At 70.5% G+C, this 56,645-nt stretch carries 56 protein-coding genes (2 of these 56 running past the window's edge); 41 read left to right on the forward strand and 15 right to left on the reverse strand.

Annotation, left to right across the window (positions count from 1 at the left end; all coding sequences use genetic code 11):
* The 4 genes in view from sufC to OG866_RS33340 are tightly spaced (at most 15 nt apart) and all read left to right on the forward strand, a layout consistent with a single transcriptional unit that may run on beyond the window.
* A protein-coding gene (sufC, locus tag OG866_RS33325; protein WP_329340509.1) for a Fe-S cluster assembly ATPase SufC crosses the window boundary here: on the forward strand, nt 1–31 show its 3' end. The gene continues 737 nt to the left of window position 1, outside the view; only the last 31 of its 768 coding nucleotides appear in the window; the start codon falls outside the window, past its left edge; its stop codon occupies nt 29–31.
* A complete protein-coding gene (locus tag OG866_RS33330) occupies nt 28–1,284 on the forward strand; it encodes a cysteine desulfurase (protein WP_329340511.1) in 1,257 nt (418 codons plus the stop codon). The genes sufC and OG866_RS33330 overlap by 4 nt, the downstream gene beginning before the upstream one ends.
* A 15-nt stretch (nt 1,285–1,299) precedes the next feature.
* Nucleotides 1,300–1,767, forward strand: a complete 468-nt coding sequence (gene sufU, locus OG866_RS33335; RefSeq protein WP_329340513.1) for a Fe-S cluster assembly sulfur transfer protein SufU — start codon at nt 1,300–1,302, stop codon at nt 1,765–1,767.
* Nucleotides 1,764–2,096 (forward strand): metal-sulfur cluster assembly factor, encoded by a 333-nt coding sequence (locus OG866_RS33340; RefSeq protein WP_079308860.1) that lies wholly within the window; start codon nt 1,764–1,766, stop codon nt 2,094–2,096. The genes sufU and OG866_RS33340 overlap by 4 nt, the downstream gene beginning before the upstream one ends.
* Before the next feature lie 53 nt (nt 2,097–2,149).
* Here OG866_RS33340 and OG866_RS33345 read toward each other — a convergent pair whose 3' ends face one another.
* Nucleotides 2,150–2,962 carry an AbfB domain-containing protein gene (locus OG866_RS33345; protein ID WP_329340516.1) on the reverse strand — a complete coding sequence of 271 codons (813 nt, stop codon included), beginning with the start codon at nt 2,960–2,962 and terminating at the stop codon, nt 2,150–2,152.
* A 232-nt stretch (nt 2,963–3,194) separates the two neighbouring features.
* Between OG866_RS33345 and OG866_RS33350 the strand changes: the two genes are divergently transcribed.
* From OG866_RS33350 to OG866_RS33360, 3 genes are all read left to right on the forward strand, one after another.
* Nucleotides 3,195–4,223 (forward strand): sulfotransferase family protein, encoded by a 1,029-nt coding sequence (locus tag OG866_RS33350; protein WP_329340518.1) that lies wholly within the window; start codon nt 3,195–3,197, stop codon nt 4,221–4,223.
* A gap of 100 nt (nt 4,224–4,323) precedes the next feature.
* Nucleotides 4,324–4,644, forward strand: a complete 321-nt coding sequence (locus OG866_RS33355) for a DMT family transporter (protein ID WP_329340519.1) — start codon at nt 4,324–4,326, stop codon at nt 4,642–4,644.
* A complete protein-coding gene (locus OG866_RS33360; RefSeq protein ID WP_329340520.1) occupies nt 4,644–5,186 on the forward strand; it encodes a TetR/AcrR family transcriptional regulator in 543 nt (180 codons plus the stop codon). Before OG866_RS33355 ends, OG866_RS33360 begins: the two co-directional genes overlap by 1 nt.
* Here OG866_RS33360 and OG866_RS33365 read toward each other — a convergent pair.
* Entirely contained in the window at nt 5,170–6,057 is an 888-nt protein-coding gene (locus tag OG866_RS33365) for a winged helix-turn-helix transcriptional regulator (RefSeq protein WP_329340521.1), read from the reverse strand. The genes OG866_RS33360 and OG866_RS33365 overlap by 17 nt on opposite strands.
* 138 nt (nt 6,058–6,195) lie before the next feature.
* On the opposite strand from OG866_RS33365, the gene OG866_RS33370 reads away from it, so the two are divergent.
* Both OG866_RS33370 and dapD read left to right on the forward strand, forming a co-directional pair.
* Complete coding sequence (locus tag OG866_RS33370) at nt 6,196–7,443, forward strand: MFS transporter (protein ID WP_329340523.1); 1,248 nt, start codon at nt 6,196–6,198, stop codon at nt 7,441–7,443.
* 236 nt (nt 7,444–7,679) lie between these two features.
* Entirely contained in the window at nt 7,680–8,669 is a 990-nt protein-coding gene (gene dapD, locus OG866_RS33375; protein WP_329340524.1) for a 2,3,4,5-tetrahydropyridine-2,6-dicarboxylate N-succinyltransferase, read from the forward strand.
* Between the two features lie 86 nt (nt 8,670–8,755).
* Here the strand turns inward: dapD and OG866_RS33380 are convergent, their stop codons facing one another.
* Nucleotides 8,756–9,676 (reverse strand): DUF4231 domain-containing protein, encoded by a 921-nt coding sequence (locus OG866_RS33380; protein ID WP_329340525.1) that lies wholly within the window; start codon nt 9,674–9,676, stop codon nt 8,756–8,758.
* A gap of 32 nt (nt 9,677–9,708) precedes the next feature.
* On the reverse strand, nt 9,709–10,203 hold the full coding sequence (locus OG866_RS33385; RefSeq protein WP_329340527.1) for a hypothetical protein: 495 nt from the start codon (nt 10,201–10,203) through the stop codon (nt 9,709–9,711).
* A 166-nt stretch (nt 10,204–10,369) separates the two neighbouring features.
* Between OG866_RS33385 and OG866_RS33390 the strand changes: the two genes are divergently transcribed.
* Entirely contained in the window at nt 10,370–10,918 is a 549-nt protein-coding gene (locus OG866_RS33390) for a SigE family RNA polymerase sigma factor (RefSeq protein ID WP_329344410.1), read from the forward strand.
* Complete coding sequence (locus OG866_RS33395; RefSeq protein ID WP_329340529.1) at nt 10,915–12,135, forward strand: WD40 repeat domain-containing protein; 1,221 nt, start codon at nt 10,915–10,917, stop codon at nt 12,133–12,135. The genes OG866_RS33390 and OG866_RS33395 overlap by 4 nt, the downstream gene beginning before the upstream one ends.
* Before the next feature lies 1 nt (nt 12,136).
* Here the strand turns inward: OG866_RS33395 and dapA are convergent, their stop codons facing one another.
* Nucleotides 12,137–13,033 (reverse strand): 4-hydroxy-tetrahydrodipicolinate synthase, encoded by an 897-nt coding sequence (gene dapA / locus OG866_RS33400; RefSeq protein WP_329340531.1) that lies wholly within the window; start codon nt 13,031–13,033, stop codon nt 12,137–12,139.
* A 178-nt stretch (nt 13,034–13,211) separates the two neighbouring features.
* Here dapA and OG866_RS33405 point away from each other — a divergent pair, with 178 nt between their 5' ends.
* From OG866_RS33405 to OG866_RS33425, 5 genes are all read left to right on the forward strand, one after another.
* Nucleotides 13,212–13,349 (forward strand): hypothetical protein, encoded by a 138-nt coding sequence (locus tag OG866_RS33405; RefSeq protein ID WP_329340533.1) that lies wholly within the window; start codon nt 13,212–13,214, stop codon nt 13,347–13,349.
* Nucleotides 13,346–14,041 carry a hypothetical protein gene (locus OG866_RS33410; RefSeq protein ID WP_329340535.1) on the forward strand — a complete coding sequence of 232 codons (696 nt, stop codon included), beginning with the start codon at nt 13,346–13,348 and terminating at the stop codon, nt 14,039–14,041. The genes OG866_RS33405 and OG866_RS33410 overlap by 4 nt, the downstream gene beginning before the upstream one ends.
* Before the next feature lie 53 nt (nt 14,042–14,094).
* Entirely contained in the window at nt 14,095–14,505 is a 411-nt protein-coding gene (locus OG866_RS33415; RefSeq protein ID WP_329340536.1) for a phage holin family protein, read from the forward strand.
* On the forward strand, nt 14,502–15,002 hold the full coding sequence (locus OG866_RS33420; protein ID WP_329340538.1) for a DUF3618 domain-containing protein: 501 nt from the start codon (nt 14,502–14,504) through the stop codon (nt 15,000–15,002). The genes OG866_RS33415 and OG866_RS33420 overlap by 4 nt, the downstream gene beginning before the upstream one ends.
* Before the next feature lie 102 nt (nt 15,003–15,104).
* On the forward strand, nt 15,105–15,806 hold the full coding sequence (locus OG866_RS33425; protein ID WP_329340540.1) for an antibiotic biosynthesis monooxygenase: 702 nt from the start codon (nt 15,105–15,107) through the stop codon (nt 15,804–15,806).
* Nucleotides 15,807–15,873: 67 nt separating this feature from the next.
* Here the strand turns inward: OG866_RS33425 and OG866_RS33430 are convergent, their stop codons facing one another.
* Nucleotides 15,874–17,703: an endonuclease/exonuclease/phosphatase family protein gene (locus tag OG866_RS33430; RefSeq protein ID WP_329340541.1), complete on the reverse strand. Its 1,830-nt coding sequence runs from the start codon at nt 17,701–17,703 to the stop codon at nt 15,874–15,876.
* A 297-nt stretch (nt 17,704–18,000) separates the two neighbouring features.
* Between OG866_RS33430 and OG866_RS33435 the strand changes: the two genes are divergently transcribed.
* The 5 genes from OG866_RS33435 (at nt 18,001) to OG866_RS33455 (ending at nt 25,342) form a co-directional block, all read left to right on the forward strand.
* Entirely contained in the window at nt 18,001–19,437 is a 1,437-nt protein-coding gene (locus tag OG866_RS33435) for a hypothetical protein (protein WP_329340543.1), read from the forward strand.
* A 685-nt stretch (nt 19,438–20,122) separates the two neighbouring features.
* Entirely contained in the window at nt 20,123–21,559 is a 1,437-nt protein-coding gene (locus tag OG866_RS33440) for an alkaline phosphatase PhoX (protein ID WP_329340545.1), read from the forward strand.
* Nucleotides 21,560–21,950: 391 nt separating this feature from the next.
* Nucleotides 21,951–23,534 carry a TROVE domain-containing protein gene (locus OG866_RS33445; RefSeq protein ID WP_329340546.1) on the forward strand — a complete coding sequence of 528 codons (1,584 nt, stop codon included), beginning with the start codon at nt 21,951–21,953 and terminating at the stop codon, nt 23,532–23,534.
* Nucleotides 23,535–23,654: 120 nt separating this feature from the next.
* The gene (locus OG866_RS33450; RefSeq protein WP_329340548.1) at nt 23,655–24,305 is read left to right on the forward strand and encodes a GntR family transcriptional regulator; all 651 of its coding nucleotides are present in this window, start codon (nt 23,655–23,657) and stop codon (nt 24,303–24,305) included.
* 17 nt (nt 24,306–24,322) lie between these two features.
* Nucleotides 24,323–25,342 carry a 1-aminocyclopropane-1-carboxylate deaminase gene (locus OG866_RS33455; protein ID WP_329340549.1) on the forward strand — a complete coding sequence of 340 codons (1,020 nt, stop codon included), beginning with the start codon at nt 24,323–24,325 and terminating at the stop codon, nt 25,340–25,342.
* A 34-nt stretch (nt 25,343–25,376) separates the two neighbouring features.
* On the opposite strand, the gene OG866_RS33460 is transcribed toward OG866_RS33455, so the two are convergent.
* The 8 genes from OG866_RS33460 to OG866_RS33495 form a co-directional block, all read right to left on the reverse strand.
* Nucleotides 25,377–26,591: a TerD family protein gene (locus tag OG866_RS33460; RefSeq protein WP_329344411.1), complete on the reverse strand. Its 1,215-nt coding sequence runs from the start codon at nt 26,589–26,591 to the stop codon at nt 25,377–25,379.
* Between the two features lie 87 nt (nt 26,592–26,678).
* A complete protein-coding gene (locus tag OG866_RS33465; protein ID WP_329340551.1) occupies nt 26,679–26,903 on the reverse strand; it encodes a hypothetical protein in 225 nt (74 codons plus the stop codon).
* A gap of 120 nt (nt 26,904–27,023) precedes the next feature.
* A complete protein-coding gene (locus tag OG866_RS33470) occupies nt 27,024–28,013 on the reverse strand; it encodes a zinc-dependent alcohol dehydrogenase family protein (RefSeq protein WP_329340552.1) in 990 nt (329 codons plus the stop codon).
* On the reverse strand, nt 28,010–28,855 hold the full coding sequence (locus OG866_RS33475; RefSeq protein ID WP_329340554.1) for a carbohydrate ABC transporter permease: 846 nt from the start codon (nt 28,853–28,855) through the stop codon (nt 28,010–28,012). Before OG866_RS33475 ends, OG866_RS33470 begins: the two co-directional genes overlap by 4 nt.
* Nucleotides 28,852–29,790: a carbohydrate ABC transporter permease gene (locus OG866_RS33480; protein ID WP_329340556.1), complete on the reverse strand. Its 939-nt coding sequence runs from the start codon at nt 29,788–29,790 to the stop codon at nt 28,852–28,854. The genes OG866_RS33475 and OG866_RS33480 overlap by 4 nt, the downstream gene beginning before the upstream one ends.
* Nucleotides 29,787–31,157 (reverse strand): ABC transporter substrate-binding protein, encoded by a 1,371-nt coding sequence (locus tag OG866_RS33485; RefSeq protein ID WP_329340558.1) that lies wholly within the window; start codon nt 31,155–31,157, stop codon nt 29,787–29,789. Before OG866_RS33485 ends, OG866_RS33480 begins: the two co-directional genes overlap by 4 nt.
* 88 nt (nt 31,158–31,245) lie before the next feature.
* Entirely contained in the window at nt 31,246–32,013 is a 768-nt protein-coding gene (locus OG866_RS33490) for a DeoR/GlpR family DNA-binding transcription regulator (RefSeq protein WP_329340560.1), read from the reverse strand.
* A gap of 284 nt (nt 32,014–32,297) precedes the next feature.
* Nucleotides 32,298–33,107, reverse strand: a complete 810-nt coding sequence (locus tag OG866_RS33495) for an NAD-dependent epimerase/dehydratase family protein (RefSeq protein ID WP_329340561.1) — start codon at nt 33,105–33,107, stop codon at nt 32,298–32,300.
* A 174-nt stretch (nt 33,108–33,281) separates the two neighbouring features.
* On the opposite strand from OG866_RS33495, the gene OG866_RS33500 reads away from it, so the two are divergent.
* Nucleotides 33,282–34,226, forward strand: coding sequence for a 5-dehydro-4-deoxyglucarate dehydratase (locus OG866_RS33500; RefSeq protein WP_329340563.1), 945 nt, complete (start codon nt 33,282–33,284; stop codon nt 34,224–34,226).
* The gene (locus OG866_RS33505; protein WP_329340565.1) at nt 34,223–35,419 is read left to right on the forward strand and encodes a hypothetical protein; all 1,197 of its coding nucleotides are present in this window, start codon (nt 34,223–34,225) and stop codon (nt 35,417–35,419) included. The genes OG866_RS33500 and OG866_RS33505 overlap by 4 nt, the downstream gene beginning before the upstream one ends.
* Here OG866_RS33505 and OG866_RS33510 read toward each other — a convergent pair.
* A complete protein-coding gene (locus OG866_RS33510) occupies nt 35,356–36,603 on the reverse strand; it encodes an MFS transporter (RefSeq protein ID WP_329340566.1) in 1,248 nt (415 codons plus the stop codon). The genes OG866_RS33505 and OG866_RS33510 overlap by 64 nt on opposite strands.
* Before the next feature lie 134 nt (nt 36,604–36,737).
* On the opposite strand from OG866_RS33510, the gene OG866_RS33515 reads away from it, so the two are divergent.
* From OG866_RS33515 to OG866_RS33600, 18 genes are all read left to right on the forward strand, one after another.
* Nucleotides 36,738–37,331, forward strand: a complete 594-nt coding sequence (locus OG866_RS33515) for a TIGR03086 family metal-binding protein (RefSeq protein ID WP_329340568.1) — start codon at nt 36,738–36,740, stop codon at nt 37,329–37,331.
* Nucleotides 37,332–37,565: 234 nt separating this feature from the next.
* Entirely contained in the window at nt 37,566–38,315 is a 750-nt protein-coding gene (locus tag OG866_RS33520) for an MBL fold metallo-hydrolase (RefSeq protein WP_329340570.1), read from the forward strand.
* Nucleotides 38,316–38,480: 165 nt separating this feature from the next.
* Entirely contained in the window at nt 38,481–39,149 is a 669-nt protein-coding gene (locus OG866_RS33525; protein ID WP_329340571.1) for a GntR family transcriptional regulator, read from the forward strand.
* Entirely contained in the window at nt 39,146–40,054 is a 909-nt protein-coding gene (locus tag OG866_RS33530; RefSeq protein WP_329340573.1) for a dihydrodipicolinate synthase family protein, read from the forward strand. Before OG866_RS33525 ends, OG866_RS33530 begins: the two co-directional genes overlap by 4 nt.
* Entirely contained in the window at nt 40,051–41,802 is a 1,752-nt protein-coding gene (gene araD / locus OG866_RS33535; protein ID WP_443063593.1) for an L-arabinonate dehydratase, read from the forward strand. The genes OG866_RS33530 and araD overlap by 4 nt, the downstream gene beginning before the upstream one ends.
* 97 nt (nt 41,803–41,899) lie before the next feature.
* Nucleotides 41,900–42,835: a carbohydrate ABC transporter permease gene (locus OG866_RS33540; RefSeq protein ID WP_329340575.1), complete on the forward strand. Its 936-nt coding sequence runs from the start codon at nt 41,900–41,902 to the stop codon at nt 42,833–42,835.
* A gap of 23 nt (nt 42,836–42,858) precedes the next feature.
* Entirely contained in the window at nt 42,859–43,725 is an 867-nt protein-coding gene (locus OG866_RS33545) for a carbohydrate ABC transporter permease (protein ID WP_329344415.1), read from the forward strand.
* Nucleotides 43,725–45,008, forward strand: a complete 1,284-nt coding sequence (locus OG866_RS33550) for a pectate lyase family protein (protein ID WP_329340577.1) — start codon at nt 43,725–43,727, stop codon at nt 45,006–45,008. The genes OG866_RS33545 and OG866_RS33550 overlap by 1 nt, the downstream gene beginning before the upstream one ends.
* Nucleotides 45,005–46,144: a Gfo/Idh/MocA family protein gene (locus OG866_RS33555; protein ID WP_329340579.1), complete on the forward strand. Its 1,140-nt coding sequence runs from the start codon at nt 45,005–45,007 to the stop codon at nt 46,142–46,144. The genes OG866_RS33550 and OG866_RS33555 overlap by 4 nt, the downstream gene beginning before the upstream one ends.
* Complete coding sequence (locus OG866_RS33560) at nt 46,144–46,989, forward strand: PmoA family protein (protein ID WP_329340581.1); 846 nt, start codon at nt 46,144–46,146, stop codon at nt 46,987–46,989. The genes OG866_RS33555 and OG866_RS33560 overlap by 1 nt, the downstream gene beginning before the upstream one ends.
* On the forward strand, nt 46,986–48,491 hold the full coding sequence (locus OG866_RS33565; RefSeq protein WP_329340583.1) for a glycoside hydrolase family 43 protein: 1,506 nt from the start codon (nt 46,986–46,988) through the stop codon (nt 48,489–48,491). The genes OG866_RS33560 and OG866_RS33565 overlap by 4 nt, the downstream gene beginning before the upstream one ends.
* A 33-nt stretch (nt 48,492–48,524) precedes the next feature.
* Nucleotides 48,525–50,549 carry a pectinesterase family protein gene (locus tag OG866_RS33570; RefSeq protein ID WP_329340585.1) on the forward strand — a complete coding sequence of 675 codons (2,025 nt, stop codon included), beginning with the start codon at nt 48,525–48,527 and terminating at the stop codon, nt 50,547–50,549.
* Between the two features lie 139 nt (nt 50,550–50,688).
* Complete coding sequence (locus OG866_RS33575; RefSeq protein WP_329340587.1) at nt 50,689–52,032, forward strand: ABC transporter substrate-binding protein; 1,344 nt, start codon at nt 50,689–50,691, stop codon at nt 52,030–52,032.
* 106 nt (nt 52,033–52,138) lie between these two features.
* The gene (locus OG866_RS33580) at nt 52,139–52,936 is read left to right on the forward strand and encodes a rhamnogalacturonan acetylesterase (RefSeq protein WP_329340589.1); all 798 of its coding nucleotides are present in this window, start codon (nt 52,139–52,141) and stop codon (nt 52,934–52,936) included.
* Nucleotides 52,937–52,975: 39 nt separating this feature from the next.
* Nucleotides 52,976–54,310 carry a pectate lyase family protein gene (locus OG866_RS33585; RefSeq protein WP_329340591.1) on the forward strand — a complete coding sequence of 445 codons (1,335 nt, stop codon included), beginning with the start codon at nt 52,976–52,978 and terminating at the stop codon, nt 54,308–54,310.
* 147 nt (nt 54,311–54,457) lie between these two features.
* A complete protein-coding gene (locus OG866_RS33590; RefSeq protein WP_329340593.1) occupies nt 54,458–55,588 on the forward strand; it encodes a pectinesterase family protein in 1,131 nt (376 codons plus the stop codon).
* Between the two features lies 1 nt (nt 55,589).
* Entirely contained in the window at nt 55,590–56,615 is a 1,026-nt protein-coding gene (locus tag OG866_RS33595) for a pectinesterase family protein (RefSeq protein WP_329340595.1), read from the forward strand.
* Nucleotides 56,608–56,645 carry the 5' end (the start) of a pectate lyase family protein gene (locus OG866_RS33600; protein WP_329340597.1) on the forward strand. 1,207 nt of this gene lie beyond the right edge of the window, so the window shows 38 of its 1,245 coding nt (coding positions 1–38); the start codon lies at nt 56,608–56,610; the stop codon falls past the right edge of the window. Before OG866_RS33595 ends, OG866_RS33600 begins: the two co-directional genes overlap by 8 nt.

Here is a 56,645-nt window from a genome sequence, read left to right on the forward strand (position 1 = left end):
CTACACCACGAAGGGTGGCGTATCCGCGTGACACAGCTGTCGGGCCTCCTCGACACAGAGGCGCTCCGCAAGGACTTCCCCATCCTGGACCGTCAGGTCCACGACGGTCAGAAGCTCGTGTACCTGGACAACGCGGCGACCTCGCAGAAGCCGCGCCAGGTGCTGGACGCCCTGAGCGAGTACTACGAGCGCTACAACGCCAACGTCCACCGCGGTGTGCATGTGCTCGCCGAGGAGGCCACGGCGCTGTACGAGGGCGCGCGGGACAAGGTCGCCGCGTTCATCAACGCGCCCTCGCGCGACGAGGTGATCTTCACCAAGAACGCCTCCGAGTCGCTCAACCTCGTCGCGAACATGCTGGGCTGGGCCGACGAGCCCTACCGCGTGGACGCCGAGACCGAGATCGTCATCACGGAGATGGAGCACCACTCCAACATCGTGCCGTGGCAGCTGCTCGCGCAGCGCACGGGCGCGAAGCTGAAGTGGTTCGGCCTCACCGACGACGGCCGTCTCGACCTGTCCAACATCGACGAGATCATCACGGAGAAGACGAAGATCGTCTCCTTCGTGCTGGTGTCGAACATCCTGGGCACGGTCAACCCGGTCGAGGCGATAATCCGCCGCGCGCAGGAGGTCGGTGCGCTCGTCTGCATCGACGCCTCCCAGGCCGCTCCGCACATGCCGCTGGACGTGCAGGCCCTCCAGGCCGACTTCGTGGCCTTCACCGGCCACAAGATGTGCGGTCCGACGGGCATCGGCGTGCTCTGGGGCCGCCAGGAGCTCCTGGAGGACTTGCCTCCGTTCCTCGGCGGCGGCGAGATGATCGAGACGGTGTCGATGCACTCGTCGACGTACGCTCCCGCTCCGCACAAGTTCGAGGCGGGCACCCCGCCGATCGCCCAGGCGGTCGGGCTCGGCGCGGCGATCGACTATCTGAACTCGATCGGCATGGACAAGATCCTGGCGCACGAGCACGCGCTGACGGAGTACGCGGTCCAGCGGTTGTCGGCCGTCCCCGACCTGCGGATCATCGGCCCGACCACGGCCGAGGACCGGGGCGCGGCGATCTCCTTCACGCTCGGTGACATCCACCCCCACGACGTGGGCCAGGTGCTGGACGAGCAGGGCATCGCGGTCCGCGTGGGTCACCACTGCGCCCGCCCGGTCTGCCTCCGGTACGGAATTCCTGCGACCACGCGAGCGTCGTTCTATCTGTACTCCACGCCGGCCGAGATCGACGCTCTGGTCGACGGTCTGGAGCACGTACGGAACTTCTTCGGCTGAGGAGCTGGCTGAGTCGTGAAGCTTGATTCGATGTACCAGGAAGTCATCCTGGACCACTACAAGCACCCGCACGGGCGCGGTCTCCGGGATGGCGACGCCGAGGTGCACCACGTCAACCCGACGTGCGGCGACGAGATCACGCTGCGCGTGAAGTACGACGGCGAGCAGATCGCGGACATCTCGTACGAGGGCCAGGGCTGCTCGATCAGCCAGGCGTCGGCCTCGGTCCTGAACGACCTCCTGGTCGGCAAGGACCTGTCCGACGCGCAGCGGATCCAGGAGACCTTCCTGGAGCTGATGCAGTCCAAGGGCAGGATCGAGCCCGACGACGCGATGGAGGAGGTGCTGGAGGACGCGGTCGCGTTCGCCGGTGTCTCCAAGTACCCGGCCCGGGTGAAGTGCGCCCTCCTCAGCTGGATGGCGTGGAAGGACGCGACGGCCCAGGCCCTGGGCGGAGCCGACGCCGAAAGGAAGACGGCATGAGCGAGACGCTTGAGATGAAGCCGGCCTCGGAGGAGGAGATCCGCGAGGCGCTGTACGACGTCGTCGACCCCGAACTGGGCATCGACGTCGTCAACCTGGGCCTGATCTACGGCATCCACATCGACGACGCGAACATCGCGACGATCGACATGACCCTGACCTCGGCGGCCTGCCCGCTGACGGATGTCATCGAGGACCAGGCCAAGTCCGCCACGGACGGCCTCGTCAACGAGCTGCGCATCAACTGGGTCTGGATGCCGCCGTGGGGCCCGGACAAGATCACGGACGACGGGCGTGAGCAGCTTCGGGCGCTCGGGTTCAACGTCTGACAGCAGTTGGTGAAGGGGGCCGTGGCCGGGTGCCGCGGCCCCTTTCCGTGTGCTCAGGCCAGCCCGTCCACCAACCGGAACGCCGAGTCCTGGCGGTACAGGTCGCCGTACTGGTACGGGTCCAGCCTGAGCTGGAAGTTCTGGTGGCGCAGGAAGCGGCCGGGGTAGTTCACCGACTCCAGGGTGATCGCGCCGGGGACCGATGAGGCGCGGGCGCAGAAGGTGGCGTCCTGGCGGAACATTGCCGAGCCGTCGTCGCGGTCGGCCACCAGGATGAAGCTGCGGTGGCGCAGGTACTGGCCGTCGGCGGTGGCGAAGGAGTAGCAGGAGCTGTCGGCCAGGCCCTTGACCAGTTTGAAGGTGGAGTCCTCGCGGGATTCCGAGCCGCCGACGGGGTCGAGCTTCACATAGCCGCCGCTCACATGCCAGTAGCGGTCGGGGTAGTTGACCGAGCGGACGGAGCGCCAGGTGGCCGCCGGCCGGGGAGCCGATGAACTCGGGTGCGAGGACGGGGACTTGGTCGTCGGGTCGGTGGCCGGGGAGGGCGTGGAGCCCTGTTGGCGGGGGGCCGGGGTCGTGGCCTCGTCGGTGGTGAGGCCGCTCTTTCCCTTCGGCGGCGCCGCCTCCGTCTGCGACGGGGTGCCGTACGAGATCAGGCCCGGCAGCGTCACGCCGTCCGAGGGGGGCGGTGCTGACAGTGTCTCAGGACCCCTGTCCGTCCAGGCTATCGCCGTCACACAGGCGACGATCGTGGCCACCGCCAGCGCAGCGGCGAGATACAGACGCCTGGTCCCGGGGGCTCGGGACGTGTCGGGGACCCACCCGTTCTCCCAGGGCTGAGGAGGACGGGACTGGTTTTGTGGCATGCGCGGTTCCTCCGGCGGAGCCCATGGCAAGGCCGCGGCTGTGATGGGGGGTATGTGAACGGTGAAGCAGACGGCACAGTAGTGGAACGGCTTCCCTCGCAGCAGCCCTTTCAGCGAGCGGTTTCCATATCGTTCTCCACCGGGCGTTCACATCTGTTGCGCGGCCGGTTTCCACATCGCTTTCTCAGCGCCCTCCCAGCGCCGCCTCATCACCCGGCGGCAGCGTGGAGGCGTGGTTACCTCCGCCCCCCTCGCACCGTCCGCCGCCCGTCCCGTCTTCGTGCTCGGCTGCCCCCGCTCCGGGACCACGTTGCTCCAGCTCATGCTGCACGCGCATCCGCGCATCGCGCTGCCCCCGGAGAGTCGCTTCGTGCTGCCCGCCTACGAGGGGCGGCTGCGCTTCGGCGACCTCCGTGATGCCGGAAACCGCGCCGGGCTCGCCCAGTGGATCACCGGACGGAAGGAGACCCGCTTCCACGAGCTGGGTCTGGACGCGAGAGCGGTTGCCGAGCGGATCGCGGACGGGCCGCCCACACTGGGCTCGGCGCTGGGCATCACGCTCAAGGCCTACGCCGAGAGCCATGGCAAGGCGCGCTGGGGCGACAAACGGCCCGCCTACGCCCTGCACGTCGAGGAGATCCTGCGGCTCTTCCCCGACGCCCAGTTCGTGCACCTGGTCCGCGACGGCCGTGACTGCGTCGCCTCCCTGCTCGGGATGCCCTGGTGGCACCGCGGCTTCCACGAGGCCGTGGCCACCTGGGCGCAGGTGATGGACACCACCCGCAGATACGCCCGCCGCCTCGGCCCCGACAGCTGGCACGAACTGCGCTTCGAGGACCTGGTAGCCGACCCGGAACCGCAACTGCGCTCCCTCTGCGACTACTTGGGCGAGGAGTACGACCCCCGGATGGCCGAGCCGCGACGCCTCGCGAGCAAGGCCGTGCCCGCCCGCAAGACCTGGCACAGCCGCACCCACGGCGCCCTCGACGCCACCCGGGCCGGCAGTTGGCAGCTGCGCCTGACTCCCGATCAGATACGCCTGTGCGAGGCGGCGTTCGGCGACCGCCTCGTCCGCAACGGCTATGAACTCAGCGGAGCCGTCCGCCCCGACCCCGCCGAACTGCTCCGCTACCGCAGGGTCTTCGCCCTGCGCCGCGCCGCCCACGCCAAGCGGCGGCTGCTCGACCGCCTGGCGCGAGTGCGCGAACCGGGCCCCGTCTCGGCCGCCCGGCCGGTCACCACCTCGGAGCTCAGGGCGTGACGCCCACGACCCGCGGATCATGGCAGGCCCACGCTCACGCCCACGCCCACGCGAGCGCTGTACGCAGCCTGCGGAAGCGGCGTTATGTACACTCGTACACATGGGGTATCTGATGCTGGCGGGAGCCATCGCCGCCGAGGTCGCCGCGACCACGGCCATGAAGTACACCGAGGGCTTCAGCCGGCTGCTGCCCTCGCTGCTGACCGTCCTCGGTTATGTGGTCTCCTTCGCGCTGCTCGCGCAGACGCTGCGGACGGTCGCGGTCGGTACCGCGTACGCGATCTGGGCCGGGGCCGGCACCGCCTCCATCGCCACCATCGGGATGCTGTTCCTGGGGGAGGGGATGACGGCCGCCAAGGCCGCCGGGATCGCGCTGATCATCGTCGGGGTGGTCGTGCTGAACCTGGGCGGTGCGCACTGATGGCCCGGCGCTACGACCCCGAGCGACGCCAGCGGATCATCGACGCGGCGATCCGGGTCGTCGGCGAGAAAGGCCTGGCGGGACTGAGCCATCGCACGGCCGCCGCAGAGGCCGATGTGCCGCTCGGCTCGACGACGTACCACTTCAAGACCCTCGACGAACTGATGGTCGCCGCGCTGCGGCAGGCGAACGAGGGCTTCGCCAAGGTGATCGCGGCGCGCGGCGGCCTGGAGGATCCGGAGGCCGACCTGGCCGCGGAACTGGCGGGCTGGATGGCCCAATGGCTGGCCGGCGACCGCACCGGCGTGGAGCTGGAGTACGAGCTCTACCTCGCCGCGCTGCGTCGACCCGCGCTGCGCCCGGTCGCGGCCGAGTGGACCGAGCGGCTGGTCGACCTGGTGGCCCGCCGCACCGATCCGGTCACGGCGCGGGCGCTGGCGGCGCTGATGGACGGCATCTGTTTGCAGGTGCTGCTGACGGACGGGGTGTACGACGAGGCCTACGCGCGGGAGACGCTGGCGCGGGTCATTCCGCCCCGCTGAGCCGCCTGACCGTGGCCAGCGCCGCCGTGACGCTCCCCGCGACGTCCGTCACCGGGTACTGCACGTCCCGCACCACCCGCTCCCGGTCGACCACCAGGGTGAGCCGCTTGAGCCGGCCGGCGCCCGCCGCGCGGAAGGTCGGCAGCCGTAGCGCCGCGATGAGGGACAGCTCGGCGTCGGAGAGCAGAGGAAAGCCCAGCCCCTCCTTCTCGGCGAACGCCCGCTGTTCGTCGGGGCGTTGGGTGGACACGCCGTGCACGGTGGCGCCCGCCGCCGTGAAGTCGGCGTGGCGGTCGCGGTAGGTGCAGGACTCCAGGGTGCAGCCGGGGGTGCCGGGGATGTCGGACCAGCCCGGCGGATAGGAGTCGGCGCGGGCGTAGGCGCCGGGGAAGCAGTACAGGACGGTGAACGGGGTGCCGTCCGCGACGGGATCGCGCGACTCGCCGCGATGGTCGAGGAGTTGCAGCTCCGGAACCCGGGTGCCGACGAGCTCGTGGATCCGCCGCGCCTCCGCCGAGGCCTCCGCCGCGGTGGCCGTCGTGCTGCCGTCGCCGAGGACCCAGGCGTCGCCCCAGTCCTGGAGGGCGACGAGGACGGGGAGCAGGGCGTGGCCGCGCGGCGTGAGCCGGTACTCGTACCGTACGGGCCGCTCCTGGTAGGGCACCCGGGTGACGACGCCGGCGTCCACGAGGAGATGCAGCCGTTCGGTCAACACCTTCCTGGACATGCCGAGTTCGCGCTGGAGCTCGTCGAAGCGATGCACGCCGCGGGCGGTGTCGCGGACGATCAGCAGGGTCCACCAGTCGCCGACGACGTCCAGGGCCTGCGCGATGGCACAGGTGGCGTCCTCCAGGCTCGTCCTGCGGGCCATGGCGTCCCGTCCCTTCGTCCGTCGGGGTCCTGTGCGGCGGGTTCTTGTGGCGATCTTCTGCGGTGACCGCTGCGGCGTTGCCCCGAGGCTGTCATGCTGACATAGTTAGTTCCCAAAGGGAACTGACGGGGGGTCGTGGTGCGAGCACTGCGAGAGGTGCCACGGGCGGTCTGGCTGCTGGCCTGCGGCACGTTCGTGAACATGGTCGTGAGTGTCGGGTTCGCGTTCGTGTTCCTGTACGCGACCGGTCCGCGGGGCCTGGGTGCGGGCGAGGCCGGGGTGCTCGTCGGGGTCGGGGGCACGGGGCTCGTCGCGGGGAACTTCACCGGTGGCTGGTACGGGGACCGGTTCGGGCATCGCCGGGTGCTGCTGACGGCGGCCGTGGGATCGGGGTTGCTGCTGGGCGCGGTGCCGCTGCTGCCGACGCCGGCGCTGTACGGGGTGCTGCCGCTGGCGCAGTACGCGTCCGGGGTGCAGCGGGCCGCGCAGTCCGCGCTCGTCGCGGTCATCGTGCCGGAGGGGGTGCGGCGGCAGGCGTTCGCCGTGGTGCGGGCGGCGGCGAACGGGGGGTTCACGGTGGGGCCGGTGCTGGGGGCGCTGGTCGCGACGAGGTTCTCGTACGACTGGCTGTATGTGGGGGAAGGGCTCGGGAGTGTGGGGCTGGCGTGCTGGACGGCTCGGGTGGTGCCGGCGGCGCGAGGGGTGACGCGGCGGGGTGGGCGAGGCGGGCGGGGTGGGGGTGTCTGGGGTGCCCTGCGAGCGCGGCCTGCGGTGTTGGTGTTGCTGCCGGCGATCGTCGTCGTCGACGTCGTGTACCGGCAGCAGTACTCGACGTTCCCCGTCTTCCTCGCGGATCACGGGATGGACGCGCGGGTGTACGGGACGCTGCTCGCCGTCAACGGGGGGATTCTGCTGTGTCTGGAGGTGCCGGTCGCGGTGGTGCTGCGGAAACGGTCGCCATTGCGGGTGATCGGGGTGGGGCTGGTGCTGGTGGGGGCGGGGTACGGGGTGTTGTTGGCGGGGGTGGGGGTCGGTAGCGCGGTCGTGATGATGGCGCTGCTGACGTTCGGGGAGGCGTTGTACAAGACGACGGCCACGGCGTACGTCGCGGATCAGGCGCCGGAGCGGGTGCAGGGGCGGTTTCAGTCGCTGTACGCCGGGGCGTCGATCAGTGGGGTGGTGTTGGCGGCGCCGTTGGGCGGGGGGTTGTACGAGGTGGCTCCGGGGGTGGTGTGGCCGGTCTGTGCGGGCTTGGGGGCGGTGGCTGGGGTGGCGGTGCTCCTGGCCGACGCCTTTCCTCGCCCCCGCCGCCCCTCCCCGTTCCCATCCCCAGGGGCTGCCGCCCCTTCGACCCCGCCGGCCCTGAAGGGAATGCCGCCGCGGTAGCGTCGTGGCTGGTCGCGCAGTTCCCCGCGCCCCTGACCGGCACGACCCGCACCCGCGTTCGAACGTGAGGGGCCGTGTCGGGGGGTGTCCGCCCGCAGCGGTGCCGTTCCGAGGACGGACCCCCCGGCGCGGCCCCGACCCCCAACGAACCGCCTACCGCGCCCCCACAGCCCGCCACCTGAGACGCGCCCCCCGCTGGTTAGCCTCTGTAGGCTCTGGGCGGTTAGGTTGCCCTCATGACCGATACGACTGCTTCTCGTACGACCGGTGCCGTGGCCGCCGGGCTTGCCACCATCGCCGCTGATGGCACCGTTCTCGACACCTGGTTCCCCGCGCCCGAGCTGAAGGAAGAGGCCGGTCCCTCCGGTACCGAGCGGCTGGACGCCGAGCAGGCCGTCGAGGCGCTCGGTGCGGGTGCCGCAAAGGTGGTTGGGGCCGACGCGCGGCGTGGGGTGGAAGTCGTCGCGGTCCGTACGGTCATTTCCTCGCTGGACGCCAAGCCGATCGACGCCCACGACGTCTATCTGCGGCTCCACCTGCTCTCCCACCGGCTCGTCAAGCCGCACGGCCAGAGCCTGGAGGGCATGTTCGGCTTCCTCGCCAACGTCGCCTGGACCTCCCTCGGCCCCGTCGCCGTCGACGACATCGAGAAGGTGCGCCTCAACGCCCGCGCCGAGGGCCTGCACCTCCAGGTCACGTCCATCGACAAGTTCCCGCGGATGACGGACTACGTCGCCCCCAAGGGCGTCCGGATCGCCGACGCCGACCGCGTCCGCCTCGGTGCGCACCTCGCCGAGGGCACCACCGTCATGCACGAGGGCTTCGTCAACTTCAACGCCGGCACCCTCGGCACCTCCATGGTCGAGGGCCGTATCTCCGCCGGTGTCATCGTCGGCGACGGCTCCGACATCGGTGGCGGCGCCTCCACCATGGGCACCCTCTCCGGCGGCGGCAACGTCATCATCTCCATCGGCGAGCGCTGCCTGATCGGCGCCGAGGCCGGCGTCGGCATCGCGCTCGGCGACGAGTGCGTGGTCGAGGCCGGGCTGTACGTCACCGCCGGCACCCGCGTCACCATGCCCGACGGGCAGATCGTCAAGGCCCGCGAGCTCTCCGGCGCCTCCAACATCCTCTTCCGCCGCAACTCGGTCACCGGCACGGTCGAGGCCCGTCCGAACAACGCGGTGTGGGGCGGTCTGAACGAGATCCTGCACAGCCACAACTAGATCAGCCACAACTAGATCAGCCGCAACTAGAGCAGCCACAACCCTCCCGGTGGTCCCGCCGGGAGGGTGACCTCACTCAGGTGACCTCACTCCGAGTTCATCCGCACCGCCCGCATCCCCAGCCGCCGTGCCAGCCACATCGTGTGCTCCCGGCTGATCGCCTGCTCGGCGGAGACCACGTACCGGGACCAGTCGGTCTCGGTCGTGACGTTCTCGCCGGTCATGCGGACGAAACCGAGTTCCGTGGCGGTGAGGGAGTAGGCGGAGGACAGGTTGTCGTACTGCTTGACCTCCAGCCACGCCCCCGCCGCGGCGATGGCGGCGGCGACCACGCTGCTCGCGTCGACGTCGGCGAGGTCCAGCAGGCTGACGGTGCTCGCGGCGACGCCGAGGACCTCGAAGAGGATCAGAAGACTGCGCCATTTGCCGGAGTTCTGTTTGTTGAGCCTGGCCTTGGCGTTGTACCAGCCCTCCTGGTCCGCAACTCGCAGCGCCAGATACACGGACTTCCGGTCCGCGAAGTCCAGCGCCCGCACCTCCCGCATCCGGTCGGTGACCTGGGCCTGGCCGAACGTCAGGCCCGGGAGGTTCGCCTCCGTCGTCAGGTCGTGGATGCGGGTCAGCAGGACGTCCCGGGCCTCGTCGCCCGTGAGTGAGGGCGGGAACGGCGCCGCGCCCGCCATGAACCGCCATGCCAGTGTCTTGACGGACTCGGCCAGCGCCCGGCCGTTGTACCAGCGTTCCTCTGGTTTGTCCCGCAGCAGATGGACCTCGGTGAGCAGCGCGGCGATGAAGGCGGTCAACGCCAGGGCCGCCGCGGTCTTCTCCACCGTGCCGTGGCTGTCGACGGTGGCCGCGATGCCGCCGAACAGGGCTGCGGCCAGGGCGAGTTGAAGCCGCCCGCGCGTCCACTTGAGGTAATCCCGCTGGCCTTCCTTGGAGATGGCGTCCGCCGACTCGAAAACCCCGGGAAGATCGCTCTCTTCGAGGGGACTTTGCGACAGCATCAAGTGGATCCCGCTCTGTGCTGGGGGCGCGTTCAGGTCAGCGTAGCGTTCCGCAACATCGCGAAGTCCCTCTCGAGCAGGCCGATTCGAGGGTCGACATGGTGCAGCAGGGCGGGGGCGGGATGGTGCTCGGTGACGAACTCCTCGTCCGCGGCGCTCTGTTCGTCGTCCACCCAGGCGAAGGGCCGGCCCTCGGCGTACGCCACGATCGCCTCCGTCTTCCAGTGCACCCCGTCGGGCCGACGGGTGAGGAGACGGTCGCCGAAGTCGACGTAGGGGAGCTGGGGGAGGCCGACGACGGGGGCGATCCAGCGGTTGGCCGCGTCCATCCACGTGGTCGCCCAGCACAGGTCGTAGGGGAGGGAGAGGAGGGCCGGGCCGTGGGACGGGTTCAGCCACACCCGCAGGGGGCGGCCCGGGTGCAGGGCCACCCGGATCGTCGTGTAACCCTCGGGGCGGCGCTCCGGCTTCGCCGCGTAGGGGTTCAGGGGGCCGTCGACGTCGAGGAAGAGCAGAGGGCGGCTCACCGGATCACCGTACGACAGGGAGGGGAGAGCGGGCGCCTGAAATTTCTGTGCGCGGCAGGCATAGCGGGACGCTGCCGCACGCGTCACAAGGGGCAGAGGGGGCGGACACCGGGTCCGCTCCGGGGACGGGCCCCGGGGGAACCTCCCCGGGGAAGAGAAGGTGACGATGGATGCCGAGGCGCAGGACAGTTTCCGGGAGTTCGTGGAGCACCGGTCGTCCGCGCTGCTGAAGACGGCCGTGCTGCTCAGCGGCGGCGACCGGCACACCGCCGAGGACCTGCTCCAGAACGCGCTGATCAAGGCGGCCGGCCGCTGGCACCGCATCGACGAACCCGAGGCGTACGTACGGCAGATCCTCTACCGGCAGCAGATCAGCCGCTGGCGGCTGAAGTGGCCCAGACGCGAGCTGAGCGTCGCCGAGCCACCGGAGGACCGTACCGGCGGCGACGACTCGTCGGCCGCCGAGGTGCGCCTGGTGATGCGGGGCGCGCTCGCGCGGCTCACCGCCCGGCAGCGCACCGTGCTGGTGCTGCGCTACTTCGAGGATCTGCCGGAGGCGGACGTGGCCCGGATCCTGGGCTGCTCGGTCGGCACCGTACGGTCCACCACCCACCGCTCGCTCGCCCGCCTGCGCACCCTCGCCCCCGAACTGGCCGCTCTGAACACCCCGAGCCGGCCGTCCCGTGACTTCGCACCCGTGGAGGTACGTCCGTGAACGTCGAGGATCTCGTACGTGACTCCCTGCGCGACCTGGCCGGTGAACAGCCGCCGCCGGGGCCGGGGTTCGCCGACCGGGTGCTGGCCGTGCGCCGGCGCCGGCGGGCCCGTACCTTCGCGTCCGTCGCGGCGGCCACCGCGGCCGTGGTCGCCGTCTCGGTGGCGGTCCCGCAGCTGGTCTTGGGCGGCGGGGACGACGTACGCCCGAGCGGGGTCACGGGCCGTCAGGACGGGTCGCTGCCGCAGAAGACGATCTCGGTCGGGAACACGGTGCTCGCCGCCTACTACACCACCGAGACCCGACGGACCAAGGGCGAGTGGATCGCCGAACGGACGTACCGGCTCCTCGATCCCAGCACCGGGCGGTACGAGAAGGACACCCGATGGTCCTATGTCGCCGTCGCACCCGGCGCGAAGACCGCCGCCGTCCTCGAACGCGCCCTGCCTTCACACCGGATCGGGCTGCTCGACCTCACGACGGGGAAGATCAGGCAGTGGATCCCGCTCAGCGTGGGAGTCGGCGGGCTCTCGTTCTCGCACGACGGGACCAAGCTGGTCGCCACGACGTACGACGAGCACCCCGACCGGCGGGTCATGGTCGAGAACGGCGACAACGGCGTGGACCCGGCGATGGCGGAAGGGGCCACGTCCCGGTCCGGATACCTCGTCTGGGATGTGGTGAACGGCGGTGGGGCCTGGTGGCAGATCAAGTCCGGCCGTGATGTCCCGGGCCGCGCGGACTTCGCCTTCACCGATGACGACAAGGCCGTGTACGCGCAGGTGATCGGCGGCAAGGACGGCATGGAGCAGTTCTACGACCTCTCCGGCAAGAAGATCGCCGCGCCCGCCAAGGAGAAGTACCTGCGCTGGGACGTCCCGGCCCGGCTCTCCCCGAACGGTGAGCTGGCCGCCCTCGGCCTGACCAAAGAGGTCAACCTCGGCAAGAAGCTCCCCGGCGAGTCCTACTCCTCGATCCGCAACCCCCTCACCGACAAGGAGATCACCAAGATCCGCGGCGCCCAGCTCCTCGCCTGGGTCGACGACCACCGCCTCATCGCCTGGGAACGCACCACACCGCTCAAGCACGCCGGCTACAAGGACCACCTCGTCCTCGTCACGATCGGCAGCGACAAGGTCGTACCCCTCAGCGGCGAGCGCGATCCGGACGACGGTCCCCGGCGCCTGGCCTGGGAGCCGGTCTTCGTGCAGCGCTGATTCAGCGAAGCCCTCGGTACGCCGCCAGCAGCCCGCCGACCGTAGGCCGGTCGGCGGGCAGCAGCGGTGCGCGCACCGGGCCCGCGGGCAGGCCCAGTTCGTTCAGCAGGGCCTTCGCCGTGACCGTGCCGGGCAGACCCGCCGACATCATCAACTCGATGAGGGGCGTGGCCTGTTGCTGGAGCCGGGCCGCCTCAGCCGTGTCGCCCGCGTCGAACGCGTCGAGAACGGCGCGCAGTTCGGCCGGTGCGACATTCGCCACCGTACTGATGTACCCCGCCCCGCCCACCGCGTACAGCGCGAGGTTGTGCTCGTCGCAGCCCGCGTAGTACGCCAACTCCGTACGGGCGATGACCTTCTGGGCGGCGAGGAAGTCGTAGGAGCAGTCCTTGACCGCGACGATCCTCGGGTGCTCGGCGAGCCGGAGGAGGGTCTCGGGCTCGATACGGGTGCCGGTGCGGCCCGGGATGTCGTAGAGCGTGATCGGCAGGCCCGAGGAGTCCGCGATCTGGCGGAAGTGCGCCTCCAGCGCGTCCTGCGGGGGCCTGCTGTAGTAGGGGCTGACCAGCAGCACCCCGTCCGCGCCCGCCTTCTCGGCCGCCAGGGCGAGTTCGGCGGTGTGCCGGGTGTCGAAGGTGCCGATGCCGGTGACGATCGACGCCCGGGTGCCCACCGCCTCCCGGACCGCCCGGACGAGGTCGGCCTTCTCGGCGTCCGACGTGGTCGGCGACTCGCCCGTCGTACCGGACAGGACCAGACCGTCGCAGCCCTCCGACACCAGCCGCTCGGCGAGCCGCTGCGCGCCGTCCAGGTCGAGGACGCCGCCCTCGGTGAAGGGCGTGATCATCGCGCAGAGGGCGCGGCCGAGAGGCGGGGCGGAGGAGCCGGAGTACGTCATGGGAGTAGTCTCGGCACACTCATCGTGAAGCTCCACTTAATTCTTCTACGATGTATTGCTAAGCAATACTGAGAGATGGGGTCGGAGTAGGCCCTATGTCCAAATCGGCCCCTCATGGGTCACCATGGTCAGGACGGTCATCGACCCCAGGAATCGACCCCTGGTCATGGGAGGCGTCATGAAGCTCGGCAAGGCACTCGCCACCGGAGTCGCAAAAGAGCGGCCGCAGGCCCACGACGAAGAACCCGAACTCCTGCTCCCCGAAGAGATCACCGAGGAACTGACGGCGCCCGAAGAGGTACCGGCCGCCCGATGAGACTCCGGCTTCCGGAGGAACGCCCTACGGAGCCGCCGACCGGATACAAGATCGCCCACCCGGTGCTGTCCCACGACGGCACCCGGGCCGGGTTCACCGGTGTGTCGCTCGGCGGCGCGCTGCCCTACGGCGTCCTCGCCGACGCGTCCTGCGTCTACGGCCTGCGGCACAAGGCACCGCACCGCCGCTGCGACTGCGGCTTCCACTGTGTGCACGACCGTACGACCGCCGAGGCCCTGCTGTGCACCGCCGAGCACCGGGCGGCCGCCCTGCTGGAGGTGTCCGTCCTCGGCCGCTACCTCCGCTTCGAGCTCGGCTTCCGCTACGCCCGCCAGCGCGTCCGCACCGCCACCGTCGGCCCCTGCGCCTGCGGCACCGCCGCCTCCGCCCTCGCCGACGCCGGCTGGGGCAGGCCCGGCTGGCGCGCCCTCGCCCCGTCCTGCGCGGGCTGTCTGCGCGGACGTACGTCCGTCTCGCTCGCGTCGTTCGCACGGCTCGCGGGAGAGGGGCTGCGCGTGGTGGCGGGCCGGGGGAGCGAGCCGGCGGCCGACGCCGAGGCGGCCACGACAACCGGCCTCGGCGTCTTTGAACTCACCGCGGAGGCGGCCCTGTTGCAGGCGCGGCTCGACTGGTTCCAGACGCAGCTGGCGAGGCTGGGGGAGCGGGGGCCGGAGGCGGGTTCGCAGGGGTAGCGGGAGCGGGTCCGGGTACTCGGACGGTCCGAACCGAGAGGAGGCGGACAACCGTGACCCAGATCCAGGAGCCCGGGCAGGCCCAGCGCTCCGTCGGCGAGCTCGTCGGCCAGGCCACCGAGCAGCTCTCCCAGCTCGTACGGCAGGAAGTGGCCCTCGCCAAGGAGGAGCTCGCCGAGAAGGGGCGGCGGGCCGGGCGCGGTGGCGGAATGCTCGGCGCCGCCGGAGCGATCGCCTACGCCGGGCTGCTCGCCCTCGCCGCCACGGCCACCGCCGCCCTCTCGCTGACGCTGCCCGTCTGGGCCGCGGCGCTCATCGTGACGGCCGTACTGTTCGCCCTCGCCGCCCTGCTGGCCGCGAGGGGCCGTACCCAGCTCCGCCGCGCGGCACCCCCCACGCTCGAGGAGACCCTCGGCAGCGTCAGGGCCGACGTCGAGGAGATCAGGGAAAGGGCACACCGATGACGGACAAGGCGATGCCGGGCGTGGGACACGGGGCCAAGGGCCCCGAGGAACTGCGGGAGCAGATCGAACAGACCCGCAGCCAACTCGGCGACACAGTGGAGGAGTTGGCAGGAAAGATGGACGTGAAGGGCCGAGCGCGAGCTCGGGCGGCCGACCTGCGGGACAAGGCGGGCGCGATGACCGTGCAACTGCGCAGCACCGCGGCGCAGGCCGGCCACACGGCGCACGACCGGGCCACCCAGGCCGGACACACCATGCACGACAAGGCCGTACAGGCGGGCCACAAGGTCCAGGACACGGCGACCAGGACCGGTCATCAGGCGCACGGCAAGGCCACGAAGTCCGGGCACGAACTGCAACGGCGGGCCGAACACAGCGTCCCCCAGCCCGCCCGGTACGTCGTCCAGGCGGCGATCCGGCATCCGCGCCCGGCGCTGGTCATCGGCGCGGCGCTGGCGGCGGTGGCCGTGGTGACGTGGCGGTACCCGAAGCGGTGAGGCCCATCAATCGCCCTACGGAATCAGGCGCTTGACCTGAATCATGGTTGAGGTCGGAGAGTCGTCGGTACACGCATCGGCACTCGAACAGCGGAGCCCGACATGACCCGTCGTACCGACGACCACCCCGACCTGACCGACCCCCGGGCCGGCGCGCCCTTCTTCAGCACCTGGCGCGTCGGCACCCCCGAGCGGCAGCGGGACGCGGTGGCGACGATCGCGCGGACCTGGGAGCGCCGGGACTGGCCCGCCGCCGGGCTGCTCGGGTACCACGTCTACGCCGGACACGACGGCTCCACCCTTCTGCACCACTCGCAGTGGGCGGACGAGGCGGCGTACGAGGCCTTCGTGAAGACCCACCGGCAGGAGCGCGTCGACGAGGTCGACACCGCCGTACCGGGCATCGAGCGGGTCCGGCTCGACCGCTACCGCCGCTACCGCAGCGCCACCCGGGAGGGGGACCCGCGGGTGCCGGGGTGCGTCGTGATCGTCGAGGTGGAGTTCGAGGGACCCGATCCGGAGCGGCAGCGGGCCTGGGTCGACGCCGTCTTCGAGGCCCTGGAGAGCGAGCCCAACCCGCACCCCGGCGGCATCGGCGCCCACTTCCACCTCAGCACCGACGGCACCCGCGTCCTCAACTACGCCGAGTGGGAGACCGCCCAGGCCCACATCGACGCCCTCGCCGCCCCCGGCGACGGAGTCGGCTCCGCGACCGAACGCTGGAAGCGCGTCCAGAACTTCCCCGGGGTGAAGAGCAGCACCGTCAGCCGGTACGAGCACCTGCTCGGGCTGCTGCCCGGCTGACGCGGCCGGGCCCGGCCGAACTCACCGTTCGGCCGGGCCTGTTGACGTCCTTTGACGCGCCGTGCGGTTACGGCTTGAAGCGCAGGACCTGGGGGTCGTGGTCGCTGATCTGGTCGTTGAACTCCGAGTTGACGTGCACGCTGTCGTACTCGAAGTCGCAGCCGCGCCGGATCGACGGGGAGACCAGGATCTGGTCCAGGACCTGGGCGTTGCCCTGGTAGACGTACGAGTAACGCTCGCTCTTGGGCAGCGACTTGATCGCCGACCACAGGGCGCCGTCGGTCTCCAGGATCTTGGCGGTGTCGGAGAACTCGTAGTCGTTGATGTCGCCGAGGGCTATGACGTCCGCGTTCTTCTGGGTGTCCAGGACGTCCTTGACGAAGGCGTTGACCAGGGTGGCCTGCTGGTGGCGCTGGACCTCCGAGCTGCGCGGCACCGGCTGGGTCGCCGAGGTCAGGCCGTAGTCGCCGCCCTTGGAGTTGAAGTGGTTGGCGATCACGAAGACCGTACGGCCACGGAAGACGAACTCGCCGACCAGCGGCTTGCGGCTGGACGCCCAGGCCGTGTCGGTCGGGTCGATACGGCCGGGGGAGACCGTCAGGGCCGCCTTGCCGTGTTCCTTCGTCACACCGACGGCCGTGGTGGCGTCGCCGCCCGCGCGGTCGGTGAAGGAGACCCGCTCCGGGTTGAACAGGAACACCTGGCGGATGTTGCCGCCCGGCTCACCGCCGTCGGTGCCGTTCGTCGGGTCGATGGAGCGCCAGTCGTACGTCGGGCCGCCCGCGGCCGCGATCGCGTCGATCAGCTTCTGGACCGTCTGGTCGGCGGCGACCGTACCGTCGTTGGTCGCGCCGTTGTTGTCCTGGATCTCCTCCAGGGACACGATGTCGGGCGACTGGAGGTTGTTCACGATCGCGGCGGCGTGCGCGGCGAAGGTGGCGTCGGACGGGTCGAGGTTCTCGACGTTGTACGTCGCGACCGCCAGCTCGCCGTGCTTCTGCTTCTGGGTCGTCTCGCGCTCGGTGCCGCCGCTCTTCAGCGTGCCGATCGTGTTGGCGACGAGGGTGTAGCCGCCGAACTGGTTGTAGTCCAGCGGGCCTTCGGTCGCGCCCTCCAGCACGTCGCCGACGTTCGCCACCGGGAAGGCGGAGGTCGCGCCGAGCGACTGGATCTGGAGGCGGCCGGTGTTCTGGGCGTCGTAGGAGCCGTAGACCGTGCCACCGCGGCGGTTGGCGTTCTCGCGCGGCTTCACCGTCACCCACAGCTCGGTGTACGGGTCGCTGGCGCCGACCACCCGGGTGTCGGCGACCTTGACGTTCTCGCCCTCCAGGGACTCGTAGTAGTCCAGGGCGTACTTCGACGGCTCCAGGGCCAGGCCGTTGATCGAGTTGCCCGCGGCGGCGTCGCCGGCCGGGGCGTAGGCGGCCGGGACCGACTTGGCGTCGACGACGACGGCGGCCGGGACGGCGTTGCCGCTGGAGACGACCGTGGTGGTCGGCTTGGTGATCTCGGTGATCGACTGGTTGCCGGTGGAGGTGCCGCCGGGGACGTACTCCGAGACCGTGCCCGAGACCGTGACGAGGTCGCCGACGGCGACGCCCTTCGGGGCGGAGCTGGTGAAGACGAAGACGCCCTCACTGGTGGCCGGGTTGTCGTCCGCGTTCGGGTCCTGGATCCAGAAGCCCTTGGACGAGCCGTAGGTACGGATGCCGGTGACGATGCCGGAGACGTCCGCCACCTTCTGGCCGGCGTACGGGGATATCCGGGTCGTGCCCTGGATGTCGTGGATGCGCACGGAGTCCGCGTGCGCGGGAGAGGTCAGGACGACCGTGGACGCGGCGGAGCACACGGCGGCGACGGTGAGCGCGGCGAGGCGCGCGGAAGACTTGCTCGGCAACGGGATCCCTCCGGGGACGTTCTTGAGCGCCGGGACGAGGGTGGAGCGTGGAACGGTGGGAGCCGCGACCTGTGGGGCGGTGGCGACGCGCGTAGAACGTACCGTGCACGGGTGTCAGGGCGGTGAACAGGTGTGCAGTGAAGTTCTACGCGCGTAATCTCCTGCGTGATCAGGTCACTTGTCAAGGTTTCGGCCATGTACTGGGGCCGGCGGGGAGATGAACCGGGCGGCATGGGGCCAAATCCGTCTAGGCTGAGCGGCTGAGTGGTAAGACGCGATGTCTAGGAGAAGCAGCCGATGTCAGACAGCTCCCCCCTGCCGCCGGCGCGGCTGCACCCCGAAGCGGAGCTGGCGCGGGACGCGCTGTCCACGCCGTTGCTCTCCCGGGCCGCCCGGCTCGCCCGCTGGGCCTCCCCCGAGACCCGCGTCGACGCAGGTGGCGGGCTCGCCGAGGAGCAGCTTCCGGCCGCCGCCGAACTCCTCGGACTCACCGGGGACGACGCCGCGGCCTCTGCGAGCGAGGCCTGGCGGGTCGCCGTCGACACCGGGCTCGTCGAGATCACCGACGAGGACGAGGGCACCGTCGCGGCCGGCGAGGAACTCGCCCTGCTCACCGGCGGCGCCCCGCAGGACGTGCTCGGGGTGTGGCAGACGGCGCTGGAGACGGTGCTCGCCGACGCCAGCGTGCCCGACCTCGACGACCTTGTGGAGGCCATGGACCTCGAAGAGGGAGCCGGCGAGATCGACCTGTCCTCCCTGGACTGGGACCCGGACGCCGAGGCCGACTTCCTCGACGGAGTGCTCGGCAACCTGTATCTGCTGACCCTCAACGACGAGGGCCCCGGCGACCGTCCCGTGCCGCTCCCCGCGCTCGCCGCCTCCATGATCGTGCCCAATGACATGGGGGAGCCCACCAACGACGTCCTCGAACAGGTCTCCGACGCGATGATGCGCCTCGACGACCAGTTCCGGCTGCTCGAACCGGTCGGCCTCGTGGAGTACCAGCCCGTCGACGAGGCCCTCATGGCCGACGCCGACGAGGAGCCCGCCGCACCGGTCGACGACACCGACGTCTCCCGCTACGGCATGGTCCGGCTCACCCCGCTCGGCCTCTACGGGCTGCGGGCGCGCCTGCTGGAGGCCGGGTTCACGGCACCCGCCGTCGGGGACCTCGCCGACAAGGGCGCGGACGCCCTGCTCGACGGCACCGCCGGCTTCCCGCCCGGGGCCGCGCAGGCCGAGACCGAACAGTGGCTGGACCGGCGTGAACCCCTCGCCGCCGCCCGGGAGTTGCTGGCCGCCAGCCGGGGCGGCGACGCGGGCGCGCCGTTGCGCCGGCTGCGCTGCCAGCAGGCGCTGTCCCTCATGGGCGCGGAGGCCGAACCCGCGCTGCGGGAGGTCCTCGACGACCCGGAGCTCGGCGGACTGTCCCGCGTCTGGCTGACCGAGCGCGGCGCCGCCGACGTACCGCCGCCCTCGGAGGCGATGATCTTCTGGCTGACCGTCGACACCGTCGCCGCCCAGCTCGCCGCCGAGGGCAACTCCGAGGAGCTGACCGGGCTCGTGGAGGGGCTCGCACAGCAGCACAGCGGGTTCTTCGCCGCCGCGTGGCGGGTGGACCACCCGGCCACCGCGGAGGTGCTGGAGGCGATGGGGCGGCTGCACCCGGACAAGAAGATCGCGAAGGAAGCACGCAAGGCGGCCTTCAAGGCCCGCTCGCAGCGAGGCGGTTGAAGCTGGCGAGGCCTGTTCGCGGCTAGGTGGTTGAAGTCGGCGAGGCCTGTTCGCGGCTAGGTGGTTGAAGCTGGCGAGGCCTGTTCGCGGCTAGGTGGTTGAAGCTGGCGAGGCCTGTTCGCGGCTAGGTGGTTGAAGCTGGCGAGGCCTGTTCGCGGCTAGGTGGTTGAAGCTGGCGAGGCCTGTTCGCGGCTAGGTGGTTGAAGTCGGCGAGGCCTGTTCGCGGCTAGGTGGTTGAAGTCGGCGAGGCCTGTTCGCGGCTAGGTGGTTGAAGCTGGCGAGGCCTGTTCGCGGCTAGGTGGTTGAAGCTGGCGAGGCCTGTTCGCGGCTAGGTGGTTGAAGCTGGCGAGGCCTGTTCGCGGCTAGGTGGTTGAAGCTGGCGAGGCCTGTTCGCGGCTAGGTGGTTGAAGTCGGCGAGGCCTGTTCGCGGCTAGGTGGTTGAAGTCGGCGAGGCCTGTTCGCGGCTAGGTGGTTGAAGTCGGCGAGGCCTGTTCGCGGCAAGGCGGTCGAGTCGTCGGCGCGGTGCCGTGGCGTGAGCGGTGTCCTGGCCGACGTACGGATTCATGGAAGCGAACCTGCGGACGTCGCCCGGTGTTCAACTCCCGTTCAGGCGTGGGCGAAACGGTGACGCCGACCCGAGGTCCCCCACCCTCCACGGCACACCCCTCGCCACACAGGAGACACCATGTCGCTCACCCGCAGGGACTTCGCCAGGAACTCCGCGATCACCGGTGCCGGTGTCGCGCTGGCCGGCAGCGTCGGCGCCCTCGCCACCGCGCCGCAGGCCCTCGCGTCCACCGACACCGGGAGCGAGGCGGACGCTCACGGCGGAGTCGGCTACGGACCCCTGATCGCCGACCCCGACGGCATCCTCGCGCTGCCCGCCGGGTTCAAGTACCGCGTCATCACCTACAGCGGAAAGACCACGCTGGAGTCGGGTGAGATCACCCCGTCCAACCACGACGGCACCGCCACCTTCGACGGCCCCCGCGGCACCACCCTCCTCGTCAACAACCACGAGCTGAAGGGCCCGCGCGCCAACTGGAAGTACCCCGTCCCGCTCACCGAGGGCCTGGTCTACGACCCCGCCGCGGCCGGCGGCTGCACCGTCGTCGAGGTCCGCCCCGACGGACACGTCGCCGAATGGGTCGGCATCGCCGGCACCTCCACCAACTGCGCGGGCGGCCGCACCCCTTGGGGCACCTGGCTCACCTGTGAGGAGAACGAGGACAAGGCCGGGTCCAACGGCATGACCAAGGACCACGGCTACGTCTTCGAGGTCGACCCGTCCGACCGGCGCGCCAACCGCGCCCCCAAGCCCCTGAAGTTCTTCGGCCGCTACGCCCACGAGGCCGTCGTCATCGACCCCAAGCGCGGTCACGCCTACCTCACCGAGGACGCGGCCTCGCCGAACGGCCTCCTCTTCCGCTGGACCCCGCCCAAGGGCTTCGAGCACGGCCGCGGCAAGCTCCGCGCCCTCGCCGACGACGCCGGTGCCTTCGAGGCCTTCAAGTGCTTCGACTCCGGCGGCCAGTTCGTCGACGACCTCTCCCGCGCCACGAAGATCGGCACGGTCTACGGCGTCGACTGGGTGACGGTCCCCGACCGCGACGCCAAGACGGTGGCGGTGCGCAAGCAGTTCACCGACGGCCAGGTCACCCGCGCCCGCAAGCTGGAGGGCATGTGGTGGGGCGACGGCGGCGCCTACATCGTCTCCTCCTACGCCCGCGCGGAGAGCCCCGTCCAGCACGACGGCCAGGTCTGGTTCTACGACCCCAAGCGGCGCACCCTGACCCTGAAGGTCCTCCTCGGCGTCAACCCCGACCCCTCCGTCGACGGCGCCTTCGACGGCCCCGACAACATCACCGTCTCCCCGTACGGCGGCCTCGTCATCGCCGAGGACGGCGAGGGCGTCCAGCACCTCTTCGGCGCGACCGACAGCGGCAATACCTACCCCATCGCCCGCAACGAACTGAACATCGGCACCGAAGACGCCCCCGAATACAGCGAGTTCACCGGCGTCACCTTCTCCTGCGACGGCAGGACCCTCTTCGCCAACATCCAGACGCCGGGCATCATGCTCGCCATCACCGGCCCCTGGAAGCGGCAGAAGCGCGCCTGATAATTCGTTCGACCGCCCCGCGGCCCTCCTCCTAAAGTGATGAACGTCCAGGTGCGAAGGCAGGGCCTACTTCCACTCACCTGAACTCTGGACACCACAACTTCATGCACCTCCCGGTGCGCAGGACGCGGCTACTTCTTCTCCAAAAAGAATCCCACGCCGCAGCCGACTTGATCTCGGGAGGCGCAGCTCATGGTGGGTGCCCGGTGCGCAGGCAACGGTTACTTCATTGGATCAGAAGCGGCGGGTTCGAATCCCGTCATCGACTCAGGGTCGATGTAGCTCAGCGGATAGAGCATCTGACTTAGTTCCGTGGCCGACTCTCGATCTCGGGCACCCTCCTTTTGCTGTGCCTCCCTCCGAAACCTCAGTGAATTCGGGGGAATTCAGCATGTCGCGATTCAACAAGCGAGCCGCCAAGGCACAGCCCACCTCGCGGGTCACGTCCACCGGCCGCATTCTCCGTACCTTCCAGGGCGGCCGAGGCCGTGAGCGGGACGCGCGCTCCGAGCTCTTCCTGCTCGCCATCGCCAACTTCGTCTCGCAGGACACCTTCTACGAGAGCGGCGCCGACCGTGACGACCGGTTCGCGAAGCTGGTGCGGGAGCTCGCCGTCACCGACCCGGAGTGGACGGCCGGGCTGCTCGGCTGGCTGCGCGGTGAGGGCAACCTCCGTACCGCCTCCGTCGTCGGCGCCGCCGAGTACGTGAAGGCGCGCCTCGACGCGGGCGCCACCGGCGGCCCCTCGAACCGGCAGGTCGTCGACTCCGTGCTCCGGCGTCCGGACGAGCCCGGCGAGCTGCTCGCGTACTGGACGGCGACGTACGGCCGCAATGTGCCCAAGCCCGTCAAGCGCGGCGTCGCCGACGCCGTACGCCGGCTCTACAGCGGGAAGTCCCTGCTGAAGTACGACACCGCGGCCAAGGGGTACCGCTTCGGCGACATCCTCAACCTAGTGCACGCGGCTCCCGACCCGGACAAGGCGTGGCAGGGCGAGCTGTTCCAGTACGCCCTCGACCGCCGGCACCACCCGGACACGGCCGTGCCGCCCGCGTCGAACCGGACGCTGGTCGCACACCGCGAGCTGATGGCGCTGCCCGTCGAGGAGCGGCGCGCGGTCGTCACCTCCGAGGGCGGCGCCGAGCGGCTCGCCGCGGCCGGGATGACCTGGGAGGCGCTGGCCGGGTGGCTGCAAGGCCCGATGGACAGGGCGGCCTGGGAGGCGGTCATTCCGTCCATGGGCGCGATGGCGCTTGTGCGCAACCTCCGCAACTTCGACCAGGCCGGTGTCTCCGACGAGGTCGCGGCCCGGGTCGCGGCGCGGATCAGTGACCCGGCGGAGGTCGCGCGGTCGCGGCAGTTCCCCTTCCGCTACCTCGCCGCGTACCAGCACGCGCCGTCGCTGCGCTGGGCGTACCCGCTGGAGCAGGCGCTCGGCCACTCGCTGGCCAACGTGCCCGCGCTGCCCGGCCGGACCCTTGTCCTGGTCGACCGCTCGGGTTCGATGTGGGGTCCGCTGTCCGGCCGTTCGCAGCTCAACCGGGCCGACGCGGCGGCGGTCTTCGGCACGGCGCTCGCGCTGCGCGCCGAGCGGGCGGACCTGGTGCAGTTCGGGACCACCAGCGCCGAGGTCCCGTTCCGCACGGGTGAGTCGGTGCTGAAGATCCTGGAGCGCTTCGGCAACCTGGGCGGCACCGACACCACGGGCGCGGTGCGCCGGCACTACCGCAAGCACGACCGGGTGCTGATCGTCACCGATGAGCAGTACGCGTACAGCCACTACGGCGACCCGACCGAGCAGGTCCCCGCCGACGTGCCGGTCTACACCTGGAACCTCGCCGGGTACCGGGCGGGCCACGGCCCCTCCGGCAAGGCGAACCGGCACACCTTCGGGGGTCTGTCGGACGCGGCGTTCCGGATGGTGCCGCTGCTGGAGAGCGCCCGGGACGCCGACTGGCCGTGGGCCGCGGCCTGACCGGCCCGGTCCCGGTCCCGGTCCCGGTCCGCCGGGTGTGGCCCGCACTTCACGGGGGTGCGGGCCACACCCTTGCCACACCCTTGTGGGGTCCCTTGACTGACATCTAACATTTCAGTTGTGGAGGCCATTCGACCCGTAGCCCGCACCCTGCTCAGGGACCGCGCCTACGCATCCATCAGGGACGCCATCGTGTCCGGGGAGCTGGAGCCCGGCGCGGTCGTGCGGGACGCCGATCTCGCCGAACGGCTCGGGCTGTCCCGGGCGCCGGTGCGCGAGGCGTTCTCGCGGCTCGTCGACGAGGGGCTCCTGGAGAGCAAGCCGCAGAGCTACACACGGGTGACCCCGGTCTTGGCCGCCGACGTACGGGACGCCGCCGCCGTCGTCGGCGCCCTGCACGAGCTGGTCACCCGGGTCGCCGTGCCCCGGCTGTTCGCCGCGGACATCGAGGCGATGCGCGCGGCCAACGAACGGTTCGCCGCTGCCGTCCACGCCGGTGACGTGGACTCCGCGCTCCGGGCCGACGACGCACTCCACGACGTCCTCGTCCGCGTCAGCGGCAACCGCGCGGCGGCCGCCACCGTCGCCCGCTACACGCCCCTCATCCGCAGACTGGAGCGCCGTCGCTTCGGCGAGGGCGGCAACTGCCGCTCCGCCGGGCTGCACGAGCGGCTCATCGAGGCCTGCGCGGCCGGCGACGTGACCGGCGCGGTCGAGGTCACCGCGGAGATCTGGCGGGGCCTGGCCGACCTCGCCGACGACGTTCCCTGAGCACCCGGAGGCACCTCATGTCCCTTTCCTCGTACGAGCGGTACCCGCTGCTCTTCGGCCCCTCGCCCGTCCACCCCCTGGAGCGGCTCACCGCCCGGCTCGGTGGCGCGTCCCTGTGGGCCAAGCGGGAGGACTGCAACTCCGGCATCGCCTACGGCGGCAACAAGACCCGCAAGCTGGAGTACCTGGTCGCCGACGCCCTCGCCCAGGGCTGCGACACCCTCGTCTCCATCGGGGGAGTCCAGTCCAACCACACCCGTCAGGTCGCGGCCGTCGCCGCCCGTGCCGGGCTGAAGTGCGTGCTCGTGCAGGAGAGTTGGGTGGACTGGCCCGACGCCGTGTACGACAAGGTCGGCAACATCCTGATCAGCCGGCTCGCCGGAGCCGATGTCCGGCTGGTGCGGGCCGGGTTCGGGATCGGGTTCAAGGAGAGCTGGGAGCAGGCGCTGCGGGAGGTGGAGGAGTCGGGCGGGAAGCCGTACGCCATCCCCGCCGGTGCCTCCGACCATCCGCTCGGCGGACTCGGCTTCGCCGGCTGGGCGGACGAAGTCGCCGAGCAGGAACGGGAGTTGGGGGTCTTCTTCGACACCGTGGTGGTGTGCTCGGTGACCGGGTCCACGCAGGCGGGCATGGTCGCCGGGTTCGCGGCGCTGGAGGAGGCGGGGGGTCGGTCGCGGCGGGTGCTGGGTGTGGACGCGTCGGCGAAGCCCGCCGCCACCCGCGAGCAGATCGCCCGGATCGCGCAGCGTACGGGACAACTCATCGGCGTCAAGCGGGAGTTGACCGTGGCCGACGTCGAGCTGGACGAGCGGTATCACGCCGGTGTCTACGGCATCCCCGACGAGACCACCCTCGCGGCGATGCGGCTCGCCGCCCGCACCGAGGGGATGGTCACCGATCCCGTGTACGAGGGGAAGTCGATGGCCGGGATGATCGATCTCGTCGAGCGCGGGGAGATCGGGCGGGAGGCGACGGTGCTGTACGCGCACCTGGGCGGGCAGCCGGCGTTGAACGCGTACAGCGCGCTGTTCGCGTAGGCCTCAGCGGTACGGCTGCCCGCGGCCGGGCGGGCTAGAGGGCTTGCGCCGCCGGCTTCACCATTCCCCTCACCGTGCGGGACTTCACGAAGTCGCCGAGGGCCGTCATCTCCCACTCGCCGGAGAACTGCTTGATCAGCTTGGCCATCATCACGCCGGTCTGCGCTTCGGCGTTGGTGAGGTCGAAGCGGACCAGTTCCTCGCCGGTGGCGGCGTCGAGGAGGCGGCAGTAGGCCTTGGCGACCTCGGTGAACTTCTGGCCGGAGAAGGAGTTCACCGTGAAGACCAGGCCGGTGACGTCCTGCGGGAGGCGGCCGAGGTCGACGACGATGACCTCGTCGTCGCCACCGCCCTCGCCTGTGAGGTTGTCGCCGGAGTGCTTGATCGCGCCGCCCACGATGGAGAGCTTGCCGAAGTAGCAGCTGTCGATGTGGTTGCGCTGCGGGCCGTAGGCGATGACCGAGGCGTCCAGGTCGATGTCCTTGCCGCGGAACGCCGGCTCCCAGCCGAGGCCCATCTTGACCTGGGAGAGCAGCGGGCGGCCGCCCTTGACCAGGGACACGGTCTGGTTCTTCTGGAGACTGACGCGGCCCTTGTCCAGGTTGATCTTCCCGGTGCCCGGCGCGTGCGCGGGCGGCGGGGGAGTCGGCGTGGTCATCGGCGGGGCCGGCGGCGTGACCGGGGTCTGGAGGGTGGGCTGCGGCGGGGCGACCGGAGGTGCGACCGGCTGGGGCGGCGCCACCGGGGCCGGGGCGGGCTCCTCGACCGTCACGCCGAAGTCGGTGGCGATGCCGGCCAGGCCGTTGGCGTAGCCCTGGCCGACCGCGCGGGCCTTCCACGCGCCGTTGCGCAGATAGATCTCCACGACCACCAGGGCCGTCTCGCTGCCGAGCTGCGGCGGCGTGAACGTGGCCAGGACGGAGTTGTCGTCGGCGCCGCGGATCGTCGCCGTCGGTTCGACGCCCTGGAAGGTCTGGCCGGCGGCGTCCGGACTGGCCGTGACGACGATCTTCTCGATGCCCGGCGGGAGGGCGGCGGTGTCCACGACGATCGCGTCGGGGGCCGCGCCGCCGCCGGAGCGGTAGGTCACGCCGGGGCCGTTGGGCTGGTTGTAGAAGATGAAGTCGTCGTCGGAGCGCACCTTGCCGTCGGCGGTGAGCAGCAGGCCCGAAACGTCGAGCCGCACCGGGGCGGCGACGTCCACCGTCACGCGCGCGGTGGAGAGAGGGATGTTCGAGCCGGGGGTCATAGCTGTCATGACCGGTGAACGATCCAGCCCGCTTTACCGTTCCCTTACCCGCGACCGTTCGGATCAGGGTGGGTGGCCGGGGCCGGTTCAGCGGCGGTTGCGGGGGTGGTTCCGGGCCGTGCGTTCGTTGCCGCGCTTGTAGTTCCCGGTCCAGCGGGCCATGACGAGCTGAGGGTCGGAGGCGGCCTCCACCTCGGCGAGGAACTGGGCGGCCCGGGGTCCGTGGAGGGTGGTCGCGGGACGGTGGTGGTGGGTGATGCGGACGGTGTGGCTGGCGTGGGCTTCGTAGCGGAAGCCGTGTGGGCTGGGCATGGCGGGATGGTAGGGGGCGCGGTGGGGGTGAGCGCCAAGGGTTTTCGCCCCGCCGCCTCCGCTGCCCCCGCCGCCTCCCGCTCCCCCTCCCCCTCCGCCTCCGCCTCTGCCGAGGAACCTCTACGGCACCACCACGATCTTCCTGCCCACCCCCGCCGCGAACTGCTCCAAGGCCTGCGGGTACCGCTCCAGCGGGATGCGGTCGCTGATGAAGAGGTCGGGGTCCAGGACGCCGTTCGCGAACAGTTCTGCCGCGCGCTCGAAGCTGTGCAGGACCGCCATGGAGCCGGTGATGGTGATCTCCTGGTTGTAGATGCGGTACGGGTCGATCGTGACCTTCGTGGCGTAGTCCGCGACTCCGAACTGGAGGAACGTGCCGGCCTTCGCCACCCGGTCCAGGCCGTCCTGGATGGCCGCCGCGTTGCCGGTGGCGTCGATCACCAGGTCCCAGCCCTGGGGGCGGTCCAGCTCGTCCGGGTTCGCGGCGGAGGCCGAGACACCGAGCCGGCGCGCGGTCTCCAGCCGGGCCGGGTTGACGTCGACCATGTCCACGCTCGCCGCGCCCGTGCGCTTGGCCAGCTCCAGCATCATCAGGCCCATCGTGCCGGAGCCGTAGATCAGGACATGGGCGCCGAGGCGGGACCGGAGGACGTCGTAGCCGCGTACCGCGCACGACAGGGGCTCCACCAGGGCCGCGTCCTGGGTGCGGACATGGTCGGGGAGGCGTACGCAGTTCGCGACCGGGGCCACGGCGTACTGCGCGGCCCCTCCGGCCGTGGTCACGCCGATCGCCGCCCAGCGTTCGCAGAGGTTGTTGTGGCCGGTACGGCAGTAGCGGCACTCGTGGCAGTAGAGGGAGGGGTCGACCGCCACCCGGTCGCCGACGGACAGCTCCGTGACCTGGGTGCCGACCCCGACCACCGCGCCCGCGAACTCGTGGCCCGGCACGATCGGCAGCTTCGGGGCGAACTCGCCCTGGAGGATGTGGAGGTCCGTGCCGCACAGCCCGCAGGCCGCGACCTCCACCACCACGTCCCGGGGACCCGGCGTCGGGTCCGGGACCTCGGCTACGACGGCCCTGCCCACGGACTCGATGACGGCGGCCTTCATTTCACTGCTCCCAACGACAGGCCCTGGACCAGCTTGTCCTGGGCGGCGAACCCCGCGGCGAGCACCGGCAGGGAGATGACGAGCGACGCGGCGCACACCTTCGCCAGGAACAGGCCCTGGCTGGTGATGAAGCCGGTCAGGAAGACGGGGGCGGTCTCGGCGACCACGCCCGTCAGGACCCGGGCGAACAGAAGTTCGTTCCAGCTGAAGATGAAGCAGATCAACGACGTCGCCGCTATGCCGGGGAGGGCGATCGGGGCCACCACGCGCGCGAGGATCGTCGGGAGGCGGGCGCCGTCCACCCTCGCCGCCTCGATGATCGCGACCGGGACCTCGGCCAGGAACGACTGCATCATCCACACCGCGATCGGCAGGTTCATCGACGTGTAGAGGATGACCAGCAGCCAGATGTTGTCCAGCATGTCGGTGTTCTTGGCGAAGAGGTAGATCGGGAGCAGTCCCGCCACCACCGGGAGCATCTTCGTCGACAGGAAGAAGAACAGGACGTCCGTCCACTTCCGGACCCGGTTGACGGAGAGGGCGTAGGCCGCCGGGAGCGCCAGCAGGAGGACGAACAGCGTCGATGTCACCGACGCCACCGTCGAGTTGATCAGCGCCGGCCAGGGGCTGGCGCCACCGCCCGTGCCGAAGAACTCGCGGTAGCCGTCCAGGGTGAGGGCGGCGCCGAAGGAGGGGGGATTGGTGGCCGCGTCCTGCTCCGAGTGGAAGGACGTCAGGGCCATCCAGGCGATGGGGAGGAAGAACGCGATCCCCAACAGCCAGGCCAGCAGCCCCAGTCCGGCTTCCTTGCGGCGTACGCGGTGCACGGTCATGCTGCTCATGCCCGGCCCACCTCCTCGCGGAACAGAGACGAGACGACCCGCAGGGCGAAGGTCGCGATGATGATCGAGCCGATGACGACCAGGACGCCCGCGGCCGAGGCGAGGCCGTTCTCATGGGCCTGGTAGAAGCTCTGGTAGACGGTGTAGGGGAGGTTCGCCGTGCCCAGGCCGCCGGACGTGATCGTGAAGACCGCGTCGAAGTTCTGGACGATGTAGATCGAGCCCAGCAGGGCGCCCAGTTCGAGGTAGCGGCGCAGGTGCGGGAGCGTGAGGTGGCGGAAGATCTGCCAGTCGCTCGCCCCGTCCACCCTTGCCGCTTCGAGCTGTTGGGGGTCACGGCTCTGTAGGCCCGCCAGCAGGATCAGCATCATGAACGGGGTCCACTGCCAGACCAGGGACGCCTCCACCGCGAGGAGCGGGGTGTTGGAGATCCAGTCCGGCTGAGGCCCGCCGACGTAGTGCAACAGGCCGTTCAGCAGACCGTATTCGGGGTTGTAGAGGACGTGCTTCCACAGCAGCGCCGCCGCAACCGGGACCACCAGGAACGGGGCGATGAGCAGGGTGCGGACCACTCCCCGGCCCCGGAACCTCCGGTCGAGGAGCAGCGCGAGCACCAGGCCGAGGATCAGGCTGGCCAGGACCACGGCCACCGTCAGCAGGACCGTCGTCCACACCGAGTGGCGCAGGTCCGCGTCGGTGAGGACCTCTTGGTAGTTGTCGACGCCGGTGAAGTGGCGCGCCTTCGGATAGAGCGCGTTCCAGTCGAAGAACGAGATCACCAGCGTGGCCACGAAGGGCAGTTGGGTGACCGCGATCATGAAGATGAGGGCGGGGAGGAGAGGGGCTCGGGTGGCCCAGGCGCGCAGACGGGCCGACGGCTGCCGCGCGGTCTGTACGGACGGGGTGGCCAGGGGGGCCGTGGTGGTCGCGGTCATCGTCCCTCGTACTCCTCGGAGATCTTCTCGGCGAGCCGCTGGGACTTGCTCAGCGCCGACTCGACGGACTGGCGTCCGGCGATGGCCGCGCTGATCTCCTGGGAGACCTTGGTGCCGAGATCGGTGAACTCGGGGATGCCGACGAACTGGATGCCGGGCGCGGGGCGCGGCTGCACCCCCGGGTCGGTGGGCCGGGCGCCCTCGATGGCCTCCTTGGTCATCTCCTGGAAGGCGGCGGCCTCTTGGCGGTACGCGGCGTTGGTGTACGTCGAGGCGCGCTTGCCGGCCGGGACGTTGGACCAGCCGATCTCGTCGCCGACGAGTTCCTCGTACTGCTTGCCGGAGGCCCAGGAGACGAACTTCCAGGCCTTGTCGGGGTTGCGGGAGGCGTCCTGGATGCCCCACGCCCAGGTGTAGAGCCAGCCGGAGGACTTGGTCTCCTCCACGGGGGCGGGGGCGTAGCCCACCTTGCCCTTGACCGGGGAGCCCTTCGCCTCCAGGGAACCGGCGGCGCTCGTGGCGTCGTACCACATGGCGACCTTGCCCTGGGTCATGTTGTTGAGGCACTCGGCGAAGCCGGACTGGGCCGCGCCGGACTCGCCGTGGTCACGGACCAGGTCGACATAGAACTTCGCCGCCTTCTGCCACTCGGGGGAGTCGAGCCGGGCCTTCCAGTCCTTGTCGAACCAGGTGCCGCCGAAGGTGTTCACCACGGTCGTCAAAGGCGCCATCACCTCGCCCCAACCGGGCAGTCCGCGCAGGCAGATGCCCTTCATGCCGGGCTCGGCGCCGTCCGCCTTCGCGGCCAGGTCGGCGACCTGGGTCCAGGTGGGGTGCGCGGGCATGGTCAGGCCCTTCGCGGCGAACACGTCCTTGCGGTACATCAGGAAGGACGACTCGCCGTAGAAGGGCTGGCCGTAGAGCTTGCCGTCGTCGCCGGTCAGGGACTCGCGCATCGGCTTGAGGACGTCGCGTTCGTCGTACGCCGGGTCCTTGGCGACGTAGGAGTCCATCTCGTGCAGCCAGCCGTTGCGGGCGTAGATCGGTATCTCGTAGTTGGACAGGGTCGCCACGTCGTACTGGCCGGCCTGGTTGGCGAAGTCCTGGCTGATCTTGTCGCGGACGTCGTTCTCCGGCAGCACCGTGAAGTTGACCTTGATGCCGGTCTCTTCGGTGAAACGGGGGGCGAGCTTTTGAAGTTCGGTCATCTGGGGGTTGTTGACCATCAGGACGTTGATGGAGTCGCCGCCGGAACCGGACCCGCCCGCCCCGGCCCAACAGCCGGAGAGCAGCGGGGCGAGCAGCGTCCCTGCGGCGGCCAGGGCGAGCGTGGCTCGCGGTGGCCGTCGTCGGCTCGGGGTGCGCATGGATCGCTCCTGAACATATGGGGAGATAAGGGGTGCGGTGGGGCATGAGTGTGCCCCGGGAGGAGGGGGTGCTTCTCGGGGGCGCCTCTCAGACGCGGATGACTTGTGGCCCGAGCAGGGAGTAGCGGTGGGCCTCCGCCGACGGCAGCAGTGTGCTGGTGACGATCGCCTCCAGTGCGCCGACCTCGGCGAACCGGCAGAAGCTGACCGCCCCGAACTTGGTGTGGACGCCCGCGAACACCGTGCGGCGGGCGGCCCGGATGGCCTGCGCCTTGACCTCGCTGACGGCCGGGTCGGGGGTGGTGAGGCCGTGTTCGCGGGAGATGCCGTTGGCGCCGATGTAGGCGAGGTCGACGACGAAGCCGGCGAGCATCTTCGTCGTCCAGTGGTCCACGGTGGCGAGGGTGCCGGGGCGGACCCGGCCGCCGAGGAGCAGGACGGAGGTGTGCTCCGCCTCGGCGAGCACGCCGGCCACGGGGAGGGACGCGGTGACCACGGTCAGCGGGCGGTCCCTGGGCAGGGCCTCGGCGATGAGCTGCGGGGTGAAGCCCTCGTCGACGAAGACGGTCTCGGCGTCGCCGAGCAGCTCGGCCGCGGCGGTGGCGATCCGGCGCTTCTCGGGGACGTGACTGGTGGCGCGGAAGGCGAGCGTCGTCTCGAAGCCGGCGCTCTCGACGGGGTAGGCGCCGCCGTGGGTGCGGCGGACGAGGCCGTGGTCCTCCAGGGCGCGGAGGTCTCGGCGGACGGTTTCCTTCGCCACGCCGAGTTGCGTGGCGAGGGTGTTGACGTCCACGGCGCCGGTCCTGCGGGCGGCGTGGACGATTTCCCGCTGGCGTTCTTCCGCGGTGCCGGTCATGAGGTCACCCGCTTTCCTGGTGCGCTGCCCGTTCGGGCCGTATGCAGGAAGTTCTACAGCGGGTGTGGGGTGGTGGCCAGGTCTGTCACGCAGGGGATGCTGACCGGATCTGCCCGTTCGGGCACGGTGCGCCCATGAGCTCGGAGAGGGTTGTCGCGGGGCGGCTGCGGGTCTGTTGTGGCTGGTCGCGCAGTTCCCCGCGCCCCTGGAGTGGCGCCGGCGCGCCACATCAGAGGGCACCACGCCTGCCCGTATCAGCTACGGACAGGTCCGTTCTCCGTCCGTCAGTACGGCCAGATCGGCGGGTCGCTCACGAAGTGGCCGCCCAGGTAGGCGTGGGCGATGTTGTCCGGGTCCAGGTCGCCCTGTTCGGCGATCAGCTTCTCGGCGTAGGGCTCGGAGTCGTCCTGGGGGGCGTAGCCGAGGGAGCGGGCGGTCGTCAGGTCCCACCACAGGCGGGTGTTGGCGGAGGAGCCGTAGACGACGGTGTGCTTGACGTCCTCGGCGGTCAGCGCCGCGTGCAGGAGGCGGGCGCCGTCGCCGGGGCTCATCCAGACCGAGAGCATGCGGACGCTGGTGGGCTCGGCGAAGCAGGAGCCGATGCGGACCGAGACCGTCTCCAGGCCGTACTTGTCCCAGTAGAACTGGGCGAGGTCCTCGCCGAAGGACTTGGACAGGCCGTAGAAGGTGTCCGGGCGGTGCGGGGTGTCGATCGGGATGAGCGGGGCGTTGCCCTCGGGGCGCGGGGTGAAGCCCACCGCGTGGTTGGAGGAGGCGAAGACGATCCGCGGGACGCCCTCCTCGCGGGCGGCCTCGTAGAGGTTGTACGTCCCCTCGATGTTCGCCTTCAGGATCTTGTCGAAGGACGCTTCCAGGGAGATGCCCGCGAGGTGGATGATCGCGTCGACGCCCCGCACGGCCTCGCGCACGGCTTCTCTGTCGGCGAGGTCCGCGACGATCGCGTCCGGCTCGCCCTCGATCGGCAGCAGATCGAGCAGGCGCAGTTCGTAGCCGTAGGAGGGGAGCAGTTCCCGCATCAGGGTGCCGAGGCCGCCGGCGGCGCCTGTGAGCAGAACGGTGCGCGGCGCTGGCATGCTCGGTTCTCCTTGGAGTAGACCCATATTCACATTCGTGGACAAGCTAAGGATCAGTGCCTCGCCTCGTCAAGGGTGGTGCGCCTCATGTTCATAAACGTAAACTTCGATCAGAATCCCGCACGCTGCTGTTTCTCGTTGCCCCGCCGCCGTTTCTCGTTCTAGGGAGTGCCCGTGACGCCTGCCGACCTCGCCGCTCGACTCGGCATCCCCAGCGGGCCGCTGTTCTTCCCCGTCACCCCCTACGGCCCCGACGGCTCCGTCGACCTCGACACCTACCGCGCGCATGTGCGCCAGGGCGTCGAGGCGGGGGCCGCCGCCGTGTTCGCCTGCTGCGGCACCGGGGAGTTCCACGCGCTCACGCCCGAGGAGTTCGAGGCGGGGATCCGGGCCGCCGTGGAGGCCACCGCGGGGCGGGTGCCGGTCGTCGCGGGCGCCGGGTACGGCACCGCGCTCGCCGTGCGGTACGCCAGGCTCGCGGAGGCGGCCGGCGCGGACGGGCTGCTCGCCCTGCCGCCGTACCTGGTGCTCGCCGGGCAGGAGGGGCTGCTGCGGCACTACCGGGAGATCGCGGCGGCCACCGCCCTGCCCGTCATCGTCTATCAGCGCGACAACGCCGTGTTCACCCCGGAGACCGTGGTCGAACTGGCCCGCACACAGGGGATCGTCGGGCTCAAGGACGGGCTCGGCGACCTCGACCTGATGCAGCGGATCGTGAGCGCCGTGCGCGGTGAGGTCCCGGGTGACTTCCTCTACTTCAACGGTCTGCCGACCGCCGAGCAGACCCAGCTCGCCTACCGTGCCGTCGGGGTGCCCCTGTACTCCTCCGCCGTGTTCTGCTTCGCGCCGGAGATCGCCCTCGCCTTCCACCGGGCGCTGGAGACCGGGGACCGGCCGACGGTGGACCGGCTGCTCGACGGCTTCTACCGCCCCTTCGTCGAACTGCGCGCCCAGGGCCGCGGTTACGCCGTCGCCCTGGTCAAGGCGGGCGTCCGGCTGCGCGGCCTCGACGTGGGGGAGGTCAGGCCGCCACTGCACGAGCCGACCGAGGACCATGTGAAGCAGCTCGCGCAGATCATCGAACGCGGCTACGCGCTGCTGAGGGAGGAGAACAAGTGAAGGCGTCGACATTCGTCTACCCCTGGGACGTCAACGGAGATCCGCAGGCCCCCGCGACCATCGCGGCCACCGGCGTCCAGCAGGTGACCCTCGCCTCCGCCTACCACTCCACACGCGCGCTGACCCCCCGCCATCCGCGCCACCGCATCGTCACCGCCGAGCACGCGGCCGTCCTCTACCCCACCGACGACCGCTGGCAGGGACGGGAGTTGCGCCCCTACCCGGCCGGCGACTGGGCGCCCGGCGACGCGTTCGGCGAGGCCGCCGCCGCGCTCGCCGACGCGGGCCTTGAGGTGCACACCTGGGTGGTCCTCGCGCACAACTCCCGCCTGGGCGCCGAACATCCGGACACCTCCGTCGTCAACGCCTACGGCGACCGCTACCCGTGGGCCCCGTGCATCGCCCAGCCCGCCACGCGCGCGTACCTCGTCGACCTCGCCGCCGAGGCGGCGGTACGGCCGGGCGCGCGCGGCACCGAACTGGAGTCCCTCGGCTGGTACGGCCTCCAGCATCTGCACGCCCACGACAAGACCGGCGGCGTCGGCCTCGGCGACGCGGGCCTGTACCTGATGGCGCTCTGCTTCTGCCCCACCTGCCGGGAGGGCTACGGCGCCCAGGGCCTCGACGCCGACGAGCTGGCGGCCGCCGTGCGCACCGCGCTGGTCCCGGCGTGGCAGGGGGCGCCCTCCGACGGGGGCTGGACCGGCGTCGAGAAGCTCCTCGGCGCGTCGATGGCGGCGGCCACGCGCGCGTGGCGGGACGACACCGCCCGCACCCTCCAGGAGGCGGCGGTGACGGCGGTGCGCGGTGCCGCCCCCGAGGGCTTCCAGATCCTGCTGCACGCCGACCCCGTCTCGTACCACGTCGGCGCCAACGCCGGCGTGGACCCGGCGCACATCCTGTCCGTCGCCGACGGCGTGGTCGTGCCCTGCGCGGGCGGGCCGGGCCTGCTGACGCCGTTCGCCGAAGCGTCCGGAGGGTCCGATGGGTCTGCTGGGCCTGGAGGGTCCGGTGGGTCCGTCATCGCGGCCAACTTCACCGTCGTCTCCGGCATGGGCGGCAGCCCCGGAACCCTCGCCTCGGACGCGGCACGCGCGCGTGAGCTGGGGGCGACGGAACTGCGGCTGTATCACGCCGGGTTGGCGTCGGACGCCGACCTGGAGGCGGTGCGGTCGGCCCTCGCCGGGCTGTGAAGCAGCGGCAGGGCGGTGGCCAGCCACACCGCGCCCAGGATCGGCAACAGGAGTCGTAGGCCGACCAGTTCGACCAGTGCCGCGCCCGCGGCGAGACCGAGGACGTTCGGCGCGAACACAAGGGTGTTGGCCGTGGCGACGGTACGGCCGAGCAGCGCGTCCGGTGTCTCCCGCTGCACGGCCGTGAGCACGGTGATCAGCACACACGGCAGGCCCAGGCCTGCCGCCGCGCTGCACACCAGCGCGAGCCAGTCGGCCGGGACCGCCCGCAGGCCCGCCGCGACGGCCGTCAGGGCGATGCCGTACGCCGCGAACCGGCGCTCGCCGAGGTGCCGCAGCGCGGGGCCGGAGAGCAGGCCGACCGTCAGGGAACCGGCGCCCTGGACGGCGTACAGGACACCGGTGTACGCGGGGGAGTGGCCCAGGCCGTCCACGACGGCGTAGATCATCGCGCCGCTGAGGCCGGCGAAGAGCATGGTGGTGCCACCGGCCAGGACGAGGGGGCGAAGCCGGGGGTGCCGCCAGAGGTGGCGGGCGCCTTCGGCGGTCTGTGCGCGCCAGGCGAGGGCGGGTGGTTCGGGACGGGGCTCGTGGACGCGTAGGCGGGTGTACAGGCCTACGGCGGCCAGGAAGGTGGCGGCGTCCAGGGCGGCGACGGCGGGGCCGCCGTACGCCGCGTACAGGCCCGCCCCCGCCAGCGGGGCGAGCAGCTTCATGCCCTCCGTCGCCGACATGCGCAGGCCGTTGAAGTCGCCGAGCAGGGTGCGGTCGACGGCCGCGGTGACGAGAGCGGACTCGGCGGCGTCGTGGACGACGCCGGTCGCGCCGTATACGAAGAGCACCGCGAAGAGGAGCCACACGCTGCCCGGCGAGTCCACGGTGACGAGGGTGAGCAGGAGGGCGGCCAGCAGCAGGTTCGCCCCGATCAGCAGGGGTTTGCGGCGGGTGCGGTCGGCGAGCGTGCCGAGCGCGGGGCCGGCCAGGGTGGGGGCCCACATCGCGAGCATGCACAGCGCGGCGAGGCCGTCCGAGCCGGTGAGGTCCTTGACCCAGACGCCGGATGCCAGCCACAGCGCCGAGGTGCCGAAGCCGGAGACGATGACCGCGGTGAGGTAGAGGCGGGCGTTGTGGTCGTGGAGCAGGGGGCGGGGGAGCGGGGGTGTCGGGGGCGGCGGGGGTGTCATGTCTGTCGATCGTGGCGCTAAGGAGGGGGTGGAGGGATGGGGAAAGTGCCCTAGAAAAACGGGATCGGCGGGCGGCGATGAGTTTTGGGGGTGGGGGCGGTCCACCCTTGAGACGACGTTCTGAGGAGAAGCGAATGACCGACGCACCCCTGGATCTCGGACCGCAGACCCGTGTCGTGGCACGGCTCGCGGAGGCCGTGACCGACGAGCAGCTGGCGGACGGGACGCCGTGCCCCGAGTACGCGGTACGCAATGTCCTGGGCCATCTGCTCCATCTGTCCGCCGCGTTCCGGGACGCCGCGCGCAAGGATCTCGGCGCCACGACCGACACTCCGCCGACCGCCTCGCTCCCGGACATCGGCCCCGGCTGGCGTGAGGAACTGCCGAAGGTGCTGGCCGAACTCGCCGACGCGTGGGGCGACCCGGCCGCCTGGACCGGCATGACCCGGGCCGGGGGTGTCGACCTGCCGGGCGATGTCGGGGGTGCCGTCGCGGTCGATGAGCTGGTGATCCATGGTTGGGACCTGGCTGTCGCGACCGGTCAGCGGTACGAGCCCGACCCCGCCGCGCTTCAGGCGACGTACGACTTTCTCCTGGCCGCCGCCGAGGATCCCAGTCGGGGTGGGGGCATCTTCGGTCCGGTGGTGCCGGTTCCGGACGAGGCGACGCTGCTGGAGCGGACGGTGGGGCTGAGCGGGCGGGAGCCTGGGTGGAGGGGGCGGCGCTGAGCTCTCGCGTTCATTCATAGAGGGTTCCCGTGTTGACGCGCCGACCGCTGCGGGCGGACACCCCCCGACACGTCCCCTCATGTTCGAACGCGGGTGCGGGTCGTGCCGGTCAGGGGCGCGGGGAACTGCGCGACCAGCCACGACGTTGCCGCGGTCGCTCGACGTGCCTCGGCGGCAGTGCCTTGGCGCGCTGAATGAGGGGCGGCCAGATGTGTCGCCGCCTACCCTTCCCGCATGTCTCTCCGTCTCACCGTCCTCGGTACCGCCTCGCCCCACCCCGGGCCCGACACCCCCTGCTCCGGATATCTGGTGCGGGGCGGCGGGGCCGAGGTGTGGGTGGATGCCGGGTTCGGGAGCTTCGCTGAGTTGCGGCGGCACACTGATCCGGCGCGGTTGAACGCCATCTGGATCTCCCATCTGCACGCCGATCTGACGGCCGCCTTCTACGGGTTCGCGTACGGCGGGCTCACCCTGCCCGCGCCGATTCCGGTGTACGCGCCGCGCGACTGTGCCTCGCGTCTCGCCGGGTTCTTCGGGCGGCCCGACGCAGGGTTCCTGAGCGGGGTCTTCGAGTTCCGGGCGCTGCATCACGGGCACACCGTCCAGCACCGCGACCTGACCCTGACCGCCTCCGCGGTCGAGCACGACGTCGAGGCCTACGGCCTGCGTGCGGAGGCAGGCGGCCGGGTTCTGGCCTACTCCGGGGACACCGGGCCCTGCGACGCGCTCCTGCATCTCGCGAGCGGCGCCGACCTGTTCCTCTGCGAGGCCGACGTGGACGAACATTGCAAAGGCGAAATCGATCCAGTGCACCTGACGCCCGGGGAGGCCGGCACCGGCGCTCGAATGGCCGGCGGCGTAGGGAAGCTGATGATCACCCACGTCGGCCCCACCCTGACCGTCGAGGACGCCGCGACCCGCGCGGCCTCGGCCTTCGGCGGGCCGACGATCGCTGCCCGGGTCGGGGAGAGCTACGCCGTCTGACCTCGGCAACCTCAACTTCCTCTGTCAGAAGCATTGACGAAACTCTTACCCCCTCCTACCTTCAACGCGTCGTACTTCGTACGTCATATATGAGACGCGATACGCGAGATCAGATACGCGAGACCAGGTGCCCGACATCTGGCACGTGACTTCCGAGAGGCGCGCATGACCTCTGTGCCCACGCCGATCCCGTCCCGCACGCAGTTCGTGCTGGACGCGATCAAACACCGCATCCTCACCGGGCAGTTGACGCCCGGCCAGGCGTTGGTCGAGACCGACCTCGCCGCACAGTTCGGGGTCTCCAAGACCCCGGTGCGTGAGGCGCTGAAGACCCTCGCCGGCACCGGGCTCGTCGTGATGAGCCAGTACAAGGGCGTCACGGTGCGCATGGTGGACGCGGACATGGCGCGCGAGGTCTACGACGTCCGGCTGCTCCTCGAACCCGAGGCGCTGAAGCGGGCGGTCAAGCGGGGGGCCTCCCTCGCCGAGGCCCAGGACGCGCTGACCCGCGCCGACCAGGCCACCGACACCGCCGAACGTTCGCTGGCCAACCGGGAGTTCCACCGCGCCCTGTATCTGCCGTGCGGCAACCCGCTGCTGGGCCGGATGCTCGACGAGGTCCGCGACCAGGCCGCCCTCGTCTCCGCCGTCGCCTGGGCGGCCTCGCCCTCCTGGGAGCGGGAGGCCGGTGAGCACCGCGAGATCCTGCGGCTCGCCCTCGACGGTGACGCCGACGGCGCCGGCCGCGCCCTCCACGCGCACATCGCGTCGTTCGTGCAACGGGCCTTCCCGGACGCCGAGTCCGAGGCCCAGGGAGAGGACGGTCAGGTATGACAACGACGTTCGAGACCCAGCGGGCCGCCCTGGCCGACGTGGTCGCGATCCCGGTGACACCCTTCGCCGAGGACGGCTCCGTCGACCAGGACGCCCACCGGGCCCTGCTGCGTCGTCTGCTCGACGGGGGGATCAGGACACTCACCCCCAACGGGAACACCGGCGAGTTCTACGCCCTGACCCCCGAGGAGCGGCAGCTCGTCACCGAGATGACCATCGACGAGGCCGGTGAGCGGGCCGTGATCCTCGTCGGTGTCGGACATGATGTGCCGACCGCCGTCGCCTCCGCGCGCCACGCCCGTGAGCTGGGGGCGGCGATGGTGATGGTGCACCAGCCCGTCCATCCGTATGTGTCCCAGGGCGGCTGGGTGGACTATCACCGGGCCATCGCCGAGGCCGTGCCCGAGCTGGGTGTCGTGCCCTACATCCGCAACGCCCAGCTCAGCGGGTTGCGGCTGGCCGAGCTCGCCGATGCCTGCCCGAACGTCATCGGCGTGAAGTACGCCGTCCCGGACGCGTCGAGGTTCGCCGCCTTCGCCCGGGACGCGGGGCTCGACCGCTTCGTGTGGGTCGCGGGCCTCGCCGAGCCCTACGCCCCCTCCTATTTCTCGGCGGGCGCCACCGGCTTCACCTCGGGGCTGGTGAACGTCGCCCCGGCCGTTTCGCTGAACATGATCGAAGCGCTTCGATCCGGTGACTACCCGGCCGCGATGAAGGTCTGGGAGCAGATCCGCCGCTTCGAGGAGCTTCGCGCGGCCAACGGTTCCGCCAACAACGTCACCGTCGTCAAGGAGGCTCTCGCCTCTCTGGGGTTGTGCCGCCGTGACGTCCGCCCGCCGAGCAAGCTGTTGCCGGAGGACGAGCGGGACGAGGTCGCCGCCATAGCCGCCGGGTGGTCCATATGAGCGACACAGGGATGCCGGGCAGGGCGCGACTGAGCCCGGAGGAACTCCGCAGTCATCAGTGGTACGGCACCGAGGGGCAGTTGCGCACCTGGTCGCACAACGCCCGGATGCGGCAGCTCGGTTACGAGGCGGAGGAGTACCGGGGCCGCCCGGTGATCGCCGTCCTCAACACCTGGTCCGACATCAACCCCTGCCACGTCCATCTCCGCGAGCGCGCCGAGGCGGTCAAGCGGGGGGTGTGGCAGGCCGGGGGCTTCCCGCTCGAATTCCCGGTCTCCACCCTCTCGGAGACCTACCAGAAGCCGACCCCGATGCTCTACCGCAACCTGCTCGCGATGGAGACCGAGGAGCTGCTGCGGTCGTATCCGATCGACTCGGCCGTGCTGCTGGGCGGTTGCGACAAGTCGACGCCGGCGCTGCTCATGGGTGCTACGTCGGCTGACGTGCCCTCGGTCTTCGTGCCGGCGGGGCCGATGCTTCCCGGGCACTGGCGCGGGGAGACCCTCGGCTCCGGCACCGACATGTGGAAGTACTGGGACGAGCACCGCGCCGGCAATCTGACCGACTGCGAACTCCGGGAACTGCAAGGCGGATTGGCGCGCTCTCCCGGTCACTGCATGACCATGGGTACGGCGTCCACGATGACCGCGGCCGCCGAGGCCCTCGGCATGACGCTGCCCGGTGCCTCCTCGATCCCGGCCGTCGACTCCGGGCACGAGCGGATGGCCGCCGCCTCCGGACGCCGGGCCGTGGAGCTGGCCTGGACCGCGCTCAGGCCGTCCGAGATCCTCAGCCGCGAGGCCTTCGAGGACGCCGTCACCACGGTGCTCGGGCTGGGCGGCTCCACCAACGCGGTGATCCACATCATCGCCATGGCGGGCCGGGCCGGGATCAAGCTCACCCTCGACGACTTCGACCGCATCGCCCGTACCGTCCCGGTACTGGCGAACGTGCGGCCCGGCGGACAGACGTACCTCATGGAGGACTTCTACTTCGCCGGCGGTCTGCCCGCGTTCCTGTCGCGGATCACCGACCTGCTCCATCTGGACCGGCCGACCGTCAACGGCACGCTGGGGGAGCAACTGGAGGGTGCGGTCGTCCACAACGACGACGTCATCCGGAGCCGGGAGAACCCGGTCGCGAGCGAGGGCGGGGTCGCCGTCCTGCGCGGCAACCTCTGCCCGGACGGCGCGGTCATCAAGCACATCTCCGCCGAGCGACACCTGCTCAAGCACACCGGTCCCGCGGTCGTCTTCGACGACTACAAGACCATGCAGCGCACCATCAACGACCCGTCGTTGAACATCACCGCCGAGAGTGTGCTGGTGCTGCGCAACGCGGGACCCAAGGGCGGGCCCGGCATGCCCGAGTACGGCATGCTGCCCATCCCCGACCATCTGCTCAAGCAGGGCGTGCGGGACATGGTCCGGATCTCCGACGCCCGGATGAGCGGCACGAGTTACGGCGCCTGCGCACTGCACGTGGCGCCCGAGGCGTACGTCGGCGGACCGCTGGCCCTCGTGCGCAGCGGCGACCTGATCACTCTGGACGTCGAGGCGCGCTCCCTCCATCTCCATGTGGAGGACGAGGAGTTGGCGCGCCGCCGGGCCGACTGGACGCCACCGCCCGTGCGTGACGAGCGCGGTTACGGCGCCCTCTACAACGACCAGATCACGCAGGCCGACACCGGCTGCGACTTCGAGTTCCTCGCCCGGAAGGGCACCGTGCAGGACCCCTACGCGAGCTGATCGCGAGCACCACGGCCCTTTTCCGCGGGCTTCGCACAACCCTGCACCAGGAGAAAGCGCTTCCCGCACCACGTACTGAACTGATCGGAGAACAGTCATGGCCCAAGCCGCAGCCGTGGCGAAACCGCCCGCGCCACCCCGGCGGCGCCGTGCCTCCGCCACCCCGCGCAGGCTTCCCTACCTGCTGATCGCGCCGGCGGCCCTGCTCATGCTGGGCTTCATCGCCTACCCCGTCATCAGCGTCTTCTACTACAGCCTGCGCAACTACAACCCGACCAAGCCATGGCGCAACGGCTACGCGGGCTTCGACAACTTCACGAAGATCTTCACCGACGACCCGGCCTTCTGGGACACGCTGACCTTCAGCGCCAAGTGGGTCTTCGTCGAGGTCGGCCTCCAGCTTCTGTTCGGCCTCGCGCTGGCGCTCATCGTCAACCAGACCTTCGTGGGCCGGGCCGTGGGACGCGCCATGGTCTTCTCCCCGTGGGCCGTCTCCGGTGTGCTGACCTCCGCGATCTGGGTGCTGCTCTACAACTCCCAGACAGGTATCACCCGTTACCTCGCGGACATGGGCATCGGCTCCTACGGCACCAGCTGGCTGTCGGACACCTCCACGGTGTTCCCGGCGGCGATCGTCGCCGACCTGTGGCGCGGAGTCCCCTTCTTCGCGATCCTCATCCTCGCCGACCTCCAGTCCGTCTCGAAGGACCTGTACGAGGCCGCCGAGGTCGACGGGGCCAGCCGGGTCAAGCAGTTCTGGCACATCACGCTGCCGCACTTGAAGGACGCGATCGTGCTGTCCACGCTGCTGCGCGCGGTCTGGGAGTTCAACAACGTCGACCTGCTCTACACCCTCACCGGCGGCGGACCCGCCGGCGAGACGACGACCCTCCCGCTCTACATCGCCAACACCAGCGTCGACGCCCACAACTTCGGTTACGCGTCGGCCCTGACCACGGTGGCGTTCGTGATTCTTCTCTTCTGCTCGATGGTCTATCTGCGCCTGAGCAAGTTCGGAGGCGAGGACAAGTGAGCATCAAGGAAGCCACCCCGGTCGTGTCCGAGGCCCGCACGTCCCCGCCGCCGCCCCGTACCAAGGGCAGGGAGCGCTCCTGGGACGACGTGCCCCGCTGGCAGATCTACCTGCCGCTGGGGATCTACCTGCTCTTCACCCTGATCCCGTTCTACTGGATCCTGCTCTTCGCGTTCCGCCCGACCGGCTCCACCTCGCTGGTGCCCTGGCCGATGACCTTCGACCACTTCGAGAAGGTGTGGACCGAGCGTGAGTTCGGCACCTACTTCCAGAACAGCGTCCTCGTCGGCGTCGCCACCCTGATCACGACGACCCTGGTAGCGCTGGCCGGCGGCTACGCCCTGGCGCGGTTCAACTTCAGGATCAAGAAGGCCTTCATGCTGGGCCTGCTGTGCTCCCAGTTCGTGCCGGGTGCGCTGCTGCTGGTGCCGCTGTTCGAGATCTTCGCCAAGATCCAGATGATCAACTCGCTGGGCAGCGTGATCATCGCCGAGACGGTCTTCCAGCTGCCGCTGTCGATCATCCTGATCAGCAACTTCATCAAGAACGTGCCCCCTTCCCTGGAGGAGGCGGCCTGGGTCGACGGCTGCAACCGCTTCACCGCGTTCAGGATCGTCGTGCTGCCGCTGCTGCGGCCCGGTCTGATCGCCGTCGGTTCCTTCGCCTTCGTGCACTCCTGGAACCACTTCCTGTTCGCGCTGATGTTCCTCAACAACCCGGAGAAGCAGACCATCCCGGTCGGCCTCAACACCCTGATGGGCGCGGACAGCGTCGACCTCGGCGCACTCGCCGCGGGCGGCATCATCGCGGCCGTACCCGTGGTGCTGGTGTTCGCCTTCATCCAGAAGTGGCTGATCACCGGGTTCAGCGCGGGGGCGGTGAAGGGCTGATGAGGGTACGTCAGATCGCCGTGGTGGCCGGAGTGCTGGGGCTGCTCTGCGTCCCCGCCCACGCCGACGCCCGCGACATCAGCCGCGACACCCTTCCCGCCGATGACGGCTGGGCGTCCGAGGGCGCGGGCACCACCGGTGGGGCCGCCGCCGACGCCGAGCATGTGTACGTCGTCACCGACCGCGCCGAACTGGCCGCGGCCCTCGACGGTGGCAGCGCCACCCCGAAGATCATCAAGATCGCCGGGACCGTCGACGCCAACACCGACGACGACGGCGACCACCTGAGCTGCGCCGACTACGCCACCGACGGCTACGACCTGGACCGCTACCTCGCCGCCTACGACCCCCGCACCTGGGGGTCCGCCAAGCCCAGCGGCGCGCAGGAGGAGGCCCGTCAGGCCTCCGCCGCCCGGCAGGCCGAGCGGGTCACGCTGAACGTCGGCTCCAACACGACGATCGTCGGCCTTGAGGGAGCCGTGCTCAAGGGCGCCAACCTCCAGGTCAAGAACGCCACCAACGTCATCATCCGCAACCTCGACTCACGTGACGCCTACGACTGCTTCCCCGTCTGGCAGCCCAACACCGGCGGCCTCGGCGACTGGAAGACGGCGTACGACAACATCTGGCTGACCGGCTCGAACCACGTCTGGGTCGACCACGTCACCCTCAGCGACAAGGGCCACCCGGACGAGAAGGAGCCCACCTACTTCGGCCGCAACTACCTGCGCCACGACGGCCTGCTGGACATCACCAACGGCTCCGACCTCGTCACCGTCTCCTGGAGCAGGTTCTCCGGCCACGACAAGGCCATGCTGATCGGCAACAGCGACTCGGCGACGGGAGACCGCGGCAAGCTCCGGGTCACCCTGCATCACAACCAGTTCGAGTCCGTCGTACAGCGTGCGCCGCGCGTCCGCTTCGGCCAGGTGCACGTCTACAACAACCGGTACGTCGTCCCCACCGACGACTACCGCTACTCGCTCGGCGTGTCGACCGAGTCCGGCCTCTACGCCCAGAACAACGCCTTCACCACCCTCGGCCGGATCGAGGTCGCCGACCTGGTCAAGAGCTGGAACGGCACCGCCCTGCACGACGAGGGCACCCTCTTCAACGGCTTCCCGGTCGACCTGCTGCCCATCTACAACGCCTACAACTCCGGCAGCGAGCGCGACCTCACGGCCGACGTCGGCTGGACGCCTACCCTGCACACAAAGATCGACAGCGCCGAGCGGGCCGACCGAGAGGTGGCACGCGGCGCGGGCGCAGGGAGGATCCCATGAGCACCGTAGACATCGTCCTGGCGGGAGCACGCGGCCACGGCCGCTGGCACCTGGAGAACATCCGCCGGCTCCAGGACAAGGGGATCGTGCGGCTCGCGGGCATCTGCGAGCTGACGCCGCTGGAGGCCACGGAGATCCCGGAAGGGCTCGGCACGCCCGAGCAGTCCGCCGACTTCGGTGCCCTGCTCGACTCCACCGGCGCCCGGATCGCGGTGATCTGCACGCCGATCCCGACCCACACGGACCTCGCGCTCATCGCCGCCGGCAAGGGCGTGCACCTTCTGCTGGAGAAGCCCCCGGCGCCGTCGTACGCCGAGTTCCGCCGCATGGCCGACGGGGTCGCCGCGGCCGGGGTGGCCTGCCAGATCGGCTTCCAGTCGCTGGGCTCGCACGCCGTGCCCGCGATCCGGCAGCTGATCGACGAGGGCGCGATCGGGGAGATCGCCGGAATCGGCGGCGCCGGCGCCTGGGCCCGCCCGGAGTCCTACTACCGGCGTGCCCCCTGGGCCGGCAAGCGGCGCCTGAACGGCGTCGACGTCATCGACGGCGCCCTCACCAACCCCCTCGCGCACGCCGTCGCCACCGGGCTCGCCCTCAACGGCTCCACACGCGCCGAGGACGTCACCGGCATCCGGACCGAGCTGCTGCGCGCCAACGACATCGAGTCCGACGACACCTCCTGCGTCCGCGTCACCACGGCCCAGGGCCGCCCGGTCACCGTCGCGGCGACGCTGTGCGCCGAACACCCGGGCGAGCCGTACGTCCTCGTGCACGGCAGCCGCGGCCGGATCACGTTCTGGTACAAGCAGGACCGCGTCCTGCTCCAGCGCGCCGGCCACGGTCCCGAGGAGTACGAGCACGGCCGCACCGACCTGCTGGAGAACCTCGTCGACCACCTCACCGACGGCACCGACCTGATCGTCCCGCCGGACGTGACCGGCGCCTTCATGAAGGTCGTCGAGGCGATCCGCACCGCCCCCGACCCGGCCCCGCTGCCCCCAAGCGCCTGGCACCTCGTGGACGACCGCCGGGTGGTGCCCGGCATCGACGGCCTCGTCGCGGCGTCGGCCGACACTCTCGCCCTGTTCTCGGAGCTCGGCGCCTCCTGGGCGCTACCAAAAGAGGTGAGCACCTGATGACGACCAACGACACCCCGGTCCTGCGCGTCGCGGGCCGCCCGGTCGGCCGCTATGTCACCCGGCCCGAGCTGGCCCCCCGGCTCTCGCCGCGGCCCTATCTGCACCCCGTCACCACCCTCGCCGGCACGGCTGTCACCGAGTTCAGCCCCGCCGACCATCTGCACCACCTCGGCGTCGGTGTCGCCGTTCCCGACGTCGAGGGGCACAACTTCTGGGGCGGCCGCACCTACGTCCGCGACCAGGGCCCCACCGAGCTCGACAACCATGGTGCCCAGCGGCACAACGCCTTCCAGCTGCGCGACCCCGACGGCTTCGTGGAGGAGCTGCGCTGGGTCGCCGCGGGCGGCGAGCTGCTGCGCGAGCGCCGGACCGTGGCGGCCACCGAACTCACGGACACCGCCTGGGCGTTGGACTTCACCTTCTCGCTGACCAACGTCACCCCCGACCCGCTGTCGATCGGCAGCCCGGCCACCAACGGCCGCCCCGGTGCCGCGTACGGCGGCTTCTTCTGGCGGGCCCGCAAGGAGGAGCGGACACCGGACGTCTTCACCGCCGACAGCGAGGGGGAGGCCGAGGTCCACGGCCGGCGTGCCGACTGGCTCGCCCTCGTCGGTGCCGGCTGGACGCTGGTCTTCGCCGGAGCCACCGAACAGACCCGCCGCGACCCGTGGTTCGTGCGCACCGCCGAATACCCGGGCGTGGGCTCCTCGCTGGCGCACACCGAGCGGGTGCCGATCACGGCCGGCGACACCCTCGTGCGCCGGGTCGTCACCGTCGTCGCCGACGGCCGTCTCGACCGGGACGCCGCCGCCGCGCTCGTCCGCAAGGCGGTGAGCCTGTGACCGCCACCTACACCAACCCCGTCCTCGACGCGGACTGGTCCGACCCGGACGTCCTCCGCGTCGGCGACGACTTCTACCTCACCGCCTCCAGCTTCGGCCGTGCCCCCGGTCTGCCGCTGCTGCACTCGCGCGACCTCGTCAACTGGACCCTCGTCGGCCACGCCCTCGAACGCCTGGAACCGGCGAGCGAGTTCAGGACCCCGCGGCACGACTGTGGCGTCTGGGCGCCGTCCCTGAGGTATCACGACGAACGCTTCTGGATCTTCTGGGGCGACCCCGACCAGGGCATCTTCCAGATCAACGCCCCCGGGATCAGGGGCCCTTGGACCCGCCCGCACCTGCTCAAGGTGGGCAAGGGCCTGATCGACGCCTGCCCCCTGTGGGACGAGGAGACCGGCGAGGCCTACCTCGTGCACGGCTGGGCCAAGTCCCGCTCCGGCGTCAAGAACCGCCTCACCGGCCACCGGATGCGCGCCGACGGCACCGAACTCCTCGACGAGGGCAAGGTGATCGTCGACGGCGACCGGATACCCGGCTGGTTCACCCTGGAGGGCCCCAAGCTCTACCAGCACGATGGCTGGTTCTGGATCCTCGCCCCCGCCGGGGGAGTGGAGACCGGCTGGCAGGGCGCCTTCCGCTCGCGCGGCTTCTTCGGGCCGTACGAGGAGCGCATCGTCCTGGAGCAGAAGGACACCGACGTCAACGGCCCCCACCAGGGCGGCTGGGTGCGCACCCCGTCCGGTGAGGACTGGTTCCTGCACTTCCAGCAGCGCGGCGCCTACGGCAGGGTCGTCCACCTCCAGCCGATGCGCTGGGGCGCGGACGGCTGGCCGGTCCTCGGCGACGAGGGCGCCCCCGTCGCCGTCCACCACAAGCCCGATCTGCCGCCGCAGCCGCCCGCCGCGCCCGCCACCGACGACGACTTCCCCGGCGGACGCTTCGGCCGCCAGTGGAGCTGGACCGCCAACCCGCAGGACGGCTGGGCCACCCAGCACTCGGGTGACGGCCTCCGCCTCACCTGTGTCCGCTCGGCCGACGCGCACGACCTGCGCAAGCTGCCGAACGTCCTCACCCAGCGGCTGCCCGGCACGCCGTCCGCCGTCGAGGTCGAACTCCGCCTCGACAGCGAGGAACCGGGCGCCCGGGCCGGACTCGCGGTGCTGGGTGACGCGTTCGGCTGGATCGGCCTCGAACGCGGCGCCGACGGCGCGGTCCAGGTCGTGCACCGGTTCGCCGAAGGTGTCGCCGAGCGCGAACGCGACGCCGACCACCCTCGACCCGCTCCCGAGGGACGGGTACGGCTGCGGATCGAGATCGGCGCGGGCGCCCGCTGCCGCTTCTTCTACGACGTCGGCGACGGCCCGCACCCCTCGGGGCCCGTCTTCGCCGCCACCCCCTGGCGCTGGGTGGGCGCCCTGCTCGGCCTCGTCGCGCTCGCACCCACCGGAAACGGGCACGCCGGCGCGGCAACCTTCACGCGGTTCAGGATCACTTCTCTGTAACTCACCTCGTACGTAAGCCTTTTGGGAGCCGCAATGACGCAACTCCAGGGCAAGCGCTTGCCGAGACCGGGAGCCGGTCAGGGCAGGGTGCTGGCCGCCGTGCTCGGCCTCGTCGCCGCGCTGGGCCTCGGGGCGGTGGGGCAGGCCAAGGCCGCCACCCCGTCGCCCGAGCGGTCGGCCCCGGCCGTCTCCGCCGGGAAGGCCCCCTCGGCCGCTGCCTCCCGGTGGACCGACCGGCCGCACGGTTTCGCCTCGCTCGCCGGTGGGACCACCGGCGGGGCCGGCGGCAAGGTCGTGACGGTCACCGACCAGGCCTCGCTCGCGAAGTACGCGGCGGCCGAGGAGCCGTACGTCATCCGGGTGTCGGGGTCGATAGCCGTCGAGCCCTTCGGCTCGGACATCGTCGTGGCCTCGGACAAGACGGTCATCGGCGTCGGTGACACCGGCGAGATCGTCCACGGCGAACTGCACCTCAACCCCGGTACCAGCAACGTCATCATCCGCAACCTGACCATTCGCGACAGCTATGTCGAGGGTGACTGGGACGGCAAGACGACCGACTTCGACGCGATCCAGATGGACACCGTCGACCATGTCTGGATCGACCACAACCGGTTCACGCACATGGGCGACGGGCTGCTCGACATCCGCAAGGACAGTCGGTACATCACCGTCTCCTACAACCAGTTCACGAACCACAACAAGGCGTTCGGGATCGGCTGGACCACCAACGTCCTGACCGAGATGACGATCGACCACAACTGGTTCCACGGCACCAAACAGCGCAACCCCTCGGCGGACAACCTCGCCTACGCCCACCTGTACAACAACTACCTGTCCTCGCAGGTCGCGGACGGCGACCCGGTGTGGACGTACGGGAACTGGGCGCGCGGCAAGACGAAGATGGTCATCGAGAACAGCTACTACGACGGCGTCCAGCACCCCTACCAGGCCGACGCCACGGCCGAGTTGGTGCAGCGCGGGTCGATCCTGAGGAACACCACCGGGCGAACGGACGCCTGGGGTAAGGCCTTTGACCCGCGGGAGTTCTACGACTACCGCCTGGACCCGGCCGCGGCCGTGCCGGCGCTCGTGAAGCGGTTCTCCGGGCCGCAGCAGCAAATCGGGGTCACTCTGCACGTCCCGGCGGACTATCCGACCGTGCAGGCCGCCGTGGACGCCGTTCCCGACGGCAACGCCGTGCCCGTCACCGTCGCCATCGCGCCCGGCACCTACCGGGCCAAGGTGTACATCCCCGCGATCAAGCCGAACATTGTGCTGCACGGGACTGGACAAGATCGCGCCGACACCGTCATCGTCTACGACACACCCGCCGCGTACGGCGGTTCGACCGGCAGCGCCACCGTGCGGATCGCCGCGAACGACGTCACGGCACGCCACCTCACCTTCAGCAACGACTTCGACGAGGCCGCGGTCGAGCTGAACGGCGAGCAGGCCCTCGCGATGAAGACGACCGGTGACCGGATCGTCTTCGAGGACACCGCCTTCCTGGGCAACCAGGACACCCTGATGACCGACAGCCCCAAGCTGACCACCGTCAGCCGGGTCTACCTGCGCGACTCGTACATCGAGGGCGACGTCGACTTCGTCTACGGACGGGCGACGACCGTGATCGACCGGTCGGTGATCCGGCTGCTGAGCCGGGGCTCGACCACCAACAACGGTTATCTGACGGCCGCCTCGACCTGGACCGGGAACCCCTACGGCTTCCTGATCACCCGGTCGAGGGTCGTGAGCGACGCGCCGGACCAGTCCTTCCACCTGGGCCGGCCGTGGCACCCGGGAGGCGAACCGGAGGCCGTCGCCCAGGTGTTGATCCGCGACACCGAGCTGCCCGCGGCGGTGAAGTCCGCGCCGTGGACCGACATGAGCGGCTTCTCGTGGAAGGACGCGCGGTTCACCGAGTACCGCAACTACGGCCCCGGGTCCGAAGTCACCGCGGACCGGCCGCAGATGAGCGACGAGGACGCCCGCGCCCACACCGTCGCCGACTACCTCGCGGGAAGCGACGGCTGGGCGCCGTACACCCGCCCCTGACCCCCACAACTTCATAGCTCCACACAGCCCCACGACTGCACAGCCCCACGACTGCACAGCCCCACGACTGCACAGCCCCACGACCTCACAGCTTCACCCGGTCGAAGAAGTGTTTGATCCAGAAGAAGAGAGCCGACCCATGAAGATCAACATCCGCAGAAGCAGGCGCGCCGCCGTGGCCGTCGCCCTGGGCTCCGTCCTCGCCCTGACCGCCACCGCCTGCGGTGACGACGGCAGCGGCACCGGCGGCGACAAGGGCGACGAGGGCAGCGGCAAGGGCAAGATCGTCTTCTGGGACAACAACGGCGGTGTCCGCACCGACGCCTGGAAGGCGATCATCGCCGACTTCGAGAAGGCCAACCCGGACATCGACGTCGAGTACGTCGGTATCCCCTCCGCGGACTACCAGTCCAAGGTCGAGACCGCCATCCAGGGCGGCGGTCTGCCGGACGTCGGCGGTGTCGGCGCGGCGATGATCGCCAGCTTCTCCGCCCAGAAGGTGCTGGAGCCGGTCGACGACCGGCTCGCCAAGTCCTCGCTCAACGGCAAGCTCAACGAGGACATGGTCACCTCGCTGAAGGCGGCCGGCGGCGTCGACGACACGTTGTACTCGGTGCCGACCTCCGCGAACAACGGTGTGCTCTACTACCGCACCGACCTGTTCGAGAAGGCGGGCCTGGACGAGCCGACGACCTGGGACAAGTTCTACGCGGCGGCGGACAAGCTCACCAACGCCAAGAAGAACGAGTTCGGTTACACCATCCGTGGTGGCGCCGGTTCCATCGCCCAGGCGCTGGACGCGATGTACGGACAGAGCGGTCTCACGTCCTTCTGGAACGGTGACAAGACCACCGTCAACGACCCGAAGAACGTCGAGGCGCTGGAGAAGTACGCCGCGCTCTACAAGAAGGACACCCCGTCCGCCGACCTCAACAACGACTTCACCAAGATGGTCGCCCAGTGGGATTCCGGCACGATCGGAATGCTCAACCACAACCTGGGTTCCTACCAGGACCATGTGAAGTCGCTCGGCGCCGACAAGTTCCGCGGTATTCCGCAGCCGACCGGTGCGTCCGGCAAGCGGGTGCAGGTGTCCAACCCCGTTGACGGTATCGGCCTGTTCAAGAGCTCCAAGAACAAGGAAGCGGCCTGGAAGTTCATCGAGTTCGCGGTCTCGCACGCGGAGAACTCGAAGTTCAACGAGTCGGCGGGCCAGGTGCCGGCCAACAACGAGGCCGCCAAGGACGCGTGGATCTCCAAGGCCGAGCCCACGAAGCTCGCCGCTGACGCGCTGACCGACGGTTCGACCACCATTGTCCAGCTGCCGTACTACCTGCCCGACTGGGGCACCATCTCCAAGGCCGACAACGAGCCGAACTTCCAGAAGGTGCTGCTCGGGAAGATGAGCGCGAAGGACTTCCTGGACACGCTGGCCGATCAGCTGAACGACGCCCAGGCGGAGTGGAATTCGCAGAAGGGCTGATTTCTTCCCAGAGCTCGGGTGGTTTCTGTCCGTGGGGGACTGCGGGGCCGTTGTGGCTGGTCGCGCAGTTCCCCGCGCCCTCAAGGGTGTTGACGAAAGGGACGTTGTGTCCGTTACCCGTAGACAAGTCACTGCCGCGGCGCTTGGCGCCGTTCCCCTCGCCTTCGCGGCCACCGGTACCGCTCAGGCCGCGTCATCCCGCAAGCGCACTCTCTACATCGCCGGTGATTCCACCGCCGCCCAGAAATACGCCGACGCCGCTCCCGAGACCGGGTGGGGCATGGCACTTCCCTTCTTTCTGCACAAGGACCGGCCCGTCGCCAATCACGCGGTGAACGGGCGGAGTTCGAAGAGTTTCGTCGACGAAGGCCGGCTTGATGTGATCCTCGCGGCGATTCAGCCCGGGGACTTCCTCCTCATCCAGTTCGGGCACAACGACGAGAAGTCCGCCGACCCGACCCGGTACACCGAGCCCTGGACGACGTACCAGGACTGTCTGCGGCTGTACATCGACGGCGCCCGCGCCCATGGCGCCCGGCCCGTTCTCGCCACCTCCGTCGAGCGCCGGAAGTTCGACGCGGCCGGCAACGCCCTGCCGACCCACGGCGACTACCCGGCGGCGATGCGGGCGCTGGCCGAGGAGGAGGGCGTGGCGCTGCTCGACATCCAGGCCCTGTCCCTCGCCCTGTGGCAGCGGCTCGGGGTCGAGGAGACCAAGACGTACTTCAACTGGACCGCGACCGAGCAGGACAACACGCACTTCAACCCGCCGGGCGCGATCGCCGCGGCGCGGCTCGTGGCGCGGGAGCTGCTGCGGACCGGGGTGCTGCGGCCACGGGATGTCTGCCGCCTCGACGACGAGATCCCCACGTCCTGGATCACCTGGCCCGAAGCCACCGCGTAACCGCCTCCACCCACCGATCCGAGAAGAGAGAGCCGCACCATGGACACACAGAGATGGCATGGGCATGTCACAGTTGCCTCGGTGGCGCGCGCTGCTGCCGCCGTGCTCGGCTGCACCGCCCTCGTCCTCGCCGTGACCGGCCCCAGCGCCCAGGCACAGGGCCGTGACCTGGCCCGGCAGACGCTGCCCGCGAACGACGGCTGGGCCTCGTACGGCACCGGGACCACCGGCGGGGCCAAGGCCGACGCCGATCACGTCTACTCCGTCTCCACCTGGGCCGAGTTCAAGGCCGCCCTCGCCGCCGGCGGTGACGCGCCGAAGATCATCAAGGTCAAGGGGACCATCGACGCCGTCTCCGAGGGCTGTGACGCCTTCGCCGCCGACGGGTACGACTTCGACGCCTACCTCGCCAAGTACTCGCCGGAGGCCTGGGGCCTCGACACCGACCTGAGCGCGGAGCCCGCCGACAGTCCGGAAGGGCTGCGGGCGGTCTCCGCCGCCAACCAGAACAAGATCATCAAGGCCGCCGTCCCCGCCAACACCACCATCGTCGGCATCGGCAAGAACGCGGGCTTCAAGGGCGCCAGCCTCCAGATCACCGGCGTCGACAACGTCATCGTCCGCAATCTGACCTTCGAGAGCCCGATCGACTGCTTCCCGCAGTGGGACCCGACCGACGGGGACAAGGGCAACTGGAACTCCGAGTACGACACGGCCGTCGTCTACGGCTCCACCCATGTCTGGATCGACCACAACACCTTCACCGACGGCTCCCACCCCGACAGCGCCGCGCCGACCTACTTCGGCATGCTCTACCAGCAGCACGACGGTGAGCTGGACATCGTCAAGGGCGCCGACTACGTCACCGCCTCCTGGAACGTCTTCGCCGACCACGACAAGACGATCCTCATCGGCAACAGCGACAGCGCCGCGACCACGGCGATCGACCGGGGCCACCTGAAGGTGACGTTCCACCACAACCTGTTCTCGAACCTGGTCGAGCGCGCGCCGCGGGTCCGCTTCGGGCAGGTCGACTCGTACAACAACCACTTCGTGGCGAGCGACGACTACGCCTACAGCTTCGGCATCGGCAAGGAGTCCCAGCTCGTCGCCGAGCACAACGCGTTCACGCTGCCGGACGGGGTCAGCGCCGCCAAGGTGCTCAAGCGGTGGAACGTCTCGCCGCTGACCGCCGCCGACAACACCGTGAACGGCCAGGTCACCGACCTGATCGCCGTCCACAATGCGGAGATCCCGGCCGAGACCCTGGAGTCCGGCGCCGGCTGGACGCCCACCCTGCGCACCAAGGTCGACCCGGTCAAGGCGGTCCCGGCGATCGTCGACCACCGCGCGGGCGCCGGCAACGCCTGCTGACGCCTGCCACCCGAACGGCCGGGGCGGACCACGTCGTGCTCACGACTCGGAGTGCGCCCGCCCCGGCCGGCACGGAAAAGACTCACCCCCCACGGCGAGGAAGTACCCGCACATCACCGAAGAGCCGCACAGCCTAGGAGCATCCCCATGCCCTCGCCCCACCTCGAACTCCCCCTGTCCAGAAGGGGATTCCTCATCGCGAGCGCAGGAGCCGCCGCCGCGCTGAGTGTCACCGCCGCCCCCGCGCAGGCCCGCAACGCCCGTGTCTTCGGCCGGTTCGGGTCACCCGCCGCGCGGCTGACGGCGACCACCCTGTACGTCGACGCCCAGGGCCGCGGCGACCACACCACCGTGCAGGCCGCCGTCAACGCCACCACCGGCAGCGGCTGGACCCTGGTCATCGCGCCGGGCACCTACCGGGAGACCGTCAGCCTCGACGCCACCCGTACGGAGGCCACCTGGATCGGCGCCTCGGAGGACCCGCGGGACGTCGTCATCGTCTACGACAACGCGGCCGGCACCCCGAAGCCCGACGGCTCGGGAACGTACGGCACCACCGGCTCGGCCACCACCACCCTCCGCGCCGATGGCTTCACCGCCCGCTGGATCACCTTCGCCAACGACTGGCTGCGCGCCGACCACCCCGACATCAGCGGCACCCAGGCCGTCGCCCTCAAGGTCATGGGCGACCGCTCCGCCTTCCACCACTGCCGCTTCCTCGGCCACCAGGACACCCTGTACGCCGACTCCCTCGCCCTGACCGTCTTCGCCCGCCAGTACTTCTCCCACTGCTACGCCGAGGGCGACGTCGACTTCGTCTTCGGCCGGGCCACCGCGGTCTACGAGCACTGCCACTTCCGCACCCTGGACCGCACCGACCTGGCCGCCGCCCCGTACGGCTTCGTCTTCGCGCCCTCCACGGCAGGCGCCAACCCCCTCGGCTACCTGGTCAGCCGCGGCCGGATCAGCAGCGAGGCCCCGGACGCCGCCTACAAGCTGGCCCGCCCCTGGGTGCCCAGCTCCGACACCACCGCCCGGCCCAGCCTCACCGTCCGCGACACCCGTCTCGGCGCCGGCATCGACGCGGTCGCGCCCTACACCAATATGTCCAACTCCTACCCGTGGCAGAACCAGCGCTTCGCCGAGTACCACAACTTCGGCCCCGGCGCCGAGATCACGGTTCCCGAGAACCGACCCCAACTCACCGACGAGCAGGCCGAGTCAGCGACCCGCGAGGCCTACCTCGGTGACTGGCGGCCGTGGAAGGGGGAGTGCTGACATGCGCCGACGCACCCTGCTGACGGGCCTGACGGCAGGTCTCCTGGCCGCGGGCTCCACCAACGCCTTCGCGAGCGACCGCCGGGTCCTGCACGTCCGCCCCGGCGGCTCAGTCCAGGCCGCCGTGGACGCGGTGGACGGGCCCGGCTGGACGATCGTCGTGCACCCGGGGACCTACCGCGAGGTCGTCAACGTGCCCGCCGACAAGGCCGAGTTGACGATCCGCGGCGCCTCCTGCGAGCCGCGCGACGCCGTGATCGTCTTCGACCACGCCAACGGGACGCAGAAACCGGACGGGTCGGGCACGTACGGCACGGCCGGCTCCGCCACCTTCACCTCCGCCGCCCCGGGGCTGCTGGTCCGCGACCTCACCCTCGCCAACGACTGGCTGCGCGCCGACCACCCCGAGATCACCGGGACGCAGGCGGTGGCGGCCTACACCTACGGCGACCGCACCCACTTCGAGAACGTCCGGCTCCTCGCCCACCAGGACACCCTGTTCGTCGAGACGACCGCGCTCACCTCCTTCGACCGGCAGTACTTCCACCACTGCTACATCGAAGGAGACGTCGACTTCGTCTTCGGCCGGGCCACCGCCGTCTTCGAGGACTGCCACTTCCACACCCTGCAACGGGACGTCACCTTCACCCCCAAAGGCATGGTCTTCGCCCCCTCCGCCGCCCGCGCCAACCCCTACGGCATCCTCGCGCTCCGCTCCCGCATCACCTCCGGCGCCGAGGACGCGGCCTACAAGCTCGCGCGACCCTGGGTCCCCTCGTACGAGACGACCGCCTGGCCGTCCCTCGTCGTCCGCGACACCCGGATCGGGCCCGGCATCGACCCCGTCACCCCGTACACCAACATGCGGGAGCAGTACCCCTGGCAGACCATGCGCTTCGGGGAGTTCAGAAACTCCGGCCCGGGCGCGGTGATCACGGTCCCCGAGAACCGGCCCCAACTCACCGCCCAGGAAGCCGCGTCGCACACCAAGGCGACCTACCTCGGCGACTGGCGTCCCCGTGCGTAGGCTCGCCGCCGCTCTCCTGGCCGGCGTGTG

The sequence above is a fragment of the Streptomyces sp. NBC_00663 genome (genome assembly GCF_036226885.1).
Taxonomy (GTDB): domain Bacteria; phylum Actinomycetota; class Actinomycetes; order Streptomycetales; family Streptomycetaceae; genus Streptomyces.

Bases quoted from the DNA above. Each gene is read 5' to 3' on its own strand.
- OG866_RS33340 (WP_079308860.1), top strand. From the start codon at position 1,764: ATGAGCGAGACGCTTGAGATGAAGCCGGCCTCGGAGGAGGAGATCCGC.
- OG866_RS33345 (WP_329340516.1), bottom strand. From the start codon at position 2,962: ATGCCACAAAACCAGTCCCGTCCTCCTCAGCCCTGGGAGAACGGGTGG.
- OG866_RS33355 (WP_329340519.1), top strand. From the start codon at position 4,324: ATGGGGTATCTGATGCTGGCGGGAGCCATCGCCGCCGAGGTCGCCGCG.
- OG866_RS33360 (WP_329340520.1), top strand. From the start codon at position 4,644: ATGGCCCGGCGCTACGACCCCGAGCGACGCCAGCGGATCATCGACGCG.
- OG866_RS33365 (WP_329340521.1), bottom strand. From the start codon at position 6,057: ATGGCCCGCAGGACGAGCCTGGAGGACGCCACCTGTGCCATCGCGCAG.
- dapD (WP_329340524.1), top strand. From the start codon at position 7,680: ATGACCGATACGACTGCTTCTCGTACGACCGGTGCCGTGGCCGCCGGG.
- OG866_RS33380 (WP_329340525.1), bottom strand. From the start codon at position 9,676: ATGCTGTCGCAAAGTCCCCTCGAAGAGAGCGATCTTCCCGGGGTTTTC.
- OG866_RS33390 (WP_329344410.1), top strand. From the start codon at position 10,370: ATGGATGCCGAGGCGCAGGACAGTTTCCGGGAGTTCGTGGAGCACCGG.
- dapA (WP_329340531.1), bottom strand. From the start codon at position 13,033: ATGACGTACTCCGGCTCCTCCGCCCCGCCTCTCGGCCGCGCCCTCTGC.
- OG866_RS33405 (WP_329340533.1), top strand. From the start codon at position 13,212: ATGAAGCTCGGCAAGGCACTCGCCACCGGAGTCGCAAAAGAGCGGCCG.
- OG866_RS33410 (WP_329340535.1), top strand. From the start codon at position 13,346: ATGAGACTCCGGCTTCCGGAGGAACGCCCTACGGAGCCGCCGACCGGA.
- OG866_RS33420 (WP_329340538.1), top strand. From the start codon at position 14,502: ATGACGGACAAGGCGATGCCGGGCGTGGGACACGGGGCCAAGGGCCCC.
- OG866_RS33425 (WP_329340540.1), top strand. From the start codon at position 15,105: ATGACCCGTCGTACCGACGACCACCCCGACCTGACCGACCCCCGGGCC.
- OG866_RS33435 (WP_329340543.1), top strand. From the start codon at position 18,001: ATGTCAGACAGCTCCCCCCTGCCGCCGGCGCGGCTGCACCCCGAAGCG.
- OG866_RS33440 (WP_329340545.1), top strand. From the start codon at position 20,123: ATGTCGCTCACCCGCAGGGACTTCGCCAGGAACTCCGCGATCACCGGT.
- OG866_RS33445 (WP_329340546.1), top strand. From the start codon at position 21,951: ATGTCGCGATTCAACAAGCGAGCCGCCAAGGCACAGCCCACCTCGCGG.
- OG866_RS33455 (WP_329340549.1), top strand. From the start codon at position 24,323: ATGTCCCTTTCCTCGTACGAGCGGTACCCGCTGCTCTTCGGCCCCTCG.
- OG866_RS33460 (WP_329344411.1), bottom strand. From the start codon at position 26,591: ATGACCCCCGGCTCGAACATCCCTCTCTCCACCGCGCGCGTGACGGTG.
- OG866_RS33465 (WP_329340551.1), bottom strand. From the start codon at position 26,903: ATGCCCAGCCCACACGGCTTCCGCTACGAAGCCCACGCCAGCCACACC.
- OG866_RS33470 (WP_329340552.1), bottom strand. From the start codon at position 28,013: ATGAAGGCCGCCGTCATCGAGTCCGTGGGCAGGGCCGTCGTAGCCGAG.
- OG866_RS33475 (WP_329340554.1), bottom strand. From the start codon at position 28,855: ATGAGCAGCATGACCGTGCACCGCGTACGCCGCAAGGAAGCCGGACTG.
- OG866_RS33480 (WP_329340556.1), bottom strand. From the start codon at position 29,790: ATGACCGCGACCACCACGGCCCCCCTGGCCACCCCGTCCGTACAGACC.
- OG866_RS33485 (WP_329340558.1), bottom strand. From the start codon at position 31,157: ATGCGCACCCCGAGCCGACGACGGCCACCGCGAGCCACGCTCGCCCTG.
- OG866_RS33490 (WP_329340560.1), bottom strand. From the start codon at position 32,013: ATGACCGGCACCGCGGAAGAACGCCAGCGGGAAATCGTCCACGCCGCC.
- OG866_RS33495 (WP_329340561.1), bottom strand. From the start codon at position 33,107: ATGCCAGCGCCGCGCACCGTTCTGCTCACAGGCGCCGCCGGCGGCCTC.
- OG866_RS33510 (WP_329340566.1), bottom strand. From the start codon at position 36,603: ATGACACCCCCGCCGCCCCCGACACCCCCGCTCCCCCGCCCCCTGCTC.
- OG866_RS33515 (WP_329340568.1), top strand. From the start codon at position 36,738: ATGACCGACGCACCCCTGGATCTCGGACCGCAGACCCGTGTCGTGGCA.
- OG866_RS33520 (WP_329340570.1), top strand. From the start codon at position 37,566: ATGTCTCTCCGTCTCACCGTCCTCGGTACCGCCTCGCCCCACCCCGGG.
- OG866_RS33525 (WP_329340571.1), top strand. From the start codon at position 38,481: ATGACCTCTGTGCCCACGCCGATCCCGTCCCGCACGCAGTTCGTGCTG.
- OG866_RS33530 (WP_329340573.1), top strand. From the start codon at position 39,146: ATGACAACGACGTTCGAGACCCAGCGGGCCGCCCTGGCCGACGTGGTC.
- araD (WP_443063593.1), top strand. From the start codon at position 40,051: ATGAGCGACACAGGGATGCCGGGCAGGGCGCGACTGAGCCCGGAGGAA.
- OG866_RS33540 (WP_329340575.1), top strand. From the start codon at position 41,900: ATGGCCCAAGCCGCAGCCGTGGCGAAACCGCCCGCGCCACCCCGGCGG.
- OG866_RS33550 (WP_329340577.1), top strand. From the start codon at position 43,725: ATGAGGGTACGTCAGATCGCCGTGGTGGCCGGAGTGCTGGGGCTGCTC.
- OG866_RS33555 (WP_329340579.1), top strand. From the start codon at position 45,005: ATGAGCACCGTAGACATCGTCCTGGCGGGAGCACGCGGCCACGGCCGC.
- OG866_RS33560 (WP_329340581.1), top strand. From the start codon at position 46,144: ATGACGACCAACGACACCCCGGTCCTGCGCGTCGCGGGCCGCCCGGTC.
- OG866_RS33570 (WP_329340585.1), top strand. From the start codon at position 48,525: ATGACGCAACTCCAGGGCAAGCGCTTGCCGAGACCGGGAGCCGGTCAG.
- OG866_RS33575 (WP_329340587.1), top strand. From the start codon at position 50,689: ATGAAGATCAACATCCGCAGAAGCAGGCGCGCCGCCGTGGCCGTCGCC.
- OG866_RS33585 (WP_329340591.1), top strand. From the start codon at position 52,976: ATGGACACACAGAGATGGCATGGGCATGTCACAGTTGCCTCGGTGGCG.
- OG866_RS33590 (WP_329340593.1), top strand. From the start codon at position 54,458: ATGCCCTCGCCCCACCTCGAACTCCCCCTGTCCAGAAGGGGATTCCTC.
- OG866_RS33595 (WP_329340595.1), top strand. From the start codon at position 55,590: ATGCGCCGACGCACCCTGCTGACGGGCCTGACGGCAGGTCTCCTGGCC.